Annotated in this window: 43 protein-coding genes, 1 tRNA gene and 9 pseudogenes (1 of these 53 running past the window's edge); 30 read left to right on the top strand and 23 right to left on the bottom strand. The window is 60.0% G+C overall.

Annotation, left to right across the window (positions count from 1 at the left end; genetic code table 11):
• A protein-coding gene (locus ACLIRY_RS21100; protein ID WP_413207401.1) for a hypothetical protein crosses the window boundary here: on the bottom strand, window positions 1–195 show its 5' portion. It extends 1719 nt beyond the left edge of the window; only the first 195 of its 1914 coding nucleotides appear in the window; the start codon lies at window positions 193–195; its stop codon lies off the left edge, out of view.
• Complete coding sequence (locus ACLIRY_RS21095; protein ID WP_413207400.1) at window positions 192–3809, bottom strand: AAA family ATPase; 3618 nt, start codon at window positions 3807–3809, stop codon at window positions 192–194. Before ACLIRY_RS21095 ends, ACLIRY_RS21100 begins: the two co-directional genes overlap by 4 nt.
• A 268-nt stretch (window positions 3810–4077) precedes the next feature.
• On the opposite strand from ACLIRY_RS21095, the gene ACLIRY_RS21090 reads away from it, so the two are divergent.
• The 14 genes and pseudogenes from ACLIRY_RS21090 to ACLIRY_RS21025 all read left to right on the top strand — a co-directional run.
• Window positions 4078–4812, top strand: coding sequence for a DUF1538 family protein (locus ACLIRY_RS21090; RefSeq protein ID WP_413207399.1), 735 nt, complete (start codon window positions 4078–4080; stop codon window positions 4810–4812).
• A gap of 17 nt (window positions 4813–4829) precedes the next feature.
• Window positions 4830–5666, top strand: a complete 837-nt coding sequence (locus ACLIRY_RS21085) for a DUF1538 domain-containing protein (RefSeq protein WP_413207398.1) — start codon at window positions 4830–4832, stop codon at window positions 5664–5666.
• Window positions 5663–6013: a P-II family nitrogen regulator gene (locus ACLIRY_RS21080; RefSeq protein ID WP_413207397.1), complete on the top strand. Its 351-nt coding sequence runs from the start codon at window positions 5663–5665 to the stop codon at window positions 6011–6013. Before ACLIRY_RS21085 ends, ACLIRY_RS21080 begins: the two co-directional genes overlap by 4 nt.
• On the top strand, window positions 6010–6417 hold the full coding sequence (locus ACLIRY_RS21075; RefSeq protein ID WP_413207396.1) for a CBS domain-containing protein: 408 nt from the start codon (window positions 6010–6012) through the stop codon (window positions 6415–6417). The genes ACLIRY_RS21080 and ACLIRY_RS21075 overlap by 4 nt, the downstream gene beginning before the upstream one ends.
• Before the next feature lie 168 nt (window positions 6418–6585).
• The gene (locus ACLIRY_RS21070; protein WP_413207395.1) at window positions 6586–7524 is read left to right on the top strand and encodes a calcium/sodium antiporter; all 939 of its coding nucleotides are present in this window, start codon (window positions 6586–6588) and stop codon (window positions 7522–7524) included.
• A 24-nt stretch (window positions 7525–7548) separates the two neighbouring features.
• On the top strand, window positions 7549–8352 hold the full coding sequence (locus tag ACLIRY_RS21065) for an SDR family oxidoreductase (RefSeq protein WP_413207394.1): 804 nt from the start codon (window positions 7549–7551) through the stop codon (window positions 8350–8352).
• A 276-nt stretch (window positions 8353–8628) separates the two neighbouring features.
• The gene (gene folB / locus ACLIRY_RS21060; protein ID WP_413207393.1) at window positions 8629–9051 is read left to right on the top strand and encodes a dihydroneopterin aldolase; all 423 of its coding nucleotides are present in this window, start codon (window positions 8629–8631) and stop codon (window positions 9049–9051) included.
• 464 nt (window positions 9052–9515) lie between these two features.
• On the top strand, window positions 9516–11372 hold the full coding sequence (gene uvrC, locus ACLIRY_RS21055; RefSeq protein WP_413207429.1) for an excinuclease ABC subunit UvrC: 1857 nt from the start codon (window positions 9516–9518) through the stop codon (window positions 11370–11372).
• A 489-nt stretch (window positions 11373–11861) separates the two neighbouring features.
• Window positions 11862–12062 (top strand): hypothetical protein, encoded by a 201-nt coding sequence (locus tag ACLIRY_RS21050; RefSeq protein WP_413207392.1) that lies wholly within the window; start codon window positions 11862–11864, stop codon window positions 12060–12062.
• 128 nt (window positions 12063–12190) lie between these two features.
• Window positions 12191–12751, top strand: a complete 561-nt coding sequence (gene pgsA / locus ACLIRY_RS21045; RefSeq protein ID WP_413207391.1) for a CDP-diacylglycerol--glycerol-3-phosphate 3-phosphatidyltransferase — start codon at window positions 12191–12193, stop codon at window positions 12749–12751.
• Between the two features lie 85 nt (window positions 12752–12836).
• On the top strand, window positions 12837–14096 hold the full coding sequence (gene glp / locus ACLIRY_RS21040; protein ID WP_413207390.1) for a gephyrin-like molybdotransferase Glp: 1260 nt from the start codon (window positions 12837–12839) through the stop codon (window positions 14094–14096).
• Between the two features lie 18 nt (window positions 14097–14114).
• On the top strand, window positions 14115–15080 hold the full coding sequence (locus ACLIRY_RS21035; RefSeq protein ID WP_413207389.1) for a cation diffusion facilitator family transporter: 966 nt from the start codon (window positions 14115–14117) through the stop codon (window positions 15078–15080).
• Window positions 15081–15188: 108 nt separating this feature from the next.
• Complete coding sequence (locus ACLIRY_RS21030; RefSeq protein ID WP_413207388.1) at window positions 15189–15638, top strand: DUF6389 family protein; 450 nt, start codon at window positions 15189–15191, stop codon at window positions 15636–15638.
• Between the two features lie 685 nt (window positions 15639–16323).
• Window positions 16324–16945, top strand: a pseudogene (locus tag ACLIRY_RS21025) (IS630 family transposase); the annotation flags it as partial.
• A 105-nt stretch (window positions 16946–17050) separates the two neighbouring features.
• Here the strand turns inward: ACLIRY_RS21025 and tnpC are convergent.
• Window positions 17051–17665: pseudogene (tnpC, locus tag ACLIRY_RS21020) on the bottom strand (IS66 family transposase); the annotation flags it as partial.
• Window positions 17666–17740: 75 nt separating this feature from the next.
• Window positions 17741–18037: an IS66-like element accessory protein TnpA gene (gene tnpA / locus ACLIRY_RS21015; protein WP_413207387.1), complete on the bottom strand. Its 297-nt coding sequence runs from the start codon at window positions 18035–18037 to the stop codon at window positions 17741–17743.
• Between the two features lie 59 nt (window positions 18038–18096).
• On the opposite strand from tnpA, the pseudogene ACLIRY_RS21010 reads away from it, so the two are divergent.
• Window positions 18097–18221 (top strand): annotated as a pseudogene (locus ACLIRY_RS21010) (IS3 family transposase); the annotation flags it as partial.
• A gap of 33 nt (window positions 18222–18254) precedes the next feature.
• On the opposite strand, the pseudogene ACLIRY_RS21005 reads toward ACLIRY_RS21010, so the two are convergent.
• A pseudogene (locus ACLIRY_RS21005) lies at window positions 18255–18746 on the bottom strand (transposase); the annotation flags it as partial.
• 589 nt (window positions 18747–19335) lie between these two features.
• Here ACLIRY_RS21005 and ACLIRY_RS21000 point away from each other — a divergent pair.
• Window positions 19336–19411 (top strand) — tRNA-Arg (locus ACLIRY_RS21000).
• Here ACLIRY_RS21000 and ACLIRY_RS20995 read toward each other — a convergent pair.
• The 7 genes from ACLIRY_RS20995 to ACLIRY_RS20965 form a co-directional block, all read right to left on the bottom strand.
• A complete protein-coding gene (locus tag ACLIRY_RS20995; protein WP_413207386.1) occupies window positions 19396–20604 on the bottom strand; it encodes a hypothetical protein in 1209 nt (402 codons plus the stop codon). The genes ACLIRY_RS21000 and ACLIRY_RS20995 overlap by 16 nt on opposite strands.
• 219 nt (window positions 20605–20823) lie before the next feature.
• A complete protein-coding gene (thrS, locus tag ACLIRY_RS20990; protein WP_413207385.1) occupies window positions 20824–22677 on the bottom strand; it encodes a threonine--tRNA ligase in 1854 nt (617 codons plus the stop codon).
• A 45-nt stretch (window positions 22678–22722) separates the two neighbouring features.
• Complete coding sequence (locus ACLIRY_RS20985; RefSeq protein ID WP_413207384.1) at window positions 22723–24051, bottom strand: phosphoribosylamine--glycine ligase; 1329 nt, start codon at window positions 24049–24051, stop codon at window positions 22723–22725.
• A complete protein-coding gene (locus ACLIRY_RS20980) occupies window positions 24039–25901 on the bottom strand; it encodes a cobalamin-dependent protein (RefSeq protein ID WP_413207383.1) in 1863 nt (620 codons plus the stop codon). Before ACLIRY_RS20980 ends, ACLIRY_RS20985 begins: the two co-directional genes overlap by 13 nt.
• Window positions 25892–26788, bottom strand: coding sequence for a pantoate--beta-alanine ligase (locus tag ACLIRY_RS20975; protein WP_413207382.1), 897 nt, complete (start codon window positions 26786–26788; stop codon window positions 25892–25894). Before ACLIRY_RS20975 ends, ACLIRY_RS20980 begins: the two co-directional genes overlap by 10 nt.
• A gap of 9 nt (window positions 26789–26797) precedes the next feature.
• The gene (locus ACLIRY_RS20970) at window positions 26798–28237 is read right to left on the bottom strand and encodes a pentapeptide repeat-containing protein (protein WP_413207381.1); all 1440 of its coding nucleotides are present in this window, start codon (window positions 28235–28237) and stop codon (window positions 26798–26800) included.
• Window positions 28238–28248: 11 nt separating this feature from the next.
• Window positions 28249–29097 (bottom strand): ketopantoate reductase family protein, encoded by an 849-nt coding sequence (locus ACLIRY_RS20965; RefSeq protein ID WP_413207380.1) that lies wholly within the window; start codon window positions 29095–29097, stop codon window positions 28249–28251.
• Window positions 29098–29208: 111 nt separating this feature from the next.
• On the opposite strand from ACLIRY_RS20965, the gene ACLIRY_RS20960 reads away from it, so the two are divergent.
• The 4 genes from ACLIRY_RS20960 to ACLIRY_RS20945 are packed head-to-tail and all read left to right on the top strand — an operon-like array spanning window position 29209 to window position 34562.
• Window positions 29209–30495 carry a serine hydroxymethyltransferase gene (locus tag ACLIRY_RS20960; protein WP_413207379.1) on the top strand — a complete coding sequence of 429 codons (1287 nt, stop codon included), beginning with the start codon at window positions 29209–29211 and terminating at the stop codon, window positions 30493–30495.
• A 44-nt stretch (window positions 30496–30539) separates the two neighbouring features.
• On the top strand, window positions 30540–32084 hold the full coding sequence (locus tag ACLIRY_RS20955; RefSeq protein ID WP_413207378.1) for an asparagine synthetase B family protein: 1545 nt from the start codon (window positions 30540–30542) through the stop codon (window positions 32082–32084).
• Window positions 32066–33964 carry an asparagine synthase (glutamine-hydrolyzing) gene (gene asnB, locus ACLIRY_RS20950; protein WP_413207377.1) on the top strand — a complete coding sequence of 633 codons (1899 nt, stop codon included), beginning with the start codon at window positions 32066–32068 and terminating at the stop codon, window positions 33962–33964. Before ACLIRY_RS20955 ends, asnB begins: the two co-directional genes overlap by 19 nt.
• Window positions 33965–33968: 4 nt before the next feature.
• Window positions 33969–34562 (top strand): sulfotransferase, encoded by a 594-nt coding sequence (locus ACLIRY_RS20945; protein ID WP_413207376.1) that lies wholly within the window; start codon window positions 33969–33971, stop codon window positions 34560–34562.
• On the opposite strand, the gene ACLIRY_RS20940 is transcribed toward ACLIRY_RS20945, so the two are convergent.
• The 3 genes and pseudogenes from ACLIRY_RS20940 to ACLIRY_RS20930 all read right to left on the bottom strand — a co-directional run.
• Window positions 34547–35254, bottom strand: coding sequence for a class I SAM-dependent DNA methyltransferase (locus ACLIRY_RS20940; RefSeq protein ID WP_413207375.1), 708 nt, complete (start codon window positions 35252–35254; stop codon window positions 34547–34549). The two genes, ACLIRY_RS20945 and ACLIRY_RS20940, sit on opposite strands and share 16 nt — an antisense overlap.
• Window positions 35254–36426 (bottom strand): glycosyltransferase family 4 protein, encoded by a 1173-nt coding sequence (locus ACLIRY_RS20935; RefSeq protein WP_413207374.1) that lies wholly within the window; start codon window positions 36424–36426, stop codon window positions 35254–35256. Before ACLIRY_RS20935 ends, ACLIRY_RS20940 begins: the two co-directional genes overlap by 1 nt.
• Window positions 36427–36463: 37 nt before the next feature.
• Window positions 36464–36691: pseudogene (locus tag ACLIRY_RS20930) on the bottom strand (hypothetical protein); the annotation flags it as partial.
• An 85-nt stretch (window positions 36692–36776) separates the two neighbouring features.
• On the opposite strand from ACLIRY_RS20930, the gene ACLIRY_RS20925 reads away from it, so the two are divergent.
• Window positions 36777–37085 (top strand): transposase, encoded by a 309-nt coding sequence (locus tag ACLIRY_RS20925; protein ID WP_413207373.1) that lies wholly within the window; start codon window positions 36777–36779, stop codon window positions 37083–37085.
• Between the two features lie 293 nt (window positions 37086–37378).
• Here ACLIRY_RS20925 and ACLIRY_RS20920 read toward each other — a convergent pair whose 3' ends face one another.
• From ACLIRY_RS20920 to ACLIRY_RS20910, 3 genes are read right to left on the bottom strand one after another with little or no spacing between them, the layout of a single operon-like run.
• Window positions 37379–37963, bottom strand: a complete 585-nt coding sequence (locus ACLIRY_RS20920) for a helix-turn-helix domain-containing protein (protein WP_413207372.1) — start codon at window positions 37961–37963, stop codon at window positions 37379–37381.
• A complete protein-coding gene (locus ACLIRY_RS20915) occupies window positions 37960–38280 on the bottom strand; it encodes a type IV secretory system conjugative DNA transfer family protein (RefSeq protein ID WP_413207371.1) in 321 nt (106 codons plus the stop codon). The genes ACLIRY_RS20920 and ACLIRY_RS20915 overlap by 4 nt, the downstream gene beginning before the upstream one ends.
• Complete coding sequence (locus ACLIRY_RS20910) at window positions 38192–38767, bottom strand: type IV secretory system conjugative DNA transfer family protein (protein WP_413207370.1); 576 nt, start codon at window positions 38765–38767, stop codon at window positions 38192–38194. The genes ACLIRY_RS20915 and ACLIRY_RS20910 overlap by 89 nt, the downstream gene beginning before the upstream one ends.
• 273 nt (window positions 38768–39040) lie before the next feature.
• Between ACLIRY_RS20910 and ACLIRY_RS20905 the strand changes: the two genes are divergently transcribed.
• From ACLIRY_RS20905 to ACLIRY_RS20895, 3 genes are all read left to right on the top strand, one after another.
• Window positions 39041–39208, top strand: coding sequence for a hypothetical protein (locus ACLIRY_RS20905; protein WP_413207369.1), 168 nt, complete (start codon window positions 39041–39043; stop codon window positions 39206–39208).
• A gap of 529 nt (window positions 39209–39737) precedes the next feature.
• A complete protein-coding gene (locus tag ACLIRY_RS20900) occupies window positions 39738–41522 on the top strand; it encodes a hypothetical protein (protein WP_413207368.1) in 1785 nt (594 codons plus the stop codon).
• Window positions 41515–41841, top strand: a complete 327-nt coding sequence (locus ACLIRY_RS20895) for a heavy metal-binding domain-containing protein (protein ID WP_413207367.1) — start codon at window positions 41515–41517, stop codon at window positions 41839–41841. The genes ACLIRY_RS20900 and ACLIRY_RS20895 overlap by 8 nt, the downstream gene beginning before the upstream one ends.
• Window positions 41842–42220: 379 nt before the next feature.
• Here ACLIRY_RS20895 and ACLIRY_RS20890 read toward each other — a convergent pair.
• From ACLIRY_RS20890 to ACLIRY_RS20880, 3 pseudogenes are all read right to left on the bottom strand, one after another.
• A pseudogene (locus tag ACLIRY_RS20890) lies at window positions 42221–42409 on the bottom strand (IS66 family transposase); the annotation flags it as partial.
• A 56-nt stretch (window positions 42410–42465) separates the two neighbouring features.
• Window positions 42466–43713: pseudogene (locus tag ACLIRY_RS20885) on the bottom strand (IS3 family transposase).
• A 202-nt stretch (window positions 43714–43915) separates the two neighbouring features.
• Window positions 43916–44384: pseudogene (locus ACLIRY_RS20880) on the bottom strand (transposase); the annotation flags it as partial.
• Window positions 44385–44610: 226 nt separating this feature from the next.
• Between ACLIRY_RS20880 and ACLIRY_RS20875 the strand changes: the two are divergent.
• The gene (locus tag ACLIRY_RS20875) at window positions 44611–49731 is read left to right on the top strand and encodes a hypothetical protein (RefSeq protein WP_413207366.1); all 5121 of its coding nucleotides are present in this window, start codon (window positions 44611–44613) and stop codon (window positions 49729–49731) included.
• A 116-nt stretch (window positions 49732–49847) separates the two neighbouring features.
• Here ACLIRY_RS20875 and tnpB read toward each other — a convergent pair whose 3' ends face one another.
• Entirely contained in the window at window positions 49848–50183 is a 336-nt protein-coding gene (gene tnpB / locus ACLIRY_RS20870) for an IS66 family insertion sequence element accessory protein TnpB (RefSeq protein ID WP_413207365.1), read from the bottom strand.
• Between tnpB and ACLIRY_RS20865 the strand changes: the two genes are divergently transcribed.
• The 5 genes from ACLIRY_RS20865 to ACLIRY_RS20845 all read left to right on the top strand — a co-directional run bounded on the left by ACLIRY_RS20865 (window position 50157) and on the right by ACLIRY_RS20845 (window position 57165).
• On the top strand, window positions 50157–50456 hold the full coding sequence (locus ACLIRY_RS20865; protein ID WP_413207364.1) for a DUF2274 domain-containing protein: 300 nt from the start codon (window positions 50157–50159) through the stop codon (window positions 50454–50456). The genes tnpB and ACLIRY_RS20865 overlap by 27 nt on opposite strands.
• Before the next feature lie 176 nt (window positions 50457–50632).
• A complete protein-coding gene (locus tag ACLIRY_RS20860; RefSeq protein WP_413207363.1) occupies window positions 50633–51520 on the top strand; it encodes a hypothetical protein in 888 nt (295 codons plus the stop codon).
• A gap of 289 nt (window positions 51521–51809) precedes the next feature.
• Window positions 51810–53828, top strand: coding sequence for a hypothetical protein (locus tag ACLIRY_RS20855; protein WP_413207362.1), 2019 nt, complete (start codon window positions 51810–51812; stop codon window positions 53826–53828).
• Window positions 53828–55438 (top strand): hypothetical protein, encoded by a 1611-nt coding sequence (locus ACLIRY_RS20850; protein ID WP_413207361.1) that lies wholly within the window; start codon window positions 53828–53830, stop codon window positions 55436–55438. Before ACLIRY_RS20855 ends, ACLIRY_RS20850 begins: the two co-directional genes overlap by 1 nt.
• Before the next feature lie 59 nt (window positions 55439–55497).
• Complete coding sequence (locus tag ACLIRY_RS20845; RefSeq protein WP_413207360.1) at window positions 55498–57165, top strand: hypothetical protein; 1668 nt, start codon at window positions 55498–55500, stop codon at window positions 57163–57165.
• Window positions 57166–57309: 144 nt separating this feature from the next.
• Here ACLIRY_RS20845 and ACLIRY_RS20840 read toward each other — a convergent pair.
• Window positions 57310–57671: pseudogene (locus ACLIRY_RS20840) on the bottom strand (IS66 family transposase); the annotation flags it as partial.

Genomic DNA, 57671 nt, shown 5'->3' with positions numbered 1-57671 from the left:
TCGGGTCACCAGATCCCCGGGCACTTGGGCTCCGGCCTTGCGGGCAGCCCCCTGGATCTCGGCGAGCAAACCAGCGAGCCGCGCCTGCAGGGCCGCCCCGTCGCCGGGCAGCTTGCCGGGCCGATGGCCAATCACCCCGACCCGCAGGTGGAGGGCGGGCTTGGGCGGCTGGTCGGGCGGCTGGCGGAGGGTCATCGGGTCTCTCCTTCGGGGGCATCCAGGGCGGCGAGGCGGTTTTCGAGTTCTTCGATCATCCAGGTATCCCCGGGGGCGAGGACGCCCTTGGCGGCCATGTCCCGGACGATCCCCAGGGCTTCGGTGTAAGGGGCGCGGGCCTGCCCGCCTTCTCCCCCGGCGACGGCGGCCTCCGCCAGCTTGACCAGGGAGACTATGAGACCCCGACGCCAGTCCACGTTTCCGGGGTCCGTCTCGGCGAGGGCGCGCCTGATGCCCAGGCTCTCGTCGTAGGCCTTGGTGGCGCCCGGGAGGTCCCTCGCGCGCAGCCGCAGGTCGCCGATCCGGTCCAGGCGGACAGACAACTCCCTTTGCCAGTCGGTGTTTCCGGGGTCCGTCTCGGCGAGGGCGCGCATGATGCCCAGGCTCTCGTTGTATGCCTTGGTGGCGCCCGGGACGTCCCCCGCGCGCAGCCTCAGGTCGCCGATCCGCTCCAGGCTGACGGAGACGTCCCTTTGCCAGTCGGTGTTTCCGGGGTCCGTCTCGGCGAGGGCGCGCATGATGTCCAGGCTCTCGTCGTAGGCCTTGGTGGCGCCCGTGACGTCCCCCGCGCGCCGCCTCAGGTCGCCGATTTTGTTCAAACTCACCGAGACGTCCCTTTGCCATCCGGTGTTTCCGGGGTCCGTCTCGGCGAGGGCGCGGAAGATGCCCAGGCTCTCGTCGTATGCTTTGGTGGCGCCCGGGACGTCCCCCGCGCGCAGCCTCAGGTCGCCGATTTTGTTCAAACTCACCGAGACGTCCCTTTGCCATTCGGTGTTTCCGGGGTCCGTCTTGGCGAGGGCGCGCCTGATGCCCAGGCTCTCGTCGTAGGCCTTGGTGGCGCCCGGGACGTCGCCCGCGCGCAGCCTCAGGTCGCCGATCCGCTCCAGGCTGACGGAGATGTCCCTTTGCCATCCGGTGTTTCCGGGGTCTGTCTCGGCGAGGGCGCGCATGATACCCAGGCTCTCGTCGTATGCCTTGGTGGCGCCCGGGACGTCCCCCGCGCGCAGCCTCAGGTCGCCGATTTTGTTCAAACTCACCGAGACGTCCCTTTGCCAGTCGGTGTTTCCGGGGTTCGTCTCGGCGAGGGCGCGGAAGATGCCCAGGCTCTCTTCGTATGCCTTGGTCGCGTCCTCCACCTCCCCCCGCAGGGCGAGCATATTCCCCTGTTCCGACAAGGCCACCGCCCGGCTGCGGCGCAGGGCCGCGTTGTCCGGGGCGCTTTCGGCCAGCTCGTCCTGGAGGGCGCGGGCCCGGTCGAGGATCGCCAGGACCGTTTCCGTGCGCAGGCCCTTGCTCTTGAACCGTTGCGCCAGGTCGAAGACCAGTCGATTGGCCGCGCCGGTGGCCTTGGTCAGTGCCGTTTCGGCCTCCTCCGCCCGCTGTTGGGCCAGGGCTTCTGCCTCCATGGCCCGCTTGGCGAAATAGCCCGCGCCGAGGGCGACCCCCAGGAAGACGACCGCAGCCAGGGCCGTCAGCCGTTGGCGCCGCCGTGCCCGGTTACCCGAAGCCCGAACGTAGGCCAAAAGGTCCGCGTTCTCACCCAGTTCCAGTTCCTGGCCGTAGGTCTTGACCAGGGCTTCCGCCTCGGCCAGGGGGACGCCCGGCGGGATCAGGCGGTCCGAGGGGCAACCCGTGGTCTCCCACCGCTGGCGGGCCTCCTCCACCTCCTGACGGACCCGGAAGAATTCGGCGTTGGCCTCCGCCAGCTCCCGCGCCCTGGTCCAACTGGTCAGGACCCGCTCGTGGGTCAGGCGCACCGTCCGCGTCTCTCCATCCCCCGACGACTGGAGGATCCGCGCCGTGACCAGGGCCGCCACCAGGGCCTCGGAGGCCGCCGTGGCCGTCGCCTCCGCCCAGGGGACCGGGCGGGCGGTCAGGCCCCGGTCTTCCCCCAATCCTGGCTCCCCCGTCGCGGGGATCACCACTAGGCGCAGCAGGGTGGGCAGGGTGGCTTGGGCGGTCTCGGACAGGCGGGCGAAGGCCTGTTCCGCCTCCCGGTCGATGGCGCCGTCCAGGCCGCCCATGGCCTCATAGGCCGCCAGGGTCAACAGGGCCGGGCCGTCCTCTGTCTGGCAGCGGGTCTCGAACAGGCGGTTGAGCACGAACTGCACCAGGGGCAGCATGTCCGCCCGCCCCCGGTCGCCCCCCGAATCGGCGAGGATCCGCTCGTCCAGGCCCTGGCCCCCGGCGTCGGTTTCATAGGTCAGACCCGCCGCCTTCGCGGGTTCGCGCAGGATCTCCGCTAGCTCCGCCGGGCCGGGGGGGCGCAGGTCGATCAGCGCCCCCGCCGCTTTCAGGGCCAGCAGATCGGGCAGGCCTTGCAGGCTCTCATAAAAATCCGCCCGCAGGGTGCCGACCACCCAGACCCGACCCGTGGCCACCAGGGCGCGCAGCAGGGCCGCCACGGTCTCTCGGGTGTCCTTGGGGATGGCGGGGGAGAACAGTTCCTCCATCTGGTCGACCACCAGAAGCAGGCGGGTCTCCACCGGGCGGTCATAGCTGTTTTCCCGCCGGTCGGTTTCCGCCACCCGGTCCAAGGCCTGGAGCACCGGGCGGAGGGCGCTGTCGTCCCCATGGGCGAGCAGTCCGGCCAGGGCTTTTGGGGTGGAAAAATCCCCCTCGGCCAGTTCGGGCAGGGCTTCGGGGCGTCCGTCCTCCTCGGCGGGCAGGTCCTTTTGGCCCTTGAAGAGTTGCAGGGCCAATTCGGCCAGGGGCCCGTCTGGGTGTTCGCCGGGGCGCAGGCGCGCCACCCGCCAGAGGTCCACCCCGGGCACCACCCCCGGGGTGGTCAGCCGGGGCACCAGACCGGCGCCGACCAGGGAGGATTTTCCGCACCCGCTGGAGCCCACCACCAGCAGGAAAGGGCAGGACCGCTCGGCGGCGTCGCGCAGGGCCTCCACGGCCCGGGTGGTGTCCCGGTCCCGGCCAAAGAAAACCGGCGCATGCTTGGCCCCGAAGGCCTCCAGCCCCCGGAAGGGCGAGCCCTTGAGATCCACGGGCCAGGACAGCAGCCGCCCCTCGGTCAGATGTTTGGCGATCCAGGCGCGCAGCAGGGCCTCCACCTGGGTTTCCAGGTGGTCGGTGTCATCGAAGATGTGGAAGGCCGCCGTGAAATGGCCGTCCTCGGTCTGGAACCAGCGCTGGAAGAAGGCCTTCACCTTGGCCCATTGGGCCTCGGTCTCGGCTCTGGCGGCCTCGTCGTCCAGGCGGACCAGGGGCGGGGTCTGGTGGCGGAAGACATAGACATCGGGCAGGCCGCTCGCCCGGGTCTTGCTCGCCTCCAGGGCCGAGAGGATCTCGTAGGCCGTACCGCTGGGATAGGGCTCACCCGTGGGCAAGTGCGGGAAGTCGGGCGGGAGCTCCGTGCCCAGGCGATGGCGCAGGATGGCGACGACAATGTCGCAGTCCGCCGATTCGGGGATCTGCGGCTGGAAGGATTGGTCGGCGGTGTAGAAATGCGTCTCCCAGCGGATGGCCTCCAACCGGGCCGAGCCCGCGAGCTGGCCGTTGAGGCGGTCGATCACCCGCTCGACCCGTTTCCGCTCCGCCAGCACATCCCCCGGCGAGGAAATGAACACCCGTACCGTCCGCATGGCCCCCCCTGCTTGCATCGGGTTCTAAACTACTACGGGATTCCCGCTGGGCAAAGCGCGGACAGATTGGGCTTTCGCCCAAACCCAACTGGGGCGATGCCCCAGACCCCCGTTTTTCTGCTCGGAAAAAGGGGGGATCGGGGGTCTCCCCCGAGCGGGTGCGGGCGGCAGCCCGCTGGCGAAGCCAAAAGGCCAGCGCCGTTGACAGGGCTCCCGAGGATCGGCATTGTCTGACCTCGCCCGCCACTACTCCTGATTGGGACGTCCCATGCCCCGCGCCCTGCGCTCTTTTCTCGGCCTGTTGATGGGTGCTGCGCGGGATTTGGCGCCCATTGTGGTGGTCATCCTCTTCTTCCAGTCGGTCGTGATTCAGGCGCCCATTCCGAACCTCGGGCCGATCCTGGTGGGCTTGGTCCTGGTGGTTCTTGGCTTGGCCTTTTTCATCCAAGGTCTGGAGATGGGGCTGTTTCCCCTGGGCGAATCCATGGCCCGGGCCTTTGCCCGCCGGGGCAGTCTGGTCTGGCTGATGATTTTCTCCTTTGCCCTGGGATTTGGCACGACCATTGCCGAACCGGCCTTGATCGCCGTCGCCGACGAGGCCGCCAGAGCGGCGAGCGAGGCCCGGGCGATCGCCAATACCGCAGAGGCCCAGGAGACCTATGCGCTGGGGCTGCGCTACACCGTGGCCCTTTCGGTGGGGCTGGCCATTGTCCTGGGGGTGTTCCGCATCCTCAAGGGCTGGCCGGTGCAGATTTTTATCATTGGCGGCTATCTGATCGTCGTCTCCTTGACCGTCTTTGCTCCGCCAGAGGTGGTCGGGGTGGCCTATGACTCCGGCGGGGTGACCACCTCGACCATCACCGTCCCCTTGGTCACGGCGCTTGGGGTGGGGCTTGCCTCTTCACTCGGTGGGCGCAATCCGCTGATCGATGGCTTCGGCCTGATCGCCTTCGCCAGCCTCACGCCCATGATCTTCGTCATGATCTACGGCATGGCCATTTAGGAAAGGGGCGCGGGAGCATGGAAACCTTCGTCCGGATCATGGATACCCTGTGGGGCACGGTGCTCGATGTGGCGCCGATCCTTCTGGTGTTGGTGCTGTTCCAGGTGTTCGTCCTGCGCCAGACCATTCCCAATCTGAAACGGATGGTCCTGGGCTTCGTCTATGTGGTTGTGGGGCTGGACCTGTTTCTGGTGGGGCTGGACTTGGCCCTGTTTCCCCTTGGGCGGTTGATGGCGGCCCAATTGACCGACCCCGCCTTCATCGGCGCGGCGACCGGAGCCGGTGGCGAGATTGTGGTGGTCTGGAGCGATTACCTCTGGGTTTACGTCTTCGCCGCAGCAGTGGGTTTTGCCACCACCGTGGCCGAACCGGCCCTGATCGCCGTGGCCCTCAAGGTGGAGGAGGTCTCCGGCGGCGCCATCCGCGCTTGGGGGCTGCGGGCAGCGGTGGCTCTGGGGGTCTCCATCGGGGTGGCGTTGGGGACCCTGCGGATCGTGACCGGTATCCCCTTGCCCTGGTTTATCGTCGCCGGCTATGTGGTGGTCATCGGTCAGACCTTCTTCGCGCCCAAGGCCATTATCCCCCTGGCCTATGATTCGGGTGGAGTGACCACCTCGACGGTGACCGTGCCCCTGGTCACGGCCCTGGGCTTGGGGTTGGCGTCGAGCATTCCCGGGCGGTCGCCGTTGATCGATGGGTTTGGTTTGATCGCGCTCGCCAGTCTGTTTCCCATGATCACCGTCATGGGCTATGCCCAGGCCGGTGACTATTTGCGGCGCCGCGCCGCGCGCCTCCCTCGCGGGGCGGAGGCCGAGGGGTCCACGGCCAAGGGTTCCAAGGAGAATGAGCCATGAAGTTCAAGATGATCATCGCCCTGGTCTCGGACGATGTGACGGACAAGATTGTGAAGGCCGCCCGGGAAAACGGGGCGACCGGGTGCACCGTCCTGACCAACGCCCGGGGGGAGGGACTGCGGAAGACCAAGACTTTCCTGGGCTTGGACCTGTCCGGGGCGCGGGACCTTGTCTTGACGGTGGTGGAGCAGCATTTGGCAAAGGGTATTCTGGAGACCATGGCCAAGGTCGGGTCCTTCGAGGAAAAACCCGGTTCCGGCGTGGCCTTCATGCTTGATGTGGAGGATGCCGTGGGGCTGACAAGCCAGATTGGCACCATTTCAACCGAGATCAAGGACGAGATATGAACCGCGGCTACACCCCCGTCCGCGCGGTCATGACCGCGCGCCCCATCATGATCGACGGTCTGGCGACCGTGGCCCAGGCCGTTGCGATCATGCGCGAGAAACAGGTCAGTTCTCTGGTCATCAACCGGCGGGACGAGACCGACGAATATGGCGTGCTGGTCGTTACCGATCTGGCCAAGCGGCTGATCGTTCTGGACAAGTCCCCGGATCGCACAAATGTCTATGAAATCATGTCCAAACCCGTGTTGACCGTGGAAGCAGACATGGACATCCGCTATGCCATCCGGATGCTGACCCGCTTCGACCTGTCGCGCTCGCTGGTGCTGGACCGGGGGGAGCTGGTCGGTCTGGTGACGCAGCGGGAACTGGTTCTGGCCTATCTGGAGCCGAAGACCGAGGGGTAAAGCGGACAGGGGCAGCCGTCGTTTCGACTGCGGGAGATTGAGATTCCAGTTGCGCAGGGCTGTCTGGCAAACCACATTCCGGCAGTCTACATTCCTTCACCCCTTTTCTTCACGACCGGGAGAGACCGTACTTTGGACCCCATTGATATCGGGTTTTTCGTTGCTGGTTTGATTCTTTTGCCCTTGGGCGCGGAAATCATGGTTCGCGGCGCCGTTGCCATATCGGAACGGATGGGGGTGTCCCCCCTGGTCGTGGGGCTAACGGTGGTGGCTTTCGGTACCAGTCTGCCGGAACTGTTCGTTTCCCTGCGGGCGGCCCTGTCGGGGTCCGAGGGGATCGCCATCGGCAACGTGGTGGGATCCAATATTGCCAATATCCTGCTGATCCTTGGTGTCGCCGCGACGCTATCGCCCATCGCCGTGAAAAAAGGGCAATACGTTTCCGACGGCACGATCATGTGCGGGGTGACCCTGCTGTTTATTCCTCTGGCGCTCTCTGGCGCCGTGGTCCGGTGGCAGGGCGCGGCCATGGTGGTCTTGCTGGTTGCCTATCTTGTCTGGTCCTATTGGCGGGAAAAACGGGGCGAGGGGCCCGGTGTCGCAGACGAAGTGGCGGAGATGGAAGGCTTGGCCGGAAAGTCCTGGGGGGTGATCATCGCGGCCACCGTCGGCGGGCTGATCGGCGTCATGGTGGGAGCCGAATTGCTGGTCTCCGGTGCCGTTTCCATCGCCCGGGCCTTCGGTGTGTCCGAGGAAGTGATCGGCTTGACCATGGTGGCCTTCGGCACCAGCCTGCCGGAACTGGCCACCGCCGTTGCGGCCGCCATGAAGCGCCAAGCCGAACTGGCCGTGGGCAATATCCTGGGGTCAAATGTTTTCAATATTCTGGCCATTCTGGGGATCACCTCGATGGTGACGCCGCTTCCCATTTCTCCGGGAGTCGTGGAGTTTAACATGTGGATCATGGTGATCTCTGCCCTGATTCTGATGCCCCTGTTCCTGTTTGGGATCCGCATGGGGCGCGCTTTTGGCGTGACCTTTGTCGCGGGGTATCTGGCGTTCATTGTCTTCGTGGCCCACTCCAGTGGAGCGGTCGCGGCGTCCTGACGGGCGGCGCGGTGGATTTCCGGCATGAGCGAAAGCGCTTCCCTTATCCCCACCGCCCCCGGGCCGGAGACCTTGCCGCCCGTGGCCCTGGTCACTGGTGCGGCCAAGCGTCTGGGGCGGGCCATGGCCCTGGAGTTGGCGGCCCGGGGATTCGACGTTGCCATCCATCACAACCATTCGGACCAGGACGCCCAGCATACGGCCCAGGAGATCCGGGAGATGGGGCGCCGGGCGGTGACCCTGCGCGCTGACCTGTCCAGCGAGGCGGAGGCTCAGGGGCTGCTGCCCGCAGCGGAGGACGCCCTCGGTCCCGTCGGTGTGTTGGTCAACAATGCGTCGATCTTCGAGCTCGACATGGTGGAGACGGCGACCCGGGACACCTGGGATGCCCATATGGAAACCAACCTGCGGGCGCCCTTTGTCCTGTCCCAGGCTCTCGCCGAGGGTTTGCCTGAGGAGTCCACCGGGTTGATCGTCAATCTGCTGGACCAGCGGGTGTGGAACCTGACTCCGTATTTTCTGACCTATACCCTGACCAAGGCGGGGCTCTGGACGTTGACCCAGACGCTCGCCTTGGCCCTGGCGCCGCGGATCCGGGTTATGGGGATCGGTCCTGGCCCAGCCTTGCCCGCACCCCAGCAGACCATGGAGCAATTCGCCCGTCAGGCGGCGTCCATGCCCTTGGGGCACGGGACGACCCCTGATGAGGTCGCCCGGGCCTTGAGATTTATTCTGGAAACCCCGTCCATGACCGGTCAGATGATCGCGCTGGATGGGGGGCAGCACCTGGGGTGGGCCCAGCCTGGACAGGTGCCTTTAGCGGAATGACACTGTACACGACAGGGGGTGTTTTTCCGTTACGGGGCTTTGCCCCGTCCCTCCTCCTCTTTGGCGAGACTGGGGCCGAAAGGCCCCAGACCCCGGGCACTTGTTCATAAAAGAGAAATGGGGGTTTGGGGGCATTGGCCCCCAAATGGGCTTGGGCAATTGCCCAAAAAAGACGAGACACTGTCGTGTATTGTGGCGGAATGAGGAAAAGTGGACCCCGGTTTTCCACTTCCATCCTGTCCAACCCATCCTGCCTCTAAATTAGGACCATGGACCATGTCGATCCCTTCCTTGGCCGTTCCCGGCCTGCGCCACCTGTTCGTGAACGGGTTGGAGCTGATGGCTCATATCGGTGTTTACCCTCAGGAAAGGGAGGCGCCACAGAGGGTTCGGGTTTCCATAAACCTTTGCGTGCAGGAAGATGGGGGAGATCTGGGGGATGATCTCGGCAAGGTGGTGAGCTATGAAACCTTGGTCACCGGAACCCAGAGGATCGTGGCGGAGGGGCATGTGAACCTGGTGGAAACCCTGGCTGAACGGATCGCGGCTTTGGCCCTGTCCGACCCCCGGGTGGTCGAGGCCCGGGTCCGGGTGGAAAAGCCCGATATTTTTCCTGAAGCCGACTCTGTCGGTGTGGAAATCCTCCGTCGTTCTGTCCCGACGCCCGTCCTGACCACCGACTCTGGAGATGGCGTCTGAGGTTCGCTCATTTAGGGGAAAGGATACATCCCATCGGACCGTCTGTGGGGTCAAGAAGGTGAGGAAGGGCGCATTTATGCACAGGCTATCCCCAGAGTTCGCGCTGTCTCAGGAACCCCACAAATGAGACACAAAGTGGACAAAGAGGGGAGAGTGTTAATTTTTTTTTAGTGAAATAACAAAGACTTGATATTTTGCCTAAAAAACGGGCATGTGGGTTTCCATCATGGGTTTCCGCCGATTCGGACCCTGGTAAAAAACCTTTTACACAAACTTATCCACAGGTTTCGTGGATAGCTTGAATCTTGACAGGACTGCCCCGCTCGACCGGTTTTAGGGGACTCGCCCCGGCCCGGATTCGAAGGACGGAAAAGAGACCGAGGACCCCTTCCGTGGACGACCCCAAGACCCAGGACCCGACCAGCGATCATCCCGAGTCCCTCCAGCCCGCCTCCCTCCAGCCGATCTTACGTGAGCTGGAGGGCGTTGACGCCATTCGCGCGGCCCTGCGGACCATGCCCTCCTCGCCGGGGGTCTATCGCATGGTCGACGCCAAGGGGGATGTGCTCTATGTGGGGAAGGCCCGGGACCTGAAACGGCGGGTCACCAACTATACCCAGCTTCCCCGGTTACCGGCACGCATTCAGCGTATGGTTGTTTTGACGCGGTCCATGGAGGTGGTGACCACCCATACGGAGGCCGAAGCCCTCCTGCTGGAATCCAACCTCATCAAAAAGCTGAAGCCCCGCTACAACATCCTTCTGCGGGATGACAAATCCTTTCCTCATATCGAGGTGACGCGCGATCACCCCTATCCACGCATCGTCAAGTTCCGGGGGCAGCGCAAGAAGGGGGGGGAGTATTACGGCCCCTTTGCCTCGGCCGGGGCGGTCAACCGGACCCTGATCACCCTGCAGAAGATCTTCCTGCTGCGGACCTGTTCGGACAGTGTCTTTGCCAACCGGTCGCGGCCCTGCCTGCTGTACCAAATCAAGCGCTGCTGTGCCCCCTGTGTGGACCGGGTGGATCAGGAGACCTACCTGGGCATGGTGGAGGAATCGCGGGCTTTCCTATCCGGTGCGAGCCAAGCCATGCAAAAGGACTTCGCCCAGCGGATGGAAGCGGCGGCGGAGGCCCTGGATTTCGAAACGGCGGCGATCTACCGGGATCGCATCAAGGCCCTGACCAACGTCCAGTCCCACCAGGACATCAACCTGCCCACGGCGGACAATGCGGATATCGTGGCGATCCATCAGGCCGGGGGGAAATCCTGCGTGCAGGTCTTTTTCTTTCGGGGAGGGCGGAATAACGGAAACCGCTCCTTTTTCCCCAGCCATGCCGCCGAGTTGGGGCCGGGCGAGGTGTTGGAGGGCTTCCTTGGCCAATTCTATGCGGGCATTGAACCCCCGCGAGAGATCTTCCTGTCCGAGGATATTCCCAACCGGGATCTGATCGAACAGGCCCTGACCATTCGGGCTGACCACAAGGTCACCCTGGCCACCCCCCAGCGGGGTGCCAAGCGCAAGTTGATCGAGCATGCCCATCTGAACGCCCGGGAAGCCCTGGGGCGGCGCATGGCGGAAAGCTCGGCCCAACGGGAACTGCTGGAGGGGATGGCCGAGGTCTTCGCTCTGGAGGCCGCGCCGCAACGGGTGGAGGTTTATGACAACAGCCACATTCAGGGCAGTCATCCGGTTGGCGGCATGGTTGTCGCCGGGCCGGAGGGGTTCATGAAGAACGCTTATCGGAAGTTCAACATCCGCTCCAAGGATCTGGAGCCCGGCGATGACTACGGCATGATGCGCGAGGTGATGACCCGTCGCTTCAGCCGTGCCCGCGAGGAGGATCCGGACCGGGACAAAGGCCAATGGCCGGACTTGGTGCTGATCGATGGCGGGTTGGGCCAGCTCAATGCCGTGCGCGAGGCCCTTGCGGAGATCGGCGTGGACGACGTTCCCCTGGTGGGTATCGCCAAGGGACCGGATCGGGATGCGGGGCGGGAGCGCTTTTTCCTGCCCGATCGGGATCCCTTCATGCTGCCGCCGAACAACCCGGTGCTCTATTTCATCCAGCGTCTGCGGGACGAGGCCCACCGCTTCGCCATTGGCTCCCACCGGGCGCGGCGGTCCAAGGCGATCGCCGGTTCGCCGCTTGACGCTATTGCGGGCATTGGAGCGGGGCGCAAGAAGGCTCTGCTGCACCATTTCGGCTCTGCGAAGGCCGTGGGACAGGCCGGATTGGCCGATTTGGAAGCCGTGGAGGGCATCAGCGCGGCCCTGGCCCAAAAGATCTACAGTCACTTCCATGGGGATGGGGAGTGACCTAAACAGGGTGCGGAAAAACTCTTTTATACTCTGTGTTCTCGAAAATCCGGAAAACCTGCTTCGCAGTTTCTGGGCTCTGCCCAGACCTGCAAAGGGTCGCGGACCCTTTGATCCCCAATGGGGGGCCGGGGCATCAGGCCCCAGCCTCGCCCAAAGAAGTGGGGGGCAGGGCAAAGCCCCGCGTTTTTCGGTTTTTCAACGAGGCGGGGTATATCGTCATTCCCGCTCAGAGCCTGTGCCCGCGAAAGCGGGTACGGAGATCCGGACTGTGTGGTTTTTGTTGAAAATGACACAGCATCTGGATTTTCGCTTTCTCGGGAATGACGCTTTTGCAGAGTTCTCGGACTTTTTCCGCAGTCTGATAAAGGGAGATTTGGCACCAGGATTCCCATAACCATGAGGGGTTGTTCGCTTTAGGGTGTATGGTTGCGCCGTTTTACCAATCCATAGGTCAAGGAGACCCCCCCAATAGCATTCCCCACATCCGTGAATAGTCAGATCACCGAAGGTGTGACCCAGACGACCACCAAGGGGCCTGGGGAGGCACCGCTTCAACAACGGCCGGACGCCAGCCAGACCAAAGGAGTGGTCGTGGAGAGCGTGCTGTCGCTCTATGGCATGGCCTCTGTTCCCACGCGCCTGTCCGGCCTGACAGACCTTCTGAACAGAGGTAAGGGCATCAAGTAAAAGGGCGGGAGTCGCACCAAGCAGGAAGGGAACAGGCTGCGGGTGAACGACCCTGTCTCTAAGGGATTTCGATTCCCCGCCGTTTGATCTAAAGTGCGCTCCTCTCGTCTCCAACTCGGGATCTCGCCTTGCTAACCCTACCCAATATCCTGACCCTGCTGCGTATCGCGGTTATCCCGGTCGTGGTAGTCCTCTTCTATCTGGATGGGGAGACAGTCCGTTGGATCAACTGCGGACTGTTCGGCGCTGCGGCCATTACCGATTTTTTCGACGGCTGGTTGGCCCGGCGCAGCAATCAGGTCTCTGCGCTGGGGCGGTTCCTGGATCCCATCGCCGATAAGCTTCTGGTTGCCGCTGTCCTGATGTTGCTGGTTGGATTCGGCCAGATGAGCGTCTGGAGCTATCCGGCGGCTGTGGTTATCCTGATGCGCGAGATTCTGGTCTCGGGCCTGCGGGAATATCTGGCAGAGATCCAGGTGAGCATGCCCGTCACCAAGCTCGCCAAATGGAAGACCACGGTTCAGCTTATTGCCTTGCCGGTGCTGATCGTCGGGGATATTCCGTGGCTGCCCCTGCTGCCTGTTACCCTGATCGGCGAGGTCCTGCTGTGGATCGCTGCTGTGATGACCCTTGTGACCGGCTACGACTACCTGCGTGTGGGCTTGAGTCATATGGCGCCCTCCCGTTAAGCATAAAAGCTCCAACGCAGAGCAGGTCATCTTCTATAGCGTAGAGCACATCGTCTTCTCTCTTGCCTCCTACCGGGAGCGTCCCATGTCCCTTCCCGCCGATTGTTTCGAAACCACCAAGTCCTTGCTTCCCCTGGATGAGGCCATTGCCCTGTTGATGGACCGGTTGGGTCCCGTGACCGGTGTGGAGCGGGTGCCCCTGGGCCGGGCCGCAGGGCGGGTGCTCGCCGAGGATGTGCTCAGTGATATCGTTGTTCCCCCAGACGACAATTCGGCCATGGACGGCTATGCCCTGCGCTATGCCGACCTGATCCCGGGACAGGCCACGACTCTGCCCGTGGGTCTGCGGATCCCTGCCGGACACCCTGCCAAGCGGCCTCTGGGGCAGGGCGAGGCGGCTCGCATCTTTACCGGAGCGCCCGTTCCGGAAGGGGCCGATACCGTGGTCATGCAGGAGGTCTGCGAGGAGGCCGACGGCAAGGTGACCATTCCCCCAGGGCAGACCTGGGGCGACAATGTCCGGCCAGCAGGCGGGGATGTCACCGTGGGGCAGCGGGTCTTAAGTCGGGGACGGCGGTTGGATCCTGCCGACCTGGCCATGGCCGCCCAGGTGGGGCGGGCCGATTTGGCCGTTTTCAAGCCTTTGACCGTGGCCGTCTTCACCACCGGCGACGAGATTGTGGAGCCGGGCGAGCCCTTACCGCCGGGGGCCCTGTACAACGCCAACCGTCGGGCCCTGTTGGCCTTGTTGGCGGGCCTGGGGGTGGATGTGGTGGACCTGGGCAACCTGCCCGATAAGCCCGAGCTGATCCGCGACGCCTTGGACAGGGCTGCAGACTCTGCGGATCTGGTCATGACTTCCGGCGGGGTTTCGGTCGGGGGCGAAGACCATGTGAAGGATGCCGTCGCGGCCCTGGGGTCCATCAACTTCTGGCGTCTGGCCCTGAAACCGGGCAAGCCACTGGCCTTTGGCACGCTCAAAGGGAAGCCTTTCCTGGGCTTTCCGGGCAATCCTGTGTCGACCTTCGTGACCTTTTGTCTGGTGGGGCGTCCTGTGGTCCTGCGCCTTTCCGGGGTGGAGGGGGGGCAACTCACCCCTCACCGCTACCCTGTGGCCGCGGGGTTTGATCTGACGCGCAAGGCCGGGCGACGGGAATTTCCCCGGGGGCGGGTCTCCGTCGATGCCGCGGGGCGTGCGGTGGCCGAACTGTTCCCCAGCCAGTCCTCCAATCTGATCAGCTCCCTGACCCGCTCCGATGGATTGGTCGATTTGGGGGAAACGCGAACCGGGATCGCCAAGGGCGATCTGGTGCCCTTCCTTCCCTTCTCCGAACTTCTATGGTAACCGAAGGACAGGCAAAGCATGGCCAGTGGCAAGGGGGCGATCCTCAAGGCTTTGATCGCGAATATGGGTATCGCTGCTGCCAAGTTGGGCGGCGCCTCTGTAACCGGTTCCGCAGCTATGTTTTCCGAGGGGGTCCATTCCCTGGTGGACAGCGGAAACCAGGGACTTCTTTTGTTAGGGATGTCCCGTTCGGAAAAAGCGCCGGATGAGCATCATCCCCTGGGCTATGGCAAGGAGACCTATTTCTGGTCTTTCCTGGTGGCCATGCTGATTTTTGGTCTGGGAGCCACGGTCAGCTTTTACGAAGGGGTGGAGAAGGTGCTCCATCCCCATGCCATGGAGAGCGCCAATTTCGCCCTTTTAGGCCTGTCCATTTCCTTCCGGGATCTGGTCCTTGGCATCCTGGTCCTGTCTATTCTTCTTGAGGGCTGGTCGCTGATCGCGGCGTGGAACGTCTTCAAGGTTCAGCGGGCCGGGAGGGGTGTTTTCCAGGCCTTGCGCGACACCCGGGATCCAACGGTTCTGGTGGTACTGTTTGAAGACAGTGCCGCAGTGCTGGGGCTGGTCATCGCCTTTATCGGAGTGTTTCTGGCCTATAGCTTGGACATGCCTGTTTTGGATGGGGTTGCGTCGATCTGTATCGGGGTGATCCTGGCTGTGGTCTCGGTCTTCCTGGCGATTAAGTGCAAGGCGCTGCTGATCGGAGAAGCCGCCGATCCAGCAACGCGGGCAGGCATGGCCGCCATCGTGGCCGATCTGCCCGGCGTGGTGGCGGTGAACGAGATCATTACCCTGTTCATGGGGGCCGATGACATGCTGGTGTTGGTCAGCGTGGATTACCGAGAGTCCATGGACAGTGGTCAAATCGAAGCGGTGAGCACGGAGGCGGAAAAGCGCCTGCGCAGGGCTTTCCCGCTCGTTTTCCGCGTTTTCGTGGAGGCTCAAGGATCCCGGTCTCATAAACGTTTGTTGGAACACCCCTGATGCTGGATGCTGCGGTAAGGACCGAAGGGGACAGGAGCCAAACGGGTGATCAGCGGCTCTGGTTAAAATAGAATATGTGTTCGAATGGTGATGGGGATAGAGTCAATAATGGATCCGGCGAGCTATCAGCGCGACCTTTTGGAGGTTCTTGGGCGGAATATGGGGCATGCGCTCGATGCCCTGCGGGCCTTCGATCTGGCTTTGCCGGAAACAGCTCAGTCCATTGAGATTGTCGTCCATGTCAACCAGGAGCAAGATGGCCTGTTCACCATCATGAGTCATCTCAATGGTCCGGATTCCTACGCGCTGAACAAGGCGATTCGCGCCTGTAGTATCCTGTTCGACGTCCGCATGGTTGACGGTGAACCGCAGCCGAAGGTGCCTCTTTTCGATCCCTCCAATATCCCATTTGGAGTCAATGATGTGATCGTCGATACGGCAGTTTCCTGGGTGGTGGACCTCTGGAAAGCCTTTGGTGGGACAAGCGCTGGCCTGCCTGCGATCGTCATCGGCGGGGATGGGTACGGCACCAAAGGTGTGACGGTCCTGTCTCCCTGACCATCTTGCCTGATTCGTGATTCCAGGGTATCCGAAAATTTTGGAGTGCCTTCGAGATCAAGTCGGGCCATTGCTGGGTACACGACAGTGTCTCGTCTTTTTTGGGTGATTGCCCAAGCCCATTTGGGGGCGATGCCCACACTACACGACAGGGCACATTTTAGAGTGATCTGCGCTAAGCGTGAATCGGTGGATTCCCAAGCTGGCCCAAGCGTAATTCACTTTCCTTTTTGGGAGGTGAATCATGGGCAAAGGGTATTCGTCTGACCTTCGGGTTCGGATTTACAGCGAGCTAGAGCGCGGAGAATCACGGCGAGTCGGAGCCCGCCGTTTTGGTGTCAGCGCGGCGACGAGTGTTCGTTTGGCACAGCGGATGTCATTAACGGGGATGCTGGAATGCGGGCGGCAAGGCCGTCCGCTTGGCGGCGGAAAATTGGCGCCTTATGCCGATGTTCTGGCCCGCTGGGTGGACGAAAATGGGGATATCACGATGCCCGAGCTGGTAGCCAAACTGGTTACTGAATGCGGGGTCACCGTGCACCCGTCCTCGTTTTCACGGTTCCTGATCAAGTTGGGCTTCACCGTTAGAGCAAATCCCGAGCAATCTGGAACAGATTGCGACGACGGTTTGCTTCAATGTCAGAGGTTTAGAGCATGTCGCGTAATGTGATTCACGCGACATGCTCTAAGAAAAACTTTGCAGGCATCCGAAGCCGGTCGCGATGATGTGCTTGAAGACCGTCGGGTCTGGCGGTCTCATCGCCAGCCACGGATGCGTCAGGAGCCCCATCGGCTTGTCTTTATTGATGAAACAGCAACAACAACCAAAATGATCCGACTGCGTGGTCGAGCGCGCCGGGGGCAACGTCTCAACGCCCGAGCGCCGTTTGGCTATTGGGGAACACAGATTTTCATCGCCGCACTCCGATGCGACGGTCTGACAGCGCCATGGATCATCAATAGACCAATGAACCGGAAGATCTTCGAGACCTATGTGGAGACACAACTCGCGCCGCCCATTCAACCGGATGACATCGTCATTCTCGACAATCTCTCAAGTCACAAGAGCGAGCGGGCGGGCCAAAGCCATACTCAGGGAACGGGGCACATGGTTCCTTTTTCTGCCGCCCTATAGCCCAGACCTCAATCCCATTGAGATGGCCTTTGCTAAACTCAAAGCCCATCTCAGGCGGATCGGGGCCAGAACAATCGCAGACCTATGGAAAGCCGTCGGAAACATCTGCGACCTATATATCTCAGAGGAATGTCTCAACTATCTCGTGCATGCCGGATATGTTTCATATTAAAGGCTTGATGTCCTAGTCGTTGGCCGCGATGGTTGTCCTGTCCATGGTAAGCGTCCATCGACGACTACAGCGCTGTAGTCTTGACGAGGCCTACTCGGTTTGATTGAGGGCAGCGGCGCGGTGTCCCCCCGCGTCGGATCCAGCAAAGAGCCAGTTCTTGCGGCCCAGGGTCAGGGGCCGGATGGCCCTTTCGGCGGCGTTGTTGCTGATCTCGCATCGGCCATTCTCGGCGTAGCGGATCAGGGCCTCCCAGTGGTTCAGGGCATAGCGCATGGCCTCGGCCAGTTTCCCCTTGCCAGGCAGGCGGCGCAGGGAGGTCTCGAAGAAGACGCGCAAGTCTTCGAGCAGCGGTCGGCTTTTTTCCTGGCGGGCGGCGCGTCGGATATCCGGCGGCTGGCCCATGACGGCCCGCTCCACGTCGAACAGTTGACCGATCCGGTCCAGGGCATCGCGGGCAAGGGGCGCGGACGTGGCCACATGGACGTCGTGGATCTTGCGCCGGACATGGGCCCAGCAGGCGACTTCCCGGACAGGAGCGTTTCCCTCTCCGTTCACGTCATACAGCGTGTTGAAACCGGGGTAGCCGTCGGCGTGGAGGCATCCCCGAAACGCTTTCAATTCGCCCTGGGGGTGCTCTCCTTTCCGGTCGGGCGTGTAGCGGTAGAGCACCGCAGGCGGCGCCGGGCCGCCATGGGGCCTCTCGTCGCGGAGGTATGCCCACGGAGATCATCGCCCGCCCACCGCCGAGAGCAGGTCCCACAGCCGATCGGGAGGGATATCCTCGGGAACCATCACCTAGGACCCGTTAGCCAAATGGATTTCGATCACCGAAGGCGACCGCGTCTCAATGGAAGGCTGGGACGGTGCGGTATCTGGCGGTGAGGGCTCCACAACGCGGACTGGAACCAGTGTTGGATCGGAAGCGGCTTTCTTCCCCGCTGGACCAACGGCCCGATACCAACGATCAAGAACACTGGGATGGACCCCATGGCGTTGGGCGACCGCCGAGACCGACGGCCCGCTCTCCCCCACCTCGTCGACCAGTCGACGTTTGACATCCGCCGTCCAACGACGACGCCCGGAAGGCGTCATACTGCAGAGGAATGAGCGTCATCGGTCATTTTACAGCGACCAGGGAGGGCGGTTGGACGGGTGCAGAGTTCATCTCCCGGGACTTGGACCTATGGGCCTATGCCTATGACGTCACCCTGGCCCCCCCAGCAAGCCAACGAATAACGCCTTCATTGAGGTGTTTAACGAGCGCTTTCGGGCTGAAAGAGCTATGGCCGATTTTGGGAGGCGGGCATGATCAGGCGGCGGCGGTTGTTTCGTTTTCAGGCACCTGGATCCCGTCTCGGAACCTGACACCTTCGATGACCTTAGGCAACTGGTTGTTCCCTTTCAAGCGGCGCCAGGACTTGCTCGCGGCCATGATCAGCTTGAAAACCATGGCCAGGGCGGTCTTGTGTGACAGGCACCCCTTGCTACACACGGTCCGGTGCCTGACTGTGGCGAATATGCTCTCGATGGGATTGGAGGTTCTGATGTGCACCCAGTGTTCTGCTGGGAAATCATAGAACGCCAGCAATGCGGTCCTGTTTTTGGTCAAACAGGCGGCGGCCTGAGGGTACTTGGCTTCATATTTGGCCGCAAATGTATCCATGGCCTTCTCGGCTTCGGCGCGACCGTCGGCCATCCAGATGGCGTGCAAGTCGTCCTTGGCCGCTTTCTATCTGGATTTCGGAAGTTTGTTCAGAATATTGGCCGTCTTGTGCACCCAGCAGCGCTGATGACGGGCACCGATCTCGCGCTCGGCATGCCCGCGACGCACAAGCCGCTGACGTCCATCCTCCGTCTTCAGATGGGTATGTTCAGCAAGCAGAGCCGCAACCTCCGCTTCCACGGCTTGCGCCAAAAGCTGGCGTGCCCCGGTGCGCAGGATTTCCGTCAGAGGGTCATCGGTTTCCCCTGGTTAGCGCAGATCCACAACTGTATCGTCTGTTATGGCGTATCACTCCTTCATTGGAGATGTGGGAAGGCGTTGAACACCTCCACGATACGCCACCCCCTTCTCAACCCGTCACCCAGTTTCGGCCATAGCTCGAGCTGAGTACCTGAGCACCCATTGGTTCCTCAGACTTGACGACGCTTGGGAAAAATTGGAGACTTGGCGTAGACGCTATGATGAGCAGCGGTGCTACGGGGCCATCGAATACAATGTTCCGATATCACTGCAAAATCCGGATGGCGTCATCAGCCCCTCACCGGGGTAAAGGCCGGAAAACTCCAAACCCAAGGCAGTCCAATCAGCCAAACCATATCAGCTCTATCAGCGAAGTGAACGCATACCAAGCCTATGCCTAGCATCCGCAATACTGTATAATAAGTTCGCCGGGTTAGCTTAATGGTAAAGCGCCTGAAACGTTGTCAGGAGATCTATGGTTCGATCCCTATGACCCGGCTCCAACGACAAAAGGGGGGGGGCGTATAGCTAAATAATCGTCGATACGGCAGCGGGCGATGCGTTCGCCAAATCGGGCCATAAATTCGGCCTCTGACAACGCCGTTCTCTCCCATGTAGGTTGAAACATTAACGACGATGCCTGCGCCTCATTGTCACCGACGACTGCGAACCATGGTTGCCAGCGCGATTTCAAGCCAGCGATTGCATTGCTCAACCCTTTATCAGCGAGTTCTACAGCAATTCTCAGACCAAGGCGGCGAAGGCGATTGGCGTGACCACGTGCCGCCGAAAGGTGAAAGTCCGTCAACGCAAGAATAACTATCTGCTCCGGAGCAATCTCAATCGGCAGAACGGGCGGTGCCAGACCAGCTAGGGCACGGCCCAGGGCTAGACACAGTATTCCAGAGGCGGCAGCGACATTCGCATGCAGAACCAGCAGTTGGCTGTTGTCGTCAAGGTCGATGCAAAATCGGCGGGGGTTGTCCTCATCCCACTGAAAGTTATAAAGCAAAAGAACCCCGGTGCCCGCATCGGGCATCAAGCCCGTCCGCATTCCGTAATAGAGGGGCTGATCAGCAAGAACATTGACCATGGTGGGCCGCCCGGCAACTGTGGCGAGCAGTTTCGGCAGGGCGGGTTCGCGCTCCAACAGGGCTTTAGTGATATCGATGAACTGGACCCACGACTCGCCTGCCCACCACGATAGCTGCTCGGCGGCGAGGCGGGTAGCATGAATAAGGAATTCGGCAGCATTTTCCAGCGATACCAGCGAGTGAATATCGGGTAGATGATACTGCCGTACCTTGGCCAACGATCCGAGTTCGCCCTTTCGAAATCGCCGCATCACCTCGACATCGCTGACGATAGTGTAGGGCAAGGCTTGGCGCTCGATGCGACTACCGCGTAGCCAAGAGAAGAGGCCGGGGTCGGCGGCATAGGACAGACGAAGGTCATGCCCGGCCTCGTCAAGGCGAAACATGCGGTGATTGGCTTCGTAACTCGCCACTAATGACCGCATGTCGTCGGGAGCGCTGTCGAAGATGGCTGGAAAGTCGATGCCGACTGCGCCCAACTCCCGCAAATGGTTGCGGTTGCCAGCCAGTACAGCACGCGCTAGCACTGTGCCAGCAGGCAACATCGTGGGAAAGCCATCTGCACTCCCGACGAAGGTCACGAGGTTCAGCCGTTCGGCCATCTCAGCTACTTGAGAGGCGCGGACCCATGGCTGGCCGGAGGCGCGCCTGGGGGCGCCGACCAAGGCTCGCAACGCATCCCCTCCCCGATCCGGCTCCAGCCTAGCCGTATCCAGGCAGGACAGCCGCTCATGATAAGGGCCACGCCATACCTCGCGGCCAGAGGAGTCCAAGAGGAAGGCTTCCTGGATATCGCGCACCCGAAGGCCCTCCTATCGCCGCTATGGGGTTGACTGCTCGACAACAATATCCTGGCGCGAGACCACTTCCTTACGGATGCGCTCAATGATAGCGTCCAGGCTCATGGTGCCGAGGTCGACACCATTACGCAACCGTACCGCTGCGGTGCCGTCCTCTGCTTCCCGGTCGCCCACCACCAGGATATAGGGAATCTTCTCTATCTGGGCGTTGCGGATCTTCTTCTGCATACGCTCAGCGCCATCATCGACATCGATTCGCAATCCTCCGGTGGCCGTTTCCACGTCGGCGCTAAAGAAGAACTCCACGACCTTGCGGGCGTAATCCAGGTGGCGGTCCGAAATGGGGATCACCCGCAGTTGGTTGGGGGCCAGCCAAGTGGGGAACGCCCCGGCGTAATGTTCAATTAGAAAGGCTGTAAAGCGCTCGTGGCTGCCCAGCGGTGCGCGGTGGATGACGTAGACGCTGTGTGGCTGGCCGTCCTCGCCCGTGTAAGTTAGGTCGAAGCGTTCGGTGGCAAGGAAATCCAGCTGGTTGGTAGAGATAGCGTATTCGGTGCCGATGACGCTCTTGATCATGAAGTCAATCTTGGGACCGTAGAACGCCGCCTCACCTTCGACCTCCACATAGGGCAGGCCGGTTTCATTCATTGCCTCACGGATGATGGCCAAGGCAGCCAGCCACTTTTCCGGTTCGTTGACGTATTTTTCCAGCTTGCTGAGGTCCGGCAACGACAGCCTCATATAGTATTCCTTTATGCCCATCAGGTCGTAGTAGCGGGCATGCAAGCGCATCACGCGGACGAATTCATCTTTGGCCTGGTCCTCACGGCAGTAAATGTGCGCATCGTTCTGGCAGAAGCCACGGGTACGCATCAGGCCGGAGAGGGCTCCGGACGCTTCATAACGATAGACATCACCATATTCGGCAATTCGTAAGGGGAGGTCACGGTATGAACGTGGATGCGACAGAAATACCTGATGATGATGGGGGCAGTTCATGGGCCGGAGGTAGAACTTCTCCCCATCGATATCCATGGGTTGATACATGTCTTCCTTGTAATAGGGCAGATGGCCTGACCGATAGTACAGTTGCTCCTTAGTGATGATCGGTGTGATCACGCGCTGATAGCCCTCGCGGCGCTCCTCCTCGCGGGCCAGCCGGGTCAGTTCGTCGCGAAGGACTGTACCCTTGGGCAGCCAGATAGGCAGGCCGCTGCCGACATCTTGCGAAAAGGTGAACAATTGCAGATCTTTGCCCAGGCGCCGGTGATCGCGCAGTTTCGCCTGCTCAAGGCGCCACAGCTCTTGAGTTAATTCCTCTTTGGTGTCAAAACACAGGCCATAGATACGCTGTAATTGCGGATTGCGCTCATTGCCACGCCAATAGGCGCCTGCAAGTTGGGTCAACTTAAAGGCGCCGATGTGGTCTGTCCGGTGAATATGCGGGCCGCGACACAGGTCGACGAAATCGCCCAGCTTGTACAGACTGACAACGTTGACATTTTCCGCAACCAAGTCGTCGTCACCTGTCTCCTTGGCGACGGCGGTTGAGCCCTTCTCCTTGAGCAGATTCAACAACTCAACCTTGAAGTTCTGCCCTATACTATCCATTAGCGAGATCGCGTGATCAATCTCAACCTCGGAGCGTTCGAATGAAAGCTTCTTCTTGCGCAGCTCGCGCATTCTAGCTTCGATTTTCTGCAAGTCATCCTGACCAATCGGCTCGGGGAACAACACGTCGTAGAAAAAGCCATTTTTGGTGGCCGGTCCAACACCGAACTTGGCACCGGGCCAGAGAGTCTGGATAGCCGCAGCCATCAAATGAGCGCAAGAGTGGCGGGCAGTCTGGATGTTTGGAGATTCGCATTCACACATAATATTCCTGCGCTGTCTGATGTTTCACGATAACGAAGACCTAACTTATATCCGCCTATCCTTCAAGGTTTTAACCTGGATGGCGGTGTGGATTGCTCCAGTGCCCAGCAGTCCGCCAACGCCAATATCCCTGCGGATTTTTGCCCCGTCGAAAACCGCAGAGCCCAAGGTTTGAAGACATGCGGCCCGGGCAGCCTCCACGTCCGGCCCTCGTGCCAGGGCGGCGACCACACGGTTGCTACCGGCCAGTAGGCTACCGTCCATCGCCGCATGGACGTCCTCGCCCAGAAGAGCCGTGTCGTTTGCCAGGGACAAAGGTGTTCGCTGGTCCGGCGCGGCAAAGGGATAGTCCCCGGCGACCGCAAACAGCCCCATGCCAACTTGGTCGGTATGCCAAGCCATCGGCGTTTCCCTCAGCCGCCCCGTCGCCACCGCTTCCATGACCTCGCCAAGCGGCGAGCGCAATAGCCCCAGCAGGGCAAGCCATTCGGGATTACCCGGACGGGCATTAAATTCCAGAGTTTGGTAGCCGGATTCGGTGCGGATCAAACCAATGTAAAGCACTCCGGTAAAGCCGTGCCCTCTGCGGACCAATATATCAAGCGTTGGTTCGACCACCGCCGTGGAAAGCCCATCCAGCAGACGCCAGGCGTCGACATGGGTCGATGCGACCGCGCCCATGCCATGGGTGTTCGGTCCGGTATCGCCCTCATCGAGGCGCTTATAATCGCACACAGGGGGCAGAAGACGATAGTCCCTGCCATCGCTCAGGACATGCAGGGACAGCTCCTCGCCGACCACCCGGCGCTCCAGCATTACCCTGTTCGTTCGATCCGAGGCCGGGCCGTCGCGCAGGAGATAGTGTAGGGCCGCGCGCGCCGCGTCCAGGTTCACCGGCACCACCGTTCGCCAAGCAGCATTGGCCAGGAATGTCTCAGCCTTGATCACCCAGCGGGCATTCTCCCGCCAAACACGACAGAGGAACTCCTCCGCTGCCTCCAGGTGGTCGAACAGATGGCTCTCGGGGGTGACGATCCCTGCCTGTCGCATGACGTCCTTTCCCACAGCTTTGCTGGCCTCCACGGCTGCCATGGCGGCCGTGGGGCCGAAGCAGGGGACGCCAGCGGCCTGGAAGGCATCCACTGCTCCCGCGAGGATATGACCCGGACCCAGCACGACGGCAAGGTCGACGGCGAGGTGCCGAGCCAGAGTTACCGCGTCGGCGGCACCCGCCACCCGGTGCACGCCCGCCTCCTTGGCGAGAATGGCATTGGGGCCGACTAGAGCAAAGCGCGCGTCGTGTCCCTCTGAGCGCAGTCGCCGGAACGTCGCGTGGTCGCGGGCGCAACCGTCGCCGAAGATCAGGATGCGCATATCCGTCCTTCGGCCATGGGCCGCCAGTCTACCACCTTGCCGTTCCAGGCGCCGGTGAGGTCGCAGTTGCTGCCGCGCAATGTCGCGAGGCCACGCTTGTGCCGAACGCTGACCTCCACTGGCTGTTCGTCCGGTAGGGGAGCGTCCGTTTGGCGGGCTAGGCAATCGGCTATATCGATGACCCTGAATGGAAACATCCGATGCTCATCAGCGAAACCTTCGCCGCCGAGGTCACTGCGCGGAAGCAGCATGCAGTCGAACTCGACCAGTGTTTGCACCGCATCGAGCACGGTCGCCGGGGCCTGCAACGATGCGAAGAAGCCTTTGATCAAGGCGGCCGTGTCGTCACGGTTGCGATAGAGTATTTCCCGTTTGCAATCACGTAGGCTGCGCTCGAAATAACAGCTCCGCCGCAGCCGGGTATACAGTCCCGTCAATTCCTCAGCCAGCGGGTGCGGGCTGGTGGCTAAATACCCCTCCAAGGCGGCAACAGTGGCTGCCGGGCTGGCCCCGTTCCACCGCACCAGCGCCCGTAGCGCCGAGCGCCCGGCGCCCAGCAGATTCAGGATCGAATGGCCCAGCAGGAGGGCCAAGCCGTTGCGGGTTTCGGCCGGAGTCATTTGGGCGTGGGCGATTACGGCTTCGTAATCGGATAGTGGATCGGGGCTGATGGTCCTGATTCCCAATTCTACCCGATTGCGGTCAAAGTCGGTATTGGGCAGGATCCACAGGGGATGAATCCGCATGGCCGGGAACGTCGCGTAGAGGTCGTCGTAATTATCCATGAAGGCGGCAAGGGATTCTCCCGGCAGACCGAAGATCAATTCGGCTGTCAGATGGTGCCCCTCGTCCATCATGGCTCGACATTCCGCCAGCATGCTCTCGCGCCCAATGACCCCGCGCCCTGCTAGGTCGAGCGCGGCGCGGCTGTTGCTTTGCAGGGGCACATTAATAACGGTATGAATCCCTGCAGCGAGAATATCCCGGACGATTTGCCCTACCCGCGCGGCATTGTTCTTCGCCCAGTTGACGTTAAATTCGCGCGGATAGCCGTGGCGGCGAAAGGCGTCGATCACCATGGCGGCGACCTCCTCGTCTTCCTTCAGCAGGCCGAAATTGGCGTCGCATAGGAACAGCCCGGGAATTTTGGCCAAAGCGATGGCTTCAATGTCGGATTTGATCCTCACCATGTCCCGCTTTGCCAGCTTGCCGCCGATCCTACCGCCCCAGAAGCAGTAGCCGCAACTATAAGGGCAGCCGCGGTTGGTCTCTAGCAGCGCGATGTCGTAGCCATCGAGCGGCAGCCCGGGCGCAGCATAGGGTGAGGGAAATTCGTCCAGTGAACGCGACAACTGCCGGGGGGCCGTGTCCAACACGCCGCCGTCCCGGCGCAAGGTCAGGCCCGGCACGGTATCGAGCGGCAGTCCCTGGCGTAAGGCAGCCAGGAGGTCGGGCATGATGGCCTCTCCCTCGCCGTTGGCGACGACATCGACATCCGGCATGACGGCGAGCTGGTGACGCCCCCGTCCAGAGACATGGACTCCGCCGATCATCAGCAGACTATCGGGCAGGAACTGCCTGACCGCAGGAAACAGGGACTGCAGTTGGCGCATGTTCCAGCCCTGGCAGGAAAACGATACCAGGTCGGGTCCTTCCGCCAGGATGGCTTCCAGCATCTCCACCTGGGTATGGGATTGCAGGAAGTCGTGGACTCGGACGCTCACCCACCCGGACAGGCGCGGGTCGGCGGCTATTGCGGCGTGCATGTTCATCGCTGCCAGTGGGGTATAGCGAATCGAGGACTCGCCCGAAAGTTGGATAATGGCAACATTTAATTCCGTCATGGCCATTTACTCTCCAGCCAGAGGGCCTTGGGATCGCTCAAGTCGCCGGGCTCCCGCACCAAGAAACCGTCGAAATGATTGATGGTACCGTTGGTAACCGCACAGTGGAGCACGAATGGAAGACCCACTTTATTCGGCTCGGTAAAATCGTTGGCGTCTGCTATCTTGACATAATGTGGTCGGAAGCGCTCGATCGGTAGGGTGTCGAGTCCGGCGTGCACGATCCGCCGTATTTCGTCGGCCCGCGTCTCGCCCGCGCTCACCGCTGCCAATCCCTCCCGCAGCACCCGATATACGCCAGCCAGCTCTTCCAGCGATTCTCGATCCAGCGACATCAGCCGCGACGAGATGGGAATGCCCGACGTATAGCGCACGCAGGGCACTTCACGGATTTCGGTATCAAGCATAAGATCGGAAGCGGCGCGCCGTACCAGCAGTGTCTGGCCGATGTCCTTTAACCCCCAATACACCCGCGTCGGGCGCACGAACGACATCCATCGGATGCACATGGTGATCATGCCCCGGAACATGAATGGTAACACCGACCCATCAAGCCTCCGCCAGCATTCCCCCTGGTCCAGGAAGGTTAGATAGTTGGACGGATACATGCTTCCCCGGCCAGGGGCGATGACATGGGTGGCGCCGTGGTCGATGGCGAACCGGATATCCGCCTCGGGATCGTACTCGTAGTGCATCCCCGGAGCCAGTTGCGCCTCGTTGGGGTAGATGGTGACCACGCAATGGTCGTTTTCACTCGCGGCCAGAGTTATGACGCGTCCATGCCCCTCGTGGAGGGCGCCCAGGCTGTGCACCGATCCGAGGGAACCGCCGCTCCGCCATAAATCGCGCAAGGCGACCCGGGCGTCATCAAGGGTGAAGAATATTTCAGCCATGGCGGACGCTCAGGTCGATTTGCGACGATGGGCCGCGAGCAGTTCGGAGAACGCTGCGACATAGGACTTCAGCTCCGGCGGCGCATCCGCCAGGCCACGGCAACGGTCGGGGAAAAACGGAGGCGCGATGCCCTCTAGCTTGGCCCCGGTCAAATCCGATTTCACCATGGACGACTGAAACAGAGAGGCCCCGGTCATGTCGGCATCCCGCAATATGCACTGATTCAGCCTGGAATAGGCCGCCTTGGCCCCGCGGAGCGATCCGCCGGAAAGGTCGCCGACAACATAGGCCTGGACCAGCACCGCCTCCGAGAAGTCAGCCGATTTCAAAGAATGGGCCGCCGGGTGATCGCCGGTCAGGACGGCACGGTAAAGATAGGCGCCGACAAACCGGGCCCCCGCCAAATTGCAGTCGCGGCTGTGCATGGAGCGCGCACGGACGCGCGAGAAATCCGCCCCGGCCAAGTTGCATTCGGAGAAAACGGCATTCTCCAGCTGGGCGAACGCAAACACCGCCCGCTCGGCGGTGCAGTCCCTGAAGCTAGCCCCGTCGAGGTGGCCGTCAGAGAAATCCGCGCCGTTCAGCCCGACGGTGGAGAAGCGGGCACGGGTCAGCCGCGCCTTGGCGAAGGTCGCGCTGGAGAGGTCGCATTGGGTGAAGTCGGCGTCCGATGCATCCAGCCCACGCGCATCCAGGCCAGCGATCCGGCTGCGCAGGATCCTCAGCGCCGGCAGGGCCGCGCCGGATAGGTTGAGGCCACCGGAAACGGTACAGCGGACCAGGGTAACCCCCTCGCCGCGCGCCCCGACCAGCGAGGCGCCATCGAGTGAGGATTTGTTGAACACCACCTGATCAAGCCCGGCCTCGGCCAGGACAACCCCTTCCGCAGCACATTCCACGAAAGAACATCCCTGCAGGCTTGCACAGCGGACAGAGGCTGCGCGTAACGAACACTGATAGAACATGCTGCCGGCAAGCATGGCACGATCGAGCACTGCTCCCTCCATGTCGCACCCATGGAACAGACTGCCGGTCCCGTCGACGATCCCGCCAAGGTCGGTGCCGCGGAAATCGCACACCTGGGCGGAGAAGGCATGAATGTAGGTTCCGTCCATCCTGGCATTGGAAAAGTTGGTCCGTTCGGTGCCGGGACAAATCAGTGCGGCACCGGAAAGGTCAGCACGGGAAAGGTTGGTACCGTACAACGCCGCACGGTTGAGTACCGCCTGGCGCAGGTCGAAGCCGGAAAGGTCGAGCCCGGCCAGATCTGCCTCCTCCAACACCAACCCTCGCCCGGTCGCACCGATGAGTGCACCGGTCAACGCCGACACCTCTGCTGCGGCCGTTGCGCGGTCGTCGGCAGCGGCATGCATGCGCAGCAGATCGGCATGCATCGCTACCTCCATCGTCCCGTCAAACTTCGAATTGGTGAATTCGACCTTCCCCATGCCCTTCTCCCTCAGTGCGCTAATCTTTGCAGGAGCCGGGCTCGCAGGCTCGCAAGTACCGGCATTTCCATTTTCAGCGCCGCTGCCATCTGCAACGGGGCGTCGACGATTGCTTTCAGTTCGAGAGGCCGCCCTGTCGCCCGGTCCTGCTCCATGGAAGGCGTGAAGTCGCCCATCCCTGCCAGCGCTGAGGCCACCAGTGCGGCAGGATCGTCCTCAACCATCACTCCGGCGGCGGCGGCCAGACCTTTCACTTCGGCCGCGATGGCCGTGGCTTCTGCCACCACTTCCGGTCGTGACGCCAGGGTCCGGCAGTCGCTACGCCAAAGGGCGCTCAAAGGATTGACACCAGCGTTGACCATGAGCTTGCGGAACCGGACCTTCTCGATAGACGGCACCAGCCGTGCCTCCACATTCTCTCCATTCAGCAGTTCAGCCAGATTGCGGCCAAGGGCATCGTCGGGCAAGTCGATGGCAGTTGAGCCTCGCCAGATTGCCCGCCCGTCCCTGTCTCGCCAAGCGCATGCCCATACCACGCCATCGACCGTCGGACAGGGGAGTTCAGGTTTGGATGCCAAACCGTTGCGTAGAAGCAGTACGGCGGAGCAGCCAAGCGTTGCAGGGCAGCAGATTACCCCGTCCATGTCCGGCCCTTTGACTGCGATCACCACCAGCGATCCCGGCTCCGGCCGCAGAGCAAACGAAGCCGACCTCCACCGACCGCCGACGCAAGCCTCTCCCCTTGCCAGCGCGCCCGCGCGTCCAGAGACAGATACCGCCAACCTGCGCGATGCCAAATCGACAGCAAGTCCCAAACCCAGGGCACCGGGTCCGATAATATGGACAGACGAAAAGGCCATCTCCCCTCCCTCTTGTGGAGTGCGATGTGACCTTAAGGTGTGGTTATTTTGAAATCAACCAAAAATAGCAGGTTGAGTATTCTTTTATGGTGCGCTATAGGTTGCTTTACTATGGTTTTCGAGAAGGTCATTCGCATGTCGGTGCTCAGCCTCATCTCCGCCTACGAGGGGCAAGTGATGCGAACCCTGAACCTCGTCGCCAGTGAGAATCTGACTTCCGCCAACGTAAGGGCGGCACTAGCCTCGGATCTGAGTCATCGCTATTGCATCCCACCCGTTGGCGAGAGGCCGGTTGCCATCTGGGATTATCCCAACCAGGAGGTCCCGCGTGCCATCCTGGCGGCCACTGAGGAACTTGCCCGTGCGCTGTTCCATGCTGCCATCGCCGACGTCCGCCCTTTGTCCGGCAACCAAGTCGCGCAGATAGTGCTGACCACTCTGGTCGGGCGGAATGACATGGTGTGGTCGGTACCGGGAAATTGCGGCGGCCATTTCACCACCGAGGTCGTCGCCCGACGTGAGGGCATCCGGCTGGTGCAGATTCCCTATGACTGGTCACGCGGAATTATAGACGTCGCGGCGGCGGCGGCGCTCGCCCGCGAGGCTCCGCCGAAGCTGATCTTTCTAGACGCCAGCATGCAGTTATTCCCCCATCCGCTAGAGGAACTTCGAGCCGCCATAGGGCCGGACACAATCATCAGTTACGATGCCTCGCACACCTTTGGGTTGATCGCCGGTGGCCACTTCCAGGACCCGCTGCGCGAGGGTGCCGACCTGCTGCACGGCAGCACCCACAAGTCCCTCTGGGGGCCGCAGAAGGGAATGATTCTGGCCCGCGAACACGGCCAGGTGGCCCGCGCGCTGAACGAGGCCGTGGTGCCGATGTTCGCATCCAACGTCCACCTTCATCATGTGGCGGCGCTGGGGATAGCGCTGGAGGAAGCCCGCAACTTCGGCGCTGCCTATGCCAGCAGGGTGGTGGCCAATGCCAGGGCGCTGGGCGCGGCCCTGGCGGAGGCGGGGATAGAGGTGCTGTTTGCCGACCGGGGCATCACCGACAGCCATCAGGTGCTTGTGTCCCTGGGCGACCAGACGCATGCGCTGGAATGCTGGCGAAGGCTGGAGGCGGGGGGACTGCACGCCAATGCCGTATCCCTGCCCTTCCGCGAGGGCACCTACGGGCTGCGTCTCGGCACTGCCGAGGCGGCGCGGCGCGGTCTGGGGCCGGCCGAGATGATCCGGGTCGGTGGATGGATCGCGGCGTGCTGCCGGGGGACGCTGTCGCCCCCGGCTCTGGCGGCCATGGTGGCGGATTTGTCGCGGGCGCATCCGTCCCTGGCCTTCGCCGATGACACCACTGATGGGGCGGAGGAGCCATGTGCGGCATCGCTGGAGTGATCAACCCGCCAACAGGTGAGGCGGACGTTGGATGGGTACGCCATATGCTGTCGGCCATTGCCCACCGTGGCGACCCCGAGCATTTCGGAGAGATGGCCACCACGCCGCTCGCGACGATCGGCACCAACCGCTTGGCCATCGTGGATCCCGACCACGGTCGTCAGCCCTTCTGTGATCCGGCCACCGGGCTGTGGTGTGTCATGAACGGTGAGGTCTACAACCACGCGGAACTGAGGCGCCTCGTGGGGGGCGAGTGGCGCAGCCGATGCGACACCGAGGTGGTGATGGAAGCCTACCGCGCCTGGGGCGACGATTTCGTCCACCGCCTCGACGGCATGTTCGCGATCTGCCTGGTGGATGCGGCACGGGGGCGAGTCCTGCTGGGCCGCGATCCCCTCGGCATCAAGCCCCTGTACATCGCCCGGTCAGTCGGCGGCGTGGCATTCTGCTCGGAAGCCAAAGGGCTGGCAGCTTTGTCCGGCGTCACCGCGATCGAGGCGATTCCCGCCGGAAGTCTGTGGACCGGCGGCAAGGCGACGCGGTATTTCCAACTGCCCGAGTTTGCCCCGTCGGCGGGGCTGCCGGAAACCGACTTGCTTGCTGGCCTTGCTGATGCCTTGACCGAGGCGGTCGGCTCCTGTCTGCCCGAGGCCGACGAAGAGGTGGCCTGCCTGCTCAGCGGTGGCGTCGACAGCTCGACGGTGCTGATGCTGGCGGCGCGGGCGCGGCCGGGCCGAGTGCGGGCCTTCACGTTCGCCGCTCCCGGCGCGAATTCCAGCGACCTCGCGGCCGCCCATGCCGTCTGCACCCATTTAGGGGTGCCGCTGACCGAGGTGAGCCCTTCCGCCGGGACATTGACGCACTACTACCTGGAAGAGGGAGTCCGTATGGCCGAGACCTTCGAGCCGGCTCTGGTGCGCAATGCGGTCAGCTACCACTTCCTGTGCCGGGCGGTTCGCGCGGCTGGTTTCAAGTGGTGCCTGAGCGGCGAGGGCGCCGACGAGGTGTTCGGCGGCTACGACTATTTCAAGCAGCTGCCTCTCCAAATTCGCGACGCCGCCATCCGCGACTCGCTGGAGGACATCCACCGCACCTACCTGCAGATGGCCGACCGCGCCTCAATGGCCGCAAGCGTCGAGGTTCGCGTGCCCTATATGGAGCGCCGCTTCGTCGAGGCGGCGGCAAGGCTGCCGCCCGATTTCCGCATCCGTGGTGATCGCGACAAATGGGGGCTGCGCAACGCGTTTCCCGGCGCTCTTCCTGACGCCATTCTCGCCCGGGCCAAATCGGGGATGAACAAAGGTGCCGGGTTCGGCGGCAATGATCCCGGCGAAAGCATCTATTCGGCAGCAGTGAGCGAATTCTACAGCCGCCACCCATCCCGGCTCGCGGCCGACCGGGCGCTGGTCGTCGCCCATCCCGCCTTCGCGATCGACCGCGCCGATACGGAGGAGTCGTACAACTTTGCCCGCTTCATCGAGTGTGGGTTGCAGAAAATATCCGGATCGGGCACCCGACCGCAGCTCAATACCTCGCACATCCGACCTTCCACCGTCCCTGCGCCGCTTCCATGTGCGGTATCGTCCTGACCTTCGGCCGGCGGGGTCAGCCGGTCGATCCCGTCGTTCTGGAGCGCATGGCAGCCGTATTGCGCCATCGTGGCCCCGACGACAGTTCGATGGTGGTCGAGGGGGCGGTAGGGATGGCCCATACAAGGCTGGCGGTGATGGACCCGGAGGGTGGTCGACAGCCACTGAACGACGAGACCGGCGCCATTACGTGCATCTATAACGGACAGATCTACAACCACCGGGCCTTGGCGCGGGGATTGATAGAGCGCGGTCATCGGCTGACCTGCCGGTCGGACGGTGCAGTCATCCCCCACCTTTACGAGGAATTTGGCCCGGATGCATTCGGTATGCTGGCGGGGATGTTTGCCGTGATCCTACTCGACCGTCGGCGCCGGAAGATCTTTGTCGCGCGCGACCGCCTGGGGATCAAGCCGCTGACCTACCATCTGGATGGCCAGTTTCTGGTCTGCGCGTCGGAAATCAAGGCGCTGCTGCGCCACCCTCAGGTACCGCGTACGGTGGACCGACAGGCGGTGGCAGACTTCTTGTGCCTGGGCTATCCCCCCGAGCCAGCGACTCCGTTTATCGGCATCCGCAGCCTGCCCGGCGGCGAGATGCTGGTCTGCGACCTAGAATCGGGTGCGGTGGATGTCCGTCCTTACTGGACCCCAACCTTTCCCTCTGTGCAGGAGAGTTGTGGCCTTGGCCCGGGTATGGGGGAGACGGTCGAGCAGTTTCGGGCGCTGTTTGACGAGGTGATCGCCGACCACCTAGACGCTGACACAAAGGTCTGCTTTAGCCTCAGCGGCGGGCTCGATTCGTCCAGCATCGCGGCCACTGCTGCAAGGTTACGCCCGGCCTCCGTCGATGCGTTCTCCCTTAGCTTTGACGATGAACGGTTTGACGAGACCTCTCATGCTACTGCGGTTGCTGGACATATTGGAGCACGGTTGCGCCGAATACCTGGAGGAGTACCTGACCTCGCCCACCTTCAACAAGCTATCCTCTCTGTGGAGCAACCTCAGATCGTTACACTTGACATGGCCAACCAAAATCTTTCCGCCGCCATGCGGGCAGAGGGATACAAGGTCGCCCTGGCTGGCGATGGTGCCGATGAACTGATGGGTGGGTACGACCATTTCCGTCTTGATGCTTGGCGCCGTGCGGGCCGCCTCCAGCCCCATGTCCTGGCCGACTTGGGCTATCCCACCGATTTCCATGCCCATTACCTAGCCACCGTGGAGGGGGAGCGTGACCGGGCCGAAAATCTCTTTGGTCTGTTTCCGCCTTGGTATCCTATCTGGCGCATGAATCAACGGCTAAGCACACCGCTGTTGGCGGAGCCCGCTGCCGATACTCTCGGCCCCGGTGGAGCCGTCGCCCATATTGCCGATTCCCTGCGGACGTCCATGGCCGCCGCCGATCCACTGAACCGTGCGTTGCTGCTTGAGATGAAGACGCGGCTACCGTCCTGGGTGCTGTGGAAATCGGACCGCAACGCAATGGCCAATGGCATTGAGGTACGGGTGCCATTTCTAGACAATCGCATAATCGACTTCCTGGCTATGCTACCGCCGACCATGAAACTGGGCCTGCGCAAAGAAAAGCGTGTGCTGAGGCTCGCGATGGCGGGCCGATTGCCGACAGCCATTCGCCAGCGACGGAAGTTCGCCTTTAACACACCTCTGTCCTGGGTGTTGGCCGCTCCGAACCTCGGCGACTGGCTAAGCCCGGAAGCGCTTAGCCGCACTGGTGTGTTCGACGGCGAGCAAGTGGCAAATTTACTGGGACAGGCCCGTATGCGGCTCGCACGGCCGGATTTCACCGGGGCGATGATGGCGCAAACGCTGACAGGAGTGCTGACCATGCAGATGCTGCTGCTGGACGACTGGACATAGCGACGTGATAGAGAATCCGCCGAAGGTATTCTGCATAGGGTTTCAGAAGACAGGTACCACAAGCCTCGGCGCAGCCTTGGAATTGCTGGGCTTGAGGGTCTGTGGTGCGTTTGGCTGCTGGCGACCGGACATCGCACAGGTCGCGACGAACCTCGCCAACGGTATCAGCGCCTGTTATGACGCCTTTCAGGATAATCCGTGGCCGATGCTCTATGGTCAGATGGACTGGCAATGGCCCGGCAGCCGTTATATTTTCAGCCACCGGCCAGAGGACGTTTGGATGGCCAGCATGCGCAACTACTTCAGGGACGGAGGATCGCCCATGGAGGAGTGGCTTTACGGATCACGCGCCATCGCTTCCCTGCCCGACTGCGTCCTGCTAGACAGGTATCGTCGGCATACCGACGAGGTGAAGGCATATTTTTCCGGTCGACCGAACGATTTGCTCGTATTCGACATCTCTCACCATGGCTGGGAAGAATTATGCGGCTTCCTCGGCATGGCCGTGCCCGACAAACCATTCCCTCATTGTAACAATGGGAGCGGCCCCGGTCGCCGCCCGCCGGTACCGTTACGAACGCCTCAGCCCGATATCTGACCGAGATACAACCCCCGCGACAAGAGGGGTGATGGCGGTAGGTAGCGGGTTCGGAAGCCGAGGTCGGCGAAAGCGGCATGCATCTCCTCTCGGGAGAACAGCCCCAGCCTGTGCTCCTCGCTGAAAGATCTCACTTGGCCGCCCTCATCCACTTCGTACTTCATATTGATGACCGACATTCCGTTGTCTACTTTGAAAGTGCAGGACCGACGTATGCGTTTTCCTCCCGTGCCGATGATGCTTTTCGTGGTTTTCCCAGATGGGGCTTGGTCGGGCGTCACCCACGGTTCGAGGATGACGATTCCTGCCAGCGTGAGATGAGATCGGAAGTTAGCAAGAGTAATGCGAAGCTTGTCCGCTGTACGGACATAGCCGACCGCTGAAAACATGCACAAAATCGCATCGTATCGAAGAGGGATTTGGAATTCGGTCATTCCGGCTCGATAGAAGCGGCAGTCCGGATTTTTGGCGCGAGCTAGGGCAAGCAGGGACCCATCGATATCCACCCCGTCTATCTCGAAGCCATAGCCGACGAGATGGCGGATGTGTTCACCGGTGCCGCATCCCACATCCAGCAACCTTTCGGATCCGGGGGCAGCCTGACGTAGAATTTTCGTGACCAGACGGGCTTCGCTCCGATAGTCCTTGTCCAGATAAATGTCGTCGTATAGGTCCACCGACGCAGAGAACATTACCTCTCCCCCAGCATGGCAAGGGCGCTACGCGTCCAGTCAAAACGTCGCCCGATGCTGAGGCGCGCTTGCCTTGCAATTGCGCTATGCTCGCCGGGACGACTTAGAACGTCGAGAATAGTGGCCGTTAGGGCTTTCGAATTGCCGGGAGGAACCAGCCGACCGATGGCTCCGTGCTCCAGCACCTCCGGCACGGACCCGACGTCCGACGCCACTACCGGGAGCCCGCTCGCGGCGGCCTCGGCGATGGCGAGACCGAAACTCTCCCCCAAGGTAGGAAATACGGCGAGGTGAAAGTCCCCGCATAACTCTTGTATTTCCATGGGACTTCGTTTGCCAAGAAAATGGACGCCACCACCCAAGAGAATGGCCTGCTGCTCAAGCTTCGTGTGTTGGCTGCCTTCGCCGATAACTGTCAGGGTGGCATTGGAGTGGACCCGCCTCACCTCCGCAAACGCTTCAAGCAATATGGGCAGCCCCTTTATCGGTTCTAGCCGACTCCAAGTTACCAAGCGGGGGGGCTCGCCCGCATGCCTAGGTTCGTGTTGCGGCAGTGATAGCCAGTCGCCAGTAACCCCAGCAGGAACACAGTTCAGCAGGTCGGCGTATCTCGTCGGCATCATTCGGGTTAGGACCTCGCGGGATCTTTCCGAAAAAACATGGATTCGCCGCGAGCGCAGAAGAACGGTACGCAGCATGTGATAATCCAAGTCGGCCAGCAATCCGCCACTGCCGGTAAGGTTCCAGGCCTTTGGCGCGGCGGGCATACGAACCGGATGGAACACTGCGTCCATCGGCACTCCCTTGAACTGGCAAATCCAGGGAAAGAGAAAAGCATTCTCACCGTGGCAAAATACTATGTCGAAGCGCGAGTGAGCAAGTATCCCCGCAAGAATGGCAGCCTGCCCAACAAAGTCCATCGCCTTATCGCAGATCTCGTGATAGCGAGCCCAATGCACAGTATAGGGGAGCGAGATTGCCGGTGTTGTCTGGCCTGCGCGAGAGAAAATCATGTGGACGTCATGGCCCAGACCGGCCATAGCCGCCGCCAAATGATGAGCAGCCCACTGGCCACCCCCGCTACGGACATGCCACGGCGAGGAAAATATGGCGTGACAGATACGCAGTCCAGCCGTTTTGGGGGCACATCGCTTTTTGCCGTCGTTCCGCATGATTGATGAGTACGATCTATTCGTTCTGCCGTATCCACTAGGTTACTATGAAAGTTACCGACCAGTCAGAGTCTGGCTCAAAACCATATGGCGTATAATAGTAAATTGAAATACTTTTAGTTGTCAATCGGATATGGGCGACATTGACCCAAGCCTCGGAGGAGAGGGGTGATCTCTCCCAATCCTTGGTGAGGCGTGGGCACTGTACAAGCCGAGCGAAGGTGCGGTCGACGACCCAGCGTCGGGGAAGGAGCTCAAAACCCTGTACCGGTACACGGTTAATGAGACACCGGGTTGACCCTGCTCCACATTAGTGGACACCTCATTTAAGCTCCCTCTGGGAGAGGTGAATGATGACGCCTAAGACCCAACGGTCCTTCACGGACGCGTTCAAACAGGAAACGGTGGCGCTGCTGCAGAGCAGTGGGTGGCTTTTGGGGCAGATCGCTGCCGAACTCGGTATCCAGCCGTTCATGGTGCGAAACTGGTGCCGACGGTTCGCGGGGCCTGGGGGGACGCCGCGCTCCTCCGACCGGCAGGCAGTTCGGCAATCTCCAGCGCCGCGCCAAGGCCTTCGGCTTCGCGCTCCAAGAACTGCCGCCAGAGCCGGAGACCGCTGTTTCTCAGGAAAACTGTCTCCATCATATCGGGTCCGCTGAAATGAAGTTCCGGATCGTTGAAGACTATCCTGTTCGCGTCATCTGTCGTGCACTCGACGTTTCCGCGTCCGGATATTACGCATGGCGGGATCGCCCAGAAAGTCCACGCAAGGCGGAAAACTCCCGTCCGTATCATGCCGGGGAACCATGAGGCTGTCCCCGCTCGACCCGATGGTGGGGGAGATGGCGATGCCCTTGCGTACCAGATAGGGGTGGTCCTGGCGGATGGGGGCGCGATCCCGATCTTGCCAAAGGGATTGGGCTTGCTTCTCCGCCTCGGCACTCAGGGCCTTCTATTCCGCCTCTCTGGCCGCCTGTCGGGCGTTGGCTTCGACCTTCAGGCGCTCCAGCTCCTGGGGGCCAAGCGCGGTGCCCGTCGAGATCCACTTCACGGCTTCCTGGCCATTCTTATAGTTCATGATCGAGCCATTGGGCTTGCCATCGAGGAAGCCCCGATAGGATCCGCTCCGGGATCCCTGCTTGTTGCCGATGACGGGGACGCGGTGCCATTTGCCGTCCATGAGGAGGGCGCCCTTCAGGACGAGGCCTTCCTTCTCGAGGACCTGGGCGAATTCGTTGGCTTCGGGGTGGAAGAGGGGATCGCCGTTCCGTGGGCGGGCCGGGTCTTGCTTTCCGGGGTCGGGCAGCCCCTCGAAGAAGAAACGGACCGGGACGGCCAGGGCTTGGGAGAGCTCGTAGAGGCGGCTGGCGCTGATCCGGTTGAAGGCCGTCTCGTATTTCTGCACCTGTTGCATGGAAATCCCCAGGGCCTCGGCCAATTGGGTTTGGGTCAGGCCAAGGCTCTTGCGGCGCTGCTGGATGCGGTGTCCGACATGGCGGTCGACGGGATGGGTGGAAGGGCTGTGGGAGGTCTTCATGGTGTCTCCTCGGGGTCTGGTGGACTGGTGGTGGCCGGGCGGGGCGGCGCCATGCGGGCGCGCTTGAGGAGCGTGCGGTTCTGGAAATAGAGGGTCTGGCGCCCCAGGATCGGTGCCGATCCGGCGACGAAAATCAGCATGTCGCCCGGCAGGGTTTTGCCCCGCCTGTTCCTGCGCAGACCGCGCAGGCGCATGCATTCGTCGGCGGTGAGCAGGGGGCGGCTGGTCTCATGGAGGCTGTCGGAGACCGAGCCCAGCTCCCCCAGGCGGCCGGAGCGGGAGCGCTTGCGCTGAACGACCGTGGTCTTGCCGGTCATGTTCCCCCTCGTCGCTCCCGTCGTCATTGGCCGCCGCCGAGGCGAAGGCCTGGACGTCGCACAGGTTGGCGACCCGCTTGTCCTCCTTCCGGATCCGGTAGAGGACGTGGAGGATCATCACCGAAAGCCAGGACCAACCCTCCTGCATCCAGTAGTCCTTCAGGCCCTTGCCTTCGGGATCGACGATCATGGAGGCGATGTTCTGGCAATCGGCGATGTCGCGACCGGTGCCGGTGCGGACCTCGGCCAGGGAATTGAAGCGGATGCTGCCGGTTTCTGCGGTGGGCTCGAACCGGAGGATCCGCTGTCCCCGGGACGCCCGCCATCCCGCCGTCAGGGCGTGGTTCTCGCCCTTGATGTCGAGGACCAGGGCCGAATGGGTCCAGGACAGCAGGGTGGGAAGGATCAACCCGAGGCCTGTTCGTCCGTGCGGTTCATCCTGCATGGTCTCGATGCCGAGGAGATGGAGCGCGTGTTCCGTGAGCATGCCGCCAGCCTTGCCGAAGATCCGACGGCCCCCCTGTCGAAGGGGCGAGCCTTCCCTCACCGGTCGCTATCGACGGGAATACCCTGCGCGGCAGCTTCGATGCCTTTCACGACCGCAAGGCCGCCCATGTCATGAGCGCCTTATACCAGGGTGCGGTGAGTTTGACTCACCGCACCCTGGAAGCGGCCAAGTGGCCGCCGCGCCTTATGGCGCGTAAAAGCCCGCCTGGCGTTTGAACGCAAGAAAAGCGGCGTGGGTTTCAACCCGCGCCGCTTGGTATTAGCCACTAATGAGCAGATCATTCTTGGTTATCTGGCCATCGGCGAGAGTAGCAACGACATCCCCGCCGCCCAGGCCATGATCGCGGCGCTGGGGCTGACCGGGCGTCTGTTCACCCTGGACGCCATGCACTGTCAAAAAAACATTCGAAACGGCCCGTAACACCGGAAACCATTTCCTGGTCCAGGTGAAGGTCAACCAGTCCAATCTATGTGCCATCGCGAACAACACCGCTCCCGCCGACACTGCGTTCTCGCGCGACAGGCCGATCCCGCCAGGAAGATCGAACCGTTGAGGTGTTCCCGGTGGTCCTCGACGGCTCCCCAGCAACCGAATGGGCTGCGGCCATTCGAGGCCATTGGGGCATCAAGAACCGCAGCCACTATGTCCGTGATGTCTCCTGTGACGAGGACAAAAGCCGCACCCGAGACAATCCCGGATACATGGCCCGTGCCCGTAGCTTCGCCCTCAACATTTTGCGTAAAAAACGGCACCACCAACGTGGCCCAAGCCTTCTGGAACGGCGCTCTCAACCTCAATTACATCCAGGTCTATAACGCGATTGGATCAGCGTTGAGCAGTCTTTAGGTTGAAATTTGGCTGAATCGCTACTATTATAACCAATAAAGGGATAAAGGAATTATACAACCCAAAAATGCAGAAATCTAGATAGTCATCTCGGAGAACATCAATGCGCTCTTCAGCGATAATGTTGTCAGTATTCCTGATTGTTTCGAACAGTATGGCATCGCCCGTCGCCGCTCAAACTGTAGCAAATTGTAAAGTCGAAGATGACGGGGCCCTCTATAGCTCCTTGCAGTCCATTACTCAACCAACACTAGAAAGGGTGAACCAGGATTTCGATTATCTTGGCGCTGTCCAACAGGGCTGGCAAAATGCACGCATGAACGACATTCTCGCTCACGAAGCGACTACTGCCGCTCAACGATTGACGGACGAGTGGGGCGTTGTTCGGACCTATCTGACCGGCTGGGGTGTGCGTGCGGAAGAGGCAGCCAACATTATCGCAGACCGTGTGTTCAGAGGGGCGGCATTTGAGCAGGGAATCTCCAACGTAAGTCAGTACGCAATTGGTGGATTGACGAAGGGTATCGAGGCTAAACAGGAAATCTTAGCCGGTCGGCTACAGGATTGCCTTAATGGCTATTTGGGAAATCGGTATCCGCAAATTGTACAAAATTCACTGAGTAAACAAATTGCGTCGAAGAACCCAGATCTTCCCATAGAAGGAGGAAGTTTGCCACAGAAGGCATCCGTGCCCATGGCTACAGTTCTCGGAATTATTTTGATCGTTGGTCGCCGCGTTTTGGCTAAAGTTGCTTCACGAATCGCTGGCACTGTTGGGAAGCGAGTGGTAGGAAAGATTGTAGCCAGATTTATTCCAATTATAGGCTGGGTGCTGTTAGCCTATGAGGTAGCTTTTGCAAGCCAAGGAGCGATTCCTGCTATAACTCAAGCAATGTATGACGACAAAGTAGTCGTGGGGATCCAAACGGAGATCGCGACGGAGTTGCGCACAAATATGAATGAGCACATAGGACAAATCGCAGATGAGATCGTTTCAAACATCTTAAACGAGTGGAAGGAGTTTCAGCGCGCGCATGTTTTGATCTTGTCAAAGATGGAAACGGATCCAAAGTTCAAGCGGTACATGAGTACTTTTAACCCCGACGATGATCTTACACCTATCGATCTTGCGCTCTCCCGTGTTGTATCAATTGGAGGCGAAACATTACTCGATGAACTGTTGTCGAAAAGGCGTGTCGACGAAATTATCCACCTTCCAGATGGCGGATTTCAGATTGCAGAACAAACGGGTAATTTTGAAGTGGCATTCAGCTGGATGCGTCAGTGGGGCGGACAGATTGATGTAATCGCCAAATCTCGTCTCTTCAAAGTCCGGGCGCCTGACGATCTTAGTGACGCCGCACTAAGATTTCTGCTTGGGCTTGGTGAACCAGAAAGCATCGAAAAGCTAGGTTCTTTGCCGCCGGAACTCATCGAAACATTCCCTGCCTACAGAAAAGAGGGTGTTGAAAAAGTCGCAATTATGATGGAAAGGAATGAAGCTGCAGAATTCTTCGCAGCAATGCGGCAGATCACCGATATTCAGGCCCGCACCGAAATTTGGTCTGCTCTAGAAAGCGGTGAATATTCCTCTGACGAAATTTTGGGCAGTGCCGACAGCATCGCTGCCAGTCGCGATCAGTCGAAGGCCGCCCAGATACGCTTTGCGCCATTTACTGAGTTGTTATCGCCTCAAACGGTTCTCAACTTCGTAGCAGCTGTTTGGGATGGTTCCATTTCCTGGAGCGTCTTAAAGTCCAGGTATGGTATGATCTTTTTCGCAATTATCGGGATTATGGCGCTCATATTGCTTTTATTCCTTAGAGGTTTGCTGCCCTCCCGAACAAAAGTCATCATCAAGCACGAAAAGCCTACCACCGATGGATGAGATTCTAATAATCACAGCTGACTATCTGCCCGAAGAATTGCGTCACGCGAAACTTGGCTCAATGATCTTCGTCACGCATGTCAACGCAATTCACGTAATTAAAGATATCCGCGAGCAAATTACGAACGTTTTTGGGGGACGAATGACACGCTACGAGGACTTATTGCAGGAAGGCGCTGATGCAGCAGTCCAAAAGCTGAAGGAAAAACTCTCTGCCGGTAATTGGGACGGTGCTTACGCGGTCCACTTCTCGCATCCCACCATTGTCGAAGGGGGCTGTGAAATCATCTTGTCTGGCACCCCCTTCCGGCGTGCATAAACATCTTTAAAGCGGCTCAAGGTAGAGTTCTTAGCCTGTGGTATAACCCGAAAATTCTTCTGGCTTATGGCAGGGAGGTTTTCTGAAACCTTGTCTCGGAAATTTTTCCACGCTTTTGGAATGGTTCGTCGAAAGACTGTCGGGCAATCAGCAACATGGTCTGATTGAGCACGGCAAGGCGGCTGTTAACGTTTTTCACCGCGTCCGCATGCCGCGCCAGCTCAGCCGCGGCCCGGTCGGCTTGGTCCGCCGTGGCGGCGGTCTGGACAGCGGCCTCCGCTAGGCCGTCCACGGGGCGGCGGTGCGCAGCACGCGCTGGCGCCGCTTCAGAACCCTGCGCCGCGCTGCCTTCTGCTCTTCCCAGGTCATCTCCTTAGCGGAAGACAAAGAACTTGGTTCGCCACGCCTTGATCTGGCGCTGTAGGGTTTTTCCGGAGGGATGGGCCACGTGCATGGTCGGCAAACCGTCCAATCGTTGATTAGTCTTGGCCGCGTAGCTTTTCAGCGTGCTGTCCTTCAGGCTCTCTCGTCGCTTGCCGACACGGATGGCCCAGCGAAGATGATCCCGGTCCGGAGAGCGAAGACGTGTACCGGTCCACGGTTTTTGAAACACCGTGTTGAAGCCTATGCCGCTAATGCAGGCGGTTTGATCTGGTCGGCCCGGACCTGGGCCGGAGTTTTGTATCCGTGTCGCTGGATGATCCATTCTTCGTTGTGGCGGCGCCGGAAGTCGAAGAGGGCTTGGCGAAGGTCCTCAATGGTGCCGAATGTCCGTACCCAGAGGAGGTTCTCCTTCACGGTTCGGATGAAGCGTTCGGCGCATCCATTGCCTTCCGGGGCTCGGACAAAGGAAGGCGAGCTTTCGATCCCGAGGAAGTCGATTTCGGCCTGAAAGTCGTGGGCCACATACTGGCTTCCGTTATCGTGACGGAGTTTCAAGCCCTTGGCCACTTCCTTGGCGAAGGCGCCGAAGCGTTCACGGAAGGCCTGACGGATAGGCTCCAGGGCCTCGAAACGGGTCGCCCGTGTCGAGGCATGGATGCCGACGCATTCCGCCGAGCAATGGTTGACGGCGATTATCACGGAAACCTAGCCTTCGCCGGTCCAAGTGGCGGTCAGGTCTGTGCCCCACATTTCGTCCACACGCACCGTGCGAATGATCCCGTCATGAGTGCGTGATCCCCTGGGGCGTTCCCAGCGATCGGGAGCCTGAAGGTCGTTTTCCCGCATCACCCGGCGTTTGGCTGTCCGGATACCCATGAACCGAAGGCGCGCCCAGACCTTGCGGTACCCCTCGCCATCGAAAGGAGAGGCGCCCAGCACGGCGCGGATTTGGGCCACGAGGTCCGCATCGGACATGACACCCACCGGACCGCGCCGTTGGGGGGGCGGCAGGTCTGGCTCGGTGACGGTAGGCCGAGGCCCGTCCGATCCGACAAGCCCGAGCCACCCGGGTAACGCCGTAGGGTCGGTAGGAGGTGGGAGAGGTCCGCGCGCTCATCGCCTCGACCTCTTCCGGGCCAAAAGGCGCCCGCCCTCCAGCACATCGATTTTGCTCTCCAGGAGTTCGTTGGTGATCAGCACTTCCCCCGGCTTGGCGCGGAGGCGTTCGATTTCCAGATCCCGATTGTCCTTCTCCAGCGTCGCCAGTGCCGCCTCGCCTCCGATCAGGAAATCCACCCGCCATTCCGACAGGCGTGCCCCCGTCACCCCCAGCGATCGGGAGACCAATTCCAGATCCTCGCCCCGAAGCAGGCGGAAAACCGCGTCACGCCTGCGTTAGCGCGACATCCGACCGCCACGACCAACGCCCGGCCCGGGGCCTTCTTCACTTGCCCTCCGAGCTCCTTTCGAAGGCCCCGGGCCGCTCATGTTGCTCTCGTCCATGCTCTACCTCCACGCGGTCATCTACCGCTTATGAGGTGTCTCAATTAACTGTAGGCCAGAGGAGACGCGATTGTTCTGGCGGGCCTTTAGAGCAAATCCCGAGCAATCTGGAACAGATTGCGACGACGATTTGCTTCAATGTCAGAGGTTTGGAGCATATTGCGTGAATCACATTTCACGCAATATGCTCTAGATAGGTCGCATCCGGCCAGAGATAGGGCCACGCTCCTTCCAGAGGGCGTTGCCAGAACGCCGTGACCGGCTCATCAATGTCCTCGCAAAGCCTGGAAATATGGCTCTTTGAAGTACGGAAGCGCGAACGCACTCCCTTTGGTTGTGAAGCCCCCATGGCCTTCATGAGATCGTCCACCGAACGCGTTGAGATCCCTTGAATGTAAGCTTCTTGGATGACGGCGGTGAGCGCCTTTTTACTCATTCGGCGCGGCTCCAGGAATTCCGGGAAATTAACTCCCTTTGCGCAGTTTTGGGGGCTGGAGATTGATCGTGCCGACCCGGGTTTCCCCGTTCCGCTTCCGATAGCCGTTCCGCTGGGTCAGGCGGTTCGGGGAACGCCCTCCGAGGGCGGCGCCCGTTTTACCTTCCACTTCCAGCTCCATCAGCCGCTGGGCGGCGAAGCCCAGCATTTCGCGGAGGATATCGGCATCAGGTTCCTTGGCGAGAAGGGCTTACAAGGTCATGATATCGGTGATGGTCATCGTAAAGATCCCTGTCGTGTTTTGTCTGGTAGCAAAATCTTACCGGGCAATCGCAGTGATCATCGCTCCTACACCACTACCGGGGACATGATCGCGACAAAGTGCTGCATAGCTCGCAATCGGAAGCTCCGAGATCGTATCATCCGAGTATTACTAAGGTTTTGAAATGGCGAGGGGACAGACGCGGGGCGGCATCCATGCGATCCGCGGCTTCGATTACCAGGCGACGGTGATCCTTGATCGCCTGTCTGCGCACTTTGACGCGCATGGTGTCGGCGCGACGGTAAGACCGGAAGAGATCGATGATCTCGATCTAACCTGGTTCGCAGCAGATGGCGTCCAGAAACGACGCTTCGAGCAGATTAAAAAACCACGCGAGGATCGGAACCTCAACCCAACGGGCCGCCCCTGGACCATGGCTGAGGTTGCCCGTGACTTGCTCCCCGACACTCTTTCCCACCTCGAAGGCAATACGCATGAGCAGGTCTGGATCCTCGGCGACGGGGTCGAAACCGAGGTTACCGCCCTCGTCGCGGCCGGTCAGACGGCACCGGAACGCGCATCCGACGTTTACTGGCGGACTGTCCACCTGCTCGCCCGCGATGAGGCTCTGAAGGTCACCGTCGTAGAAGCACAGGTCCGGGCAAGCCTTCTACGTTGGTCTGCTCCCTCAAATCTTCCGCTCGCCCCGGATGCGGCGCTCTCTAACCTGATGGCAGAATTCCGGCGATACATCGTGGGGCTCGCAGGCGACCCTGCGATTGGCAACGCGTATTCGACCGGAGCACGACGCGTCCACGCCCTCCTACCGGACGTGCTCGCCAGGCTGCGCATCGAGTCTTTGTTCGGGTCCGAGGAGGAGGTCGCGCGCCGCGTCCGGGAACGCCTTGAGCATCGCTACTGCCTTCATCCGTCGGTCGTGGGAGCTACCCTGTTCCGCAATCTCCGGGGTTTCATCAACGACATTTCGAAGCAGCCGGGACGTTGGTTCGACCAAGACGAATTCGATTTGGAGCTGCGCTCGGTCTGGCCAACTATGACGCCGATTAGGGAGCCACCCATCCTCGACGACGGCCACATCCCCAGAGCCGACCTCTCTGCCCGGTTCACGGTTGGTTGGAGTGGGCGGGCCCTGGAGGCGGTCGGGGTCTCGGGAGCGGGCAAGACCATGCTCGCCGCAGAGGTCGTTGAACGATCTCGCTTCGTCGATCCCGACCGCGTTGTCCTCTACGCAGAGGTCCGGCCCGAGACCACGTTGCGTGATGTCCTAGTCGGGGCCGCGTTCCACTTACGACGGTTCGGGATCGGCCGACCTTTCGCCGTGGGCGTGGAGAGTATGACGGCGAGCGACACGGCAATGGCGCAACTGGCCGAGGCGCTGTCTTCGATTCCAAGAAGTCTACTGCTCCTCATTGACCTTGTCCAAGGGACATGCAACGAGGCTTTCGCCCGGGATCTTGCGACCTTTGTCAGGTCATTGGACCCGCTAGCGTTCCGGATTGCAGTCCTCGGTCAGGAGAGTGCTTTCCGGCAGCTCACGGCCCTCGACCGCGGGCAGCTTGGCGTGAGGAGTCTCGATGTACGGGGCTTTAACGTCGACGAGTTCATAACGCTCGCTCTCCGGCGTCATCCTGGACCGAACCACGCGCACTTCCACGAGGTATTCCACAGGGTGACGGCAGGCCGGACCGCTGGCCTCTACGCGAGACTAGCCCTGTCGCTCGCTGGCGCACCCACGCTGGAGGCCATGACGGATCTGTCGCAGCGGCCTGCCGACGAGATCCTCGAGCGTGCCGAGCAACTGCGCTTCGCTGGCATCAGCGACGGTGCTCGCTTGGCGGCGGAGAAGCTCGTCTGCTTCGCGCTGCCTTTCGGGCGCGCTGAGGCCGAGGCGGTGTTCCCCGACGACAATGTCGGCGCGGCAATTCGGGACTTGTTCGATCTCGGACTTCTTCGCGCGACGAGCAACGAAGAATACGAGATGCACGAAATCGTGCGAGCTGGCCTTGAGAGCCTGATCGCGCCGCACACACGCCGCGAAGCGCACGGCGCACTGGCGAACCACTATGCAAGGCAGGGAGATGTCGTCGCCGAGGTCCTGCACCTCGATCGGTCCAGCCGTTCGGAGGAGGCGCGGGAGCGCGCACGTGCCTCGTTTCTGCGCGGCGAACGGTGGGCAGGCCTCGCCGGCTTCGTAACGGCGCACAAGCTGGTTACGCCGGGCGAGGTGATCCGCGTAATGGCGGTGCTGGACAAGGTTGAGGGCGCTTACCTACTTGGCGAGATCCTCACACAGCTGAATGAGCCGGTGGACGTTGAAGAGATCACGGCCGTCCTACGCAGCCAGACCCAGCGATACGTTTCCGACTTCAATTGGGCGTTGGCGCTCGTCGAAGCCTGCCTCTCCCTCGAACCTGAAGGCCTGATCGATCTGATCCGCTTCGGTCTCCGCGTTGCGAGCGAGATCAGTCGTGATCAGCCCGAGCAGGATGATCATGGTTTGACCGTCATCCTGATCGCGGCCCGCCGACATGGGCGGAGGATCGGTCCGGAAGTGCTCGCGACGTTCGATGAAGCGGCGCCTGACACCAAGCGCCTTCTCCTGCCCCTCCTTCTCGCGGACGGCCGGCGTGACGCTCTCCGGCGCGCCCTGGCCTTCATCGCGGACGATGAGCCAGACGATCTCGACCGGCGCAGGACGCGTTGGTCGCACCGCGATCTCACTGTCGAGGGCCGTGAGGCGGCGACGGAGTTCCTAGCCGCTCTGCCGGACGTGGAGGGTCACGTCATGCTGGCGCACCGCTCTCCACTTCTCGGTCCGCTGGCTCCGGCCGTCTGGCACAATCGCCGCTCCCTCAGGCCGCACTGCGTTGACTTGTTGCAGACTACGGGGGCTGAGCCCGCGGTTCAGAAGGCAGCCATCCGCGTCCTGGCGCTCCTCGCGGAACCGCGCCTGTGTTCGCTTTGCGAGGTGCTCGCGGGGCAGAAAGACAACCCTATCTGCGGCTTCGCCGCTCTCGCGCCAAGCTTGGTACCGACGTTAGTCGATCGCATCCGTTACGAAGCGATCCTGCTCAATGAAGGAGAGAACATCGAGGTTCGGATAACCGCTCTCGCGGTCCTGACTGCGGTAGGGGCCGACCTCGGCGCGTTGTACGAGCTTCTCACGGCGCCCGGGGTGATCGAAGTCGGTCGTCCAGGCATCTGGCGGTTCCTCTTCCTACAGATGGCAGCGCGGGTCCCGTTCGCCGCTGCCATCCCGTTACTCGAAGCCGAGCTGTGGTCCGCCGAGACGGGCAAAGCAAACTTATTAATCAGCTCCCTGATGAGTCTCGGCCGCCTTCCTGTCGCTGCGGCGACCGCGATGTTGCAGAGAGCGTCCTCCCACCCTGACCGCTTAGTACGCGTGACGGCGGCTTTGTCGTTGGCTAACAGACGCACGAGGACGGCTCTCACGACTTTGAAGGAGCGTCTTACTGCCGAGACGGACCCGGCCATCGGCGGTCTTCTGGGGACTGCTATCGTGGCCTCAGGTGCCGCGTCGGTTGCCGACCTTTCTGGCGCGCCATACGAGTCGGTGCATCTCTCGTTGTGGCGATGCGTGCTGGCCGCGCGCACGCGCGATGCCTCCTTCGCACCCCAGCTCGTCCTGTTCGCCAACGACCCCAAAGCCAACTGGCAACTGCGCCGCGCCGCGATCAACGCGGCGGGGTTCCTGCCTTTCGAAGCTGCGCTCTCGCAGATGCTGCCCATCCTGCGCGAAGCCTCACCGTTGACTATCGACGATCACCAGAGCCTTTACACGCATTCCATGCTTTCATGGCTGTTGCTGGAGGCGGGGACGGACCTACTGTCGGCATTCCTCGGCGGCGAGCAGCGCTTCGTCGCGCTCGTGACGGGCATTCTCGAGGATGCGCAGGCCGACCTCATCGACTCGCGCGGTATAGCGCCCGGGGCGGAAACATCTAAGTGGCTCTACCATCGCCTCCTCGAGCGCGACTGGCCCGCAAACCTGGGCGTGCTTGACGATCTGATCAACGAGTTGAACGTCCCGCTGCTCCGCAATGCCGTCCTCCGTGCCCTGAAACGCACTGGTCGCATGGAACTGATCGAAGGCGAGCTCGCACGCGCAGGCCACGTTTGGATCGCGACGAAGTGCCTACTCGAGTGCCTGAGAGGCTCCCCGGCCGGCACGGCCGCTCGACTGGAGATGCTTGTGGCGCGCTCGCCGATAGCGGGCGAGCCACGGATCACATTCATCCTGGATAGAGCTCGTGAGGATGAGGTTGCGGCCAAGCCTACCCTCAGCACGTCCGAGGAGGTCAAACCTGTCCCGCAAAAATCAACGTTCAGCTACGAGGAGGCCGTATCGGCACTGACCGGCATAGAGCCGGACGCCGAGCTCCGCCGTCGAGCGCCTCTCGTTTTCGCGGAGATGACCTTCGCCCAGTTCGAGCACCTCCTGCGGTTGGCCGACCCGGCCAACGACCGCGATGTTGCAGCCGAGCGTTATATCCCCGAGGTCAGTCTCGGCCGCGAAAGTCACACCGTCGCGCGACGGGAGCGAACCTACACCGGCAGTTCGGAGGCGGCGGGAGCGTGGATTCGCCCTGCTCTAGTTGCCGTAAACCGCTTCGACATTCCGATCAATTGGCACGAGAAGCTCCTGTCCGGACCCTACCCGGACGCATACGCCGAGCGGCTGCTCGCTTGTCTCGCCGCAGCGGGCAACGCTGAGGCATTCTACCGGCTGCTTGATCGCGATAGCGATGCTCTACTTCCTCACATCAGCTCATACCGCGGACGCCAGCAAATCGCCGCCTATATCGACGACCGGCTGGTTCCGTTCCTCACCGTGTATTTATCATCCGGCACGGACGAGATATTCGCGGGCCTCTGTGGGCTCGCGCGGGCTATCGTGTCTCCATCCATCGATAGCGTACTGACCGCGTTGTTCCAGCGCTGGACGGGGACCTTCGTGCGTGGAGAAAATGCTGGGCCGAAACGGACCAGCATCGACCTTTGGCGTGCCTTCAATGATCTCGCGGGACATCCCCGCTTCGACCTAATCGAGGACTGGCATGGACTGCTGTCACCGGTGCTGCAGTGCTCGCTGCGGTGGTACGAGAAGCAGAAGGTCTTGCGCGTGCTCGAACGCGATCCTCGTTCATACATCCAGATAGAGTCGATGCTGTTCAAATGTGACGATTGGGAGCATTTCAGAGAAAGCGAAGTTGATCGCCTCGAGAGGGCTGCCGAGCGCCTTTTCGGTGAAGTGGCGGACTGATACCAAGGTGTGGTGAGTTTGCCTCAGCGCACCTTGGAAGCGGCCAAGTGGCCGCCGCGCCTTGTGGCGCGTAAAAGCCCGCCTGGCGTTTGAACGCAAGAAAAGCGGCGTGGGATTCAACCCACGCCGCTTGGTATGAGCCCAACAGGGAAGCGACACATCAGGGCGCAGGTCCGAGCCTTGGTGGCACGACTGGCCTCCGGCGGGAAGGCATCTTCGGGCCGCCAGGTGCGCTGGGGCATGCGCCAGTCGATCCCCTCGAGGAGCATGGAGAGTTGGGCCGACATCGGCGAAATCACGCCGCCCTCGGCCCGGGGCCAGACGAACCGGCCCCGCTCCAGGCGCTTGTTGAACAGGCAGAATCCCTGTCCTTCCCAGGCCAGGACCTTGATCAGATCGCCCCGCCGACGCCGGAAGACGAACAGATGGCCCGCGAAGGGATCCTTCCCCACGACGGTTACGGGGCCGACGCCACCACCACCCTCTCCGTCAACGCTGATTTGGGGCAGGCACCGGGGGACTATGCCGCCCTGTACAAGGCCATCTATGGGGAAGCGGAGACTGTCGCCGATCTGATCCCATTCATGCTGGAGGCCTTCCCGGACAGCGATCGTGCCTTCGCAAAGGCTCGCAAGGAGGATCTGCCTGGCTTGGATAGAGGAGAGCTACAGAAACGGACAGTCCTTAGGATCTGGAGGTTGTCTCTAATCGACTGTTATTATTGAATGTTCCGGACATTGGCCGAAAGTCGTGTGACTGATCCGAGATTGACTTCCACTCCGGCGCATTCTAGCATTCCCATATGCAATTAATGATAGTAAATATTTGTCTGGTAAATCTTTCACTGTCATATTGCTCGGTTCGTGTGTGTAACTCGTCGCAACTGAAAAAGGTGGTATTCATGCCATATAGTCAGCAAATAAGCCGGGAAAATCCCAATCTATTTCTCTTTCTTTTAGATCAATCGTACTCAATGACCGAAGAGTTTGGTCAACCCGACAAGGATGGCAATGCTCAAACCAAGGCAAATGCCCTAGCTGAGGCCGTCAATGCTACAATCAGCGAAGTTATTCTTCGGTGTACACGTGGCGAGGGTGTTCGGGAATATTTCGAAATTGGTATTTTAGGCTATGGCCCACAGGGAGAGTGCCGGTTCGCTTGGGAGGGCGGTCTGGTGGGGCAGACTGTTGCTTCTCTGCCGGAGATCAAACTGCATGCGGCCATTCAAAAATACAAACAAGAAACGGTGGTGCGGGGAAGAATCGTTGAAGAAGAATTGCAGGAAGAAACCTGGGTGAGGCCTGTAGCGGACGGAGGAACGCCTATGAAGGCGGCTCTCGAGCGGGCCAAGATTGTCGTCTCGGATTGGATTGCGAACCATCGGAGCTCCTACCCACCGATGGTGATTAATATCACCGATGGTATGGCGACGGATGTCATGGACGAGAGGGAGTTGGTGCAAGTCGCCAACGAGATTAAAAATCTCGAAACGGAAGACGGTAATGCGCTTTTGATTAACTGTCACATTACATCGCATAAGAAAGCGGCTGTTTATTTTCCCGGGGCACCGGAAGAGCTTCCAGACGACAATTATGCGAAGACACTTTACGAAATGTCGAGCGTTCTACCGCCGCAAATGAATGCCATCGTTGCCGAGATGTTTTCCAAGTCGACGGTCGGGGCGGCCGGGTTGCGGGGACTTGCCTATAACGCCGGTCCCGTGCAGCTGATTAAGTTCCTGGATATCGGAACCCGGCAAGCGTTGGACAATATGAGCCCGACGTCGTGATCATCCTGGCAAAAGCTGGTGGCGCGGTATCCGGGGCACGGCCTTTCTGTCGAGGGGTAAGGTGACATCCGGAGACCGCGGTTCGGCGCTGTGTTCTGTTCGTGTTTTCGTCGGCAAGGATACGGTGTCGGCCCGCATTGATCGAAGGAGATCCGGGCAGGCAGTCTTGAGTTGACGGGCGAGTCAAGCTCGGCGTTCGTGTCCGCAGGCCATGGCCGGTTGACTGTCTCGAGGCTTCGGCGATGTCTGCTCAAAGCAACACGCTGGCAGATGGATAAAGATCTTCGAAATGATTAGAACAAAAATCGTTGAAGTCTTATTGATCGATGAATCCGCCCATAGAGATGGACTCATTGGAATACCGAATATGAAGGATGTGGGTGAAGAACAGGTAAGGGAAAAAATTACTCAATCGGTTGTAGGTCGATATATAAAATTAAATGATGACGATATTGATCGGAAAGCTTTTTTATTCATTCACGAAGATTTTTTTGATTCAGAAGAAAGGAGGTGGATGGCAAGTGTATTGTCGGTAGATCTTCAATCTTGCAAGATATCTGAGCCTGATGAGGAAGGCAGGTTTCCTGTTAAAAATGCAGCGGCGTCTGTCTGCCTTACAATTTTTTTTTCCGATTTATCAAAAGAGCTTGGAAGTAAATATGAGAATACAGATATTGTTATTGTTTCATTTGTAATTTTGTTCGGTCAAAGTGATAGATTTGGTCATAAAAATAAAATAGTGGCAAATGACATAAAGGAAATCATAAGAAATAGAAGTGATTTTGATTTTTGTCCCAAAACAAAGGTGGAATTCGTTTTTTCTGGGTATGAGGTTGGTCATGGGTCAGAGGGTTATATTGCGCCCATTTACCGTGACATCATCTCTGAGTTCAATGGCGGAAGGTCGAACGCGTATACTATCATGCAGCCTGAGGGGAGTGCTGATCGCTCCTGGGACCGATTTAAGAAGACGATTCTTGCGGCGCGAGACTATGTGCGGGAAATAGCAAAGAAAAAAGAAACGGAAAGGAATACGGAGGGCGGTGCTGCGCCGACGATAAAAAAGGCGAGGGTCGCCGCCGGTCATGATGTGCCTCCGGCCAGAGCACCGGCCCCGCCTCCTGCGGGGGCGACCTCGAATCCACCTCGGACGGCTCAAGGGATCGCATCGGCAGCGAAGGAGAAAGCTGAACCGGCAGACCTTGATGCTTTGCAGTCTGAGCTGTCGCTTGTTGCGGCCCGGCCCGACGCTCCCGCCGCTGTATCCGAGACGGACCCGCTTTCGGTGAATGAGCAAAATGGAGAAAATTCCGTTGTCCTGTGCGAAACGTATCACAACTGGGTGAATGTTACGGCGGCGACCTGTGTCAAACCCAAGAATGACATTCTCTATACAGCGCAGGGGGTGGCCGCACGACTAAGTGACGACCGAATGACTGTATCTTGGCGTGGCGCGGATGAAGGCTTGGCTGATGATAATTTGCTTGTTGCGGTTTCCGATGGTGCGGGGTCGAGTGGGATTTTCAGTGGAGAATGGGCCGAGTATTTGATCCGGTACCTGCCGTCAGCACCACTGTCGAATTTGGCTGCGTTGGAAAGCTGGATTGAGGGGTTTTGCTGGGACTTCAAGGAGCGCTACGGTCGTTTGGCCAGCTCGGATGGTTTTAAGAAAAAGCGCTTTGTCAGTGAAGGGTCGTGCGCGACGCTTTCGTCCGCCTGGATTGCGAAACAGGAGGGCGGAGGAATACGGGCTGACCTTTGCGTTTATGGGGACAGCCCGGCCTTTCGGTTCAGTGTCCAGGCCGACGGCGTGTATCGGCTTCAGGATGTTTATCTGCCGTCGCCACCTGATCGGCGTTTGCAGGGGTTTATGCGGGACCCACACCTCCTGAATTGGAATGCCAACGCCAATGGTCTTCATGCGCTCTTTACGGAGACGGAGTTGCAAGCTGGTGATGTCTTGGTGATGTGCTCCGACGGCATCGGTCAGTATGTCCTGCTGAGTTACCTTACGTCCACCGACGTGCAGGAGAGTTCATCGGACCTTACGGAGCAACTGCTTGATGAGCTCAAAGACGTTGTTGACAGGGATCCGGGTGCCTTTGGGCGTTTGGCCAGAGCGTATTGCGATCGAAAAGCGGCTCCGGTCTGGTTCTCTGATGTGATTAAGGAGCTCAGGCGTCACATGGTCGATACCGGTGCTTTTTCCGATCACATGGCAGTCCTACTGAGCGAGGATCTGATAGCCAATGATGACTGTTCGCTGATCTTGGTCGATGTACCGTTTGCCGAAGGGAGATTGGGGTGATGGCGCCGGTAGAGTATCCGTCGATTTCTGACTACAAGCGGGCGGTGGGAACGCCGCATCGCTTCAAGACATTGAGACATCATACCATTCATCGGACCGGACCGCGTCGGGAGCCCTGGCAGGCGTCTGGAAACGTTGGTGTGGTGTTTCAAACAGCCGGGCCGGACCGATTGGCTTTGAAATGCTTTTTTCGTGATCCGGGGGAGCGCCTGGAGCGGTACCGGAAGCTCGAAAGCTACCTGGCGTCCCTCCCGGCAGGGCCGTTCGTCAAATTCACCGTGCTAGAAGATGAGATTGAAGTTGCTCCGCGAATGGGGAAAATAAGGTCCTTTCCTGTCTTGTCCATGGACTGGGTAGACGGGAAGCCGTTAGGACAGTTTCTCGATGACCTTTTAAAAAGAAACGGAGATCATAAAAAAATAATTAAATTGATTTATGAATCATGGAAAGAAACTAAAAAATACCTTAAGTGTTATAAAATTGCACACGGTGATATTAAACAGGATAACATTATTGTACGCAAAAATGGGGGCGTATCGTTAGTTGATTACGACAACGTATTTTTCCCATCTTTGCGCGGGAAATCGGCTTTGGAAGTTGGAAGTCAAAATTTTCAGCACCCCAATAGAAATGTCAAAGAATTTGATGAAAATTTTGATTTTTTTTCGAATCTTGTCGTTGATATATCCTTGTTAGCGTTGGCTGAAGATACCTCGTTGTTTCAAGAATACCATAACAGTGAAAACCTTATATTTTCTCGGGATGACTTCATAAATTATTTCGGCTCGGCTCTGATTCATCGTCTCAAAGCCACTCGAAATTCGGTGCTGGCGGCCAAGTTGGAGCAACTAGAGGAGCTTCTTGCTAGCTCCAGCGGAATTGCCGCTCCTCAGGAACCATGGATTTCAGAAAAAGAGCCTTATTTGTACGTTCTCACGTATGCGAATACGGGCGAAATGAAACGAGGAAGCGACGGGCAATCCGCAGCGGAAGCCACAGAAGATTTTGTTCAGACATTACTTGAGGATGCGCAGGCTATTTGTCTTAAACAAGGGAAATTGGAGGAAAAAATATATTTTTGTTTGATGCCTGTCGGTGGCAGGCAGAGTTATGTGTCTGGTCACGCGGAACCGTCTCCGATAAGTGTGGTCTCTCCGGGCGGGAAGCTGCCGGTCTCTCCGGCGAAAAACTGGAAAGCTGCCGGGGAACAGCTGGCGGACGTCCTTGCGCATTGGGGCCGTAGGTTCCCAAAGAGCTATCCCCCGACGGTGGTCTGGGTCGGCAACCAAGCGACGGAATTCAGCAGTTTGTTGCCGCCGTCCTCCTCGGAATTGGATGAGTGCTGCGTCTTTGCGGTTTGTCCGACACCCGAGATTGGACTGACGCACACAACCGTTCTTTGCCCGGACCGCAAAGATAATGTGTTGCCCGATCTGAGCCGCCCTTTCCTGGAGGCTTCGGCGTTGTCGGAGTCGATGGTTGACTATGGGCAGCGCACTTTCGGACTTGCCGTGCAAAAGGAGCGGCCGGGGGTTCTGATCAGTCGCCGTCTTCCCATGGTCCGGAAATTTCTTGAGGTGACATTGTTAGGGCCTCTCATTAGGCCTTGAGCGGAGGGTGAGGCAGGGAAAGGGTGCCAGCGCTTGACATTCACAGGCGAGAGGGGATCATGTCACAATTTACGCGTGGAGACTTTATTCATGCTGTTCGCAACGGCGCCAATCGATTCAAAGCTCTTCAAGATTATAAGCCAGCAGCAAGGGCACGTAATGGCGGTGGTGTTGATCTTCTGACTTATAACGGTAACAATGGTATTGTCTTTAAGGCATATAATCCAAAAAGTAAGTCTTACTTTGCTCTAAAATGTTTTGACGATTCTAGTGAAAGTCTAATTTCGTCATATAGAGAAATAGCAAATTACATAGAGAAAAGTCAAAAGTCCTATTTTGTGGATTTTTCTTTGCATGAGAGAGAGCTTGTTGTCAGCGCGGCTGGAAAAAATTTTGAATGTCCGGTGCTGCGGATGGAGTGGGTCGAAGCACCGACATTAGGAGAAAGGCTAAAAGTTCTTTGCCAAGCGAATGATATCGCCGCGATCGCCACGATCAGGGACAGTTGGATCACCGTATGTCTTGATCTCGTCGAGCAGAATGTCGCCCACGGCGATATCAGTGATGACAATGTGTTGATTTCCGATGGGGGGAGGGTCTCTCTAATCGATTATGACGGCATGTATGTGGCGTCGCTTGCGGGGCGAAAATCGCCAACGCTGGGGCATACCCATTTCAATCACCCAATGAGGTCGATCGATCATTTCGATCAAAGCATTGATGATTTTTCCATGCTGTTGGTGTCGGTCGGGCTGTCGGCCTTGGCTGTCCAACCTTCTCTTTTGCAGGAGTTTGAGGGGGCCGAAAAGCTCTTATTTGAAAAGAAAGATTTTTTAGATCCGGATCACTCTCCGGTTTTCGATCGTCTGAGAAATTTGGAGTCTAGCAGGCTGAATTTGGCCTTGAAAGTGATGGCCGACAGCTGCCGGTCGACGCGGATTGCCATTGCCGAATTGTCTTGGGCATTGAGGATTCTGTCCGACAGCAACGCCGCTGACTTAAAGGTCGATTTTTGGCAGGGTACGCCAAGAACGCCGGTCGATGAAGAAAGACAGGACGCTCGGCAGGAAAAGAAAGAGCCTGTAAAGACGCCTGAGCCGATCAAAGCTGGTGTCCCGGACCAAGTGCGTATTTTCTGGCCACCGGATCGGCGGAACGTTGCGATTGTCGGCGCGGCTCTTCTGCTTCTTGCTGCTGGGTTGAGAATTGCGGCGAGTCCGGCCTGGGATCAGGAGGGGGAAGAGGGGACTGTTTCCACGCCTGTCATCACTGACGAGGATGCGACGTCCCCAAGCGTCGGTGGCGTAGCGCCGCTTCCCGGGAAGCCGGATAAGCCCTATGGCAACAAAAAGCCGTCGCATGAGGTACAGCTTCCGGACTCACAAGAGAAAATTCCCCTGCCTTCGATCGTAAACTATAAGATTGCGCAGTCTTCTCAAGGAAAGAGTATTATTTTTATTGATGAAAGTGGTATTCAGCACAATTTGGGTGTGCGATTTTCTTTCGATACAAAAATGACGGAAATTCAATATCATGATAACTGTGAGTGTGTTTCGTTCATAGCAAAGGACAAACGTTACAATGTGGTGTATCTTTGGAGTTATAGGAAAAATATCCTTCATTTCCGAGCATATGATAAAACAGAGAAAAAGATAATTTTGAGTAATACTGAAATGACAAGGGTAGAAGTAGGGGTGTTAATGGTCGTTGGACGAAAACTGAAATGACGATGTGTCCCTGATGATGTTGAGAGGTCTTTTTAGAAAAAGGCTCTATTCATGAATCGCATTGATGCGGACGATCATGCCCCCATCGTGGCGCGCAGGCAGTAGCGGGGGGGGTGGATTGGAGTGCAGGGCGATGGGATGGAACCACTTGAGATACGATCCCAGATAGCGGGTAGCGAAGACGCTGTCTCCGCAATCAATGGCCTATTGGATATCCCGGAGCACATGGGCAAGGCAAACCTGATGGACCTGAGCCAGATCCTGTTGCCCGACATAGCGATCCGAGATCCAAACCTCTGGCCGGTGGCCGGTGGCCGGTGGCCGTCCAACACGGTTTCGGCCACGCTCTTGGCCCGTCGGGGCGCGATGTCATGGAGACCCGCGTCCTTGGCGAGGAAAACCCAATGCCAGTGGGGCACGCCCTCGATACGGGTCATGGTCTCGTCCGAGGCGATGACCTGGGCCTTGACCAACCGCTCGCGGATCGCGGCCCGGGCTTTTTCCAT

Source organism: Rhodospirillum sp. A1_3_36 (assembly GCF_047263945.1).
Taxonomy (GTDB): Bacteria; Pseudomonadota; Alphaproteobacteria; order Rhodospirillales; family Rhodospirillaceae; genus Rhodospirillum.
Note: the sequence above shows the minus strand (reverse complement) of the source record. Positions and strands in the feature narration are given on the sequence as shown.

Excerpts from the sequence above, each read along its gene's own strand:
- ACLIRY_RS20985 (WP_413207384.1), bottom strand. The coding sequence starts at position 24,051 with ATGCGCATCCTGATCTTCGGCGACGGTTGCGCCCGCGACCACGCGACG.
- ACLIRY_RS20845 (WP_413207360.1), top strand. The coding sequence starts at position 55,498 with ATGTCACAATTTACGCGTGGAGACTTTATTCATGCTGTTCGCAACGGC.
- ACLIRY_RS20940 (WP_413207375.1), bottom strand. The coding sequence starts at position 35,254 with ATGTTCTCTGCGTCGGTGGACCTATACGACGACATTTATCTGGACAAG.
- ACLIRY_RS20975 (WP_413207382.1), bottom strand. The coding sequence starts at position 26,788 with ATGGCTGAAATATTCTTCACCCTTGATGACGCCCGGGTCGCCTTGCGC.
- ACLIRY_RS20935 (WP_413207374.1), bottom strand. The coding sequence starts at position 36,426 with ATGCGGAACGACGGCAAAAAGCGATGTGCCCCCAAAACGGCTGGACTG.
- ACLIRY_RS20995 (WP_413207386.1), bottom strand. The coding sequence starts at position 20,604 with ATGGCCGAACGGCTGAACCTCGTGACCTTCGTCGGGAGTGCAGATGGC.
- ACLIRY_RS21090 (WP_413207399.1), top strand. The coding sequence starts at position 4,078 with ATGCCCCGCGCCCTGCGCTCTTTTCTCGGCCTGTTGATGGGTGCTGCG.
- ACLIRY_RS20965 (WP_413207380.1), bottom strand. The coding sequence starts at position 29,097 with ATGGCCTTTTCGTCTGTCCATATTATCGGACCCGGTGCCCTGGGTTTG.
- ACLIRY_RS20865 (WP_413207364.1), top strand. The coding sequence starts at position 50,157 with ATGGCCCGCGAAGGGATCCTTCCCCACGACGGTTACGGGGCCGACGCC.
- tnpA (WP_413207387.1), bottom strand. The coding sequence starts at position 18,037 with ATGACGCCTTCCGGGCGTCGTCGTTGGACGGCGGATGTCAAACGTCGA.
- ACLIRY_RS20955 (WP_413207378.1), top strand. The coding sequence starts at position 30,540 with ATGCTGTCGGCCATTGCCCACCGTGGCGACCCCGAGCATTTCGGAGAG.
- ACLIRY_RS20895 (WP_413207367.1), top strand. The coding sequence starts at position 41,515 with ATGGATGAGATTCTAATAATCACAGCTGACTATCTGCCCGAAGAATTG.
- ACLIRY_RS20915 (WP_413207371.1), bottom strand. The coding sequence starts at position 38,280 with ATGACCGGCAAGACCACGGTCGTTCAGCGCAAGCGCTCCCGCTCCGGC.
- ACLIRY_RS20960 (WP_413207379.1), top strand. The coding sequence starts at position 29,209 with ATGGTTTTCGAGAAGGTCATTCGCATGTCGGTGCTCAGCCTCATCTCC.
- ACLIRY_RS20910 (WP_413207370.1), bottom strand. The coding sequence starts at position 38,767 with ATGCTCACGGAACACGCGCTCCATCTCCTCGGCATCGAGACCATGCAG.
- glp (WP_413207390.1), top strand. The coding sequence starts at position 12,837 with ATGTCCCTTCCCGCCGATTGTTTCGAAACCACCAAGTCCTTGCTTCCC.
- ACLIRY_RS20855 (WP_413207362.1), top strand. The coding sequence starts at position 51,810 with ATGATTAGAACAAAAATCGTTGAAGTCTTATTGATCGATGAATCCGCC.
- ACLIRY_RS20850 (WP_413207361.1), top strand. The coding sequence starts at position 53,828 with ATGGCGCCGGTAGAGTATCCGTCGATTTCTGACTACAAGCGGGCGGTG.
- ACLIRY_RS21080 (WP_413207397.1), top strand. The coding sequence starts at position 5,663 with ATGAAGTTCAAGATGATCATCGCCCTGGTCTCGGACGATGTGACGGAC.
- ACLIRY_RS21065 (WP_413207394.1), top strand. The coding sequence starts at position 7,549 with ATGAGCGAAAGCGCTTCCCTTATCCCCACCGCCCCCGGGCCGGAGACC.
- ACLIRY_RS21035 (WP_413207389.1), top strand. The coding sequence starts at position 14,115 with ATGGCCAGTGGCAAGGGGGCGATCCTCAAGGCTTTGATCGCGAATATG.
- ACLIRY_RS20980 (WP_413207383.1), bottom strand. The coding sequence starts at position 25,901 with ATGGCCATGACGGAATTAAATGTTGCCATTATCCAACTTTCGGGCGAG.
- ACLIRY_RS20900 (WP_413207368.1), top strand. The coding sequence starts at position 39,738 with ATGCGCTCTTCAGCGATAATGTTGTCAGTATTCCTGATTGTTTCGAAC.
- ACLIRY_RS21095 (WP_413207400.1), bottom strand. The coding sequence starts at position 3,809 with ATGCGGACGGTACGGGTGTTCATTTCCTCGCCGGGGGATGTGCTGGCG.
- ACLIRY_RS21075 (WP_413207396.1), top strand. The coding sequence starts at position 6,010 with ATGAACCGCGGCTACACCCCCGTCCGCGCGGTCATGACCGCGCGCCCC.
- ACLIRY_RS21030 (WP_413207388.1), top strand. The coding sequence starts at position 15,189 with ATGGATCCGGCGAGCTATCAGCGCGACCTTTTGGAGGTTCTTGGGCGG.
- ACLIRY_RS20860 (WP_413207363.1), top strand. The coding sequence starts at position 50,633 with ATGCCATATAGTCAGCAAATAAGCCGGGAAAATCCCAATCTATTTCTC.
- thrS (WP_413207385.1), bottom strand. The coding sequence starts at position 22,677 with ATGTGTGAATGCGAATCTCCAAACATCCAGACTGCCCGCCACTCTTGC.
- ACLIRY_RS20920 (WP_413207372.1), bottom strand. The coding sequence starts at position 37,963 with ATGAAGACCTCCCACAGCCCTTCCACCCATCCCGTCGACCGCCATGTC.
- ACLIRY_RS21085 (WP_413207398.1), top strand. The coding sequence starts at position 4,830 with ATGGAAACCTTCGTCCGGATCATGGATACCCTGTGGGGCACGGTGCTC.
- ACLIRY_RS20970 (WP_413207381.1), bottom strand. The coding sequence starts at position 28,237 with ATGGGGAAGGTCGAATTCACCAATTCGAAGTTTGACGGGACGATGGAG.
- asnB (WP_413207377.1), top strand. The coding sequence starts at position 32,066 with ATGTGCGGTATCGTCCTGACCTTCGGCCGGCGGGGTCAGCCGGTCGAT.
- ACLIRY_RS20875 (WP_413207366.1), top strand. The coding sequence starts at position 44,611 with ATGGCGAGGGGACAGACGCGGGGCGGCATCCATGCGATCCGCGGCTTC.
- ACLIRY_RS20925 (WP_413207373.1), top strand. The coding sequence starts at position 36,777 with ATGATGACGCCTAAGACCCAACGGTCCTTCACGGACGCGTTCAAACAG.
- folB (WP_413207393.1), top strand. The coding sequence starts at position 8,629 with ATGTCGATCCCTTCCTTGGCCGTTCCCGGCCTGCGCCACCTGTTCGTG.